The organism is Pseudonocardia sp., from assembly GCF_050250275.1.
Taxonomy (GTDB): Bacteria; Actinomycetota; Actinomycetes; order Mycobacteriales; family Pseudonocardiaceae; genus Pseudonocardia.
Genome location: NZ_JBFWOY010000003.1, coordinates 166415 through 222248, shown reverse-complemented (window position 1 = coordinate 222248; position 55834 = coordinate 166415). Strand labels below are relative to the sequence as shown.

Annotated in this window: 54 protein-coding genes and 1 pseudogene (2 of these 55 cut by a window edge); 37 read left to right on the top strand and 18 right to left on the bottom strand. The window is 73.5% G+C overall.

The window, feature by feature from the left end; translation table 11 throughout:
* Both AB7F12_RS04910 and AB7F12_RS04905 read left to right on the top strand, forming a co-directional pair.
* A protein-coding gene (locus AB7F12_RS04910) for a GntR family transcriptional regulator (protein ID WP_428497998.1) crosses the window boundary here: on the top strand, positions 1-288 show its end. 426 nt of this gene lie to the left of the window's left edge; only the last 288 of its 714 coding nucleotides appear in the window; its start codon lies off the left edge, out of view; the stop codon is at positions 286-288.
* Positions 289-390: 102 nt separating this feature from the next.
* Positions 391-1317: an AEC family transporter gene (locus AB7F12_RS04905; protein ID WP_428497999.1), complete on the top strand. Its 927-nt coding sequence runs from the start codon at positions 391-393 to the stop codon at positions 1315-1317.
* Positions 1318-1377: 60 nt separating this feature from the next.
* Here the strand turns inward: AB7F12_RS04905 and AB7F12_RS04900 are convergent, their stop codons facing one another.
* Entirely contained in the window at positions 1378-2532 is a 1155-nt protein-coding gene (locus tag AB7F12_RS04900; RefSeq protein ID WP_428498000.1) for an Mrp/NBP35 family ATP-binding protein, read from the bottom strand.
* 117 nt (positions 2533-2649) lie between these two features.
* Here AB7F12_RS04900 and AB7F12_RS04895 point away from each other — a divergent pair, with 117 nt between their 5' ends.
* The gene (locus AB7F12_RS04895; RefSeq protein WP_428498001.1) at positions 2650-3144 is read left to right on the top strand and encodes a MarR family winged helix-turn-helix transcriptional regulator; all 495 of its coding nucleotides are present in this window, start codon (positions 2650-2652) and stop codon (positions 3142-3144) included.
* Between the two features lie 34 nt (positions 3145-3178).
* Here AB7F12_RS04895 and AB7F12_RS04890 read toward each other — a convergent pair whose 3' ends face one another.
* Together AB7F12_RS04890 and AB7F12_RS04885 are read right to left on the bottom strand one after the other, a co-directional pair.
* Positions 3179-3697, bottom strand: a complete 519-nt coding sequence (locus AB7F12_RS04890) for a DUF1003 domain-containing protein (protein WP_428498002.1) — start codon at positions 3695-3697, stop codon at positions 3179-3181.
* A complete protein-coding gene (locus AB7F12_RS04885) occupies positions 3690-5054 on the bottom strand; it encodes a magnesium transporter MgtE N-terminal domain-containing protein (RefSeq protein ID WP_428498003.1) in 1365 nt (454 codons plus the stop codon). Before AB7F12_RS04885 ends, AB7F12_RS04890 begins: the two co-directional genes overlap by 8 nt.
* Positions 5055-5180: 126 nt before the next feature.
* Between AB7F12_RS04885 and AB7F12_RS04880 the strand changes: the two genes are divergently transcribed.
* The 3 genes from AB7F12_RS04880 to AB7F12_RS04870 all read left to right on the top strand — a co-directional run bounded on the left by AB7F12_RS04880 (position 5181) and on the right by AB7F12_RS04870 (position 8377).
* The gene (locus AB7F12_RS04880) at positions 5181-6059 is read left to right on the top strand and encodes a PhzF family phenazine biosynthesis protein (protein WP_428498004.1); all 879 of its coding nucleotides are present in this window, start codon (positions 5181-5183) and stop codon (positions 6057-6059) included.
* Between the two features lie 121 nt (positions 6060-6180).
* Positions 6181-7140, top strand: coding sequence for an HpcH/HpaI aldolase/citrate lyase family protein (locus AB7F12_RS04875; protein WP_428498005.1), 960 nt, complete (start codon positions 6181-6183; stop codon positions 7138-7140).
* Between the two features lie 43 nt (positions 7141-7183).
* Positions 7184-8377 (top strand): acyl-CoA dehydrogenase family protein, encoded by a 1194-nt coding sequence (locus AB7F12_RS04870; protein WP_428498006.1) that lies wholly within the window; start codon positions 7184-7186, stop codon positions 8375-8377.
* A gap of 100 nt (positions 8378-8477) precedes the next feature.
* Here the strand turns inward: AB7F12_RS04870 and AB7F12_RS04865 are convergent, their stop codons facing one another.
* Entirely contained in the window at positions 8478-8735 is a 258-nt protein-coding gene (locus AB7F12_RS04865; protein ID WP_428498007.1) for a hypothetical protein, read from the bottom strand.
* Positions 8736-9020: 285 nt separating this feature from the next.
* Between AB7F12_RS04865 and AB7F12_RS04860 the strand changes: the two genes are divergently transcribed.
* From AB7F12_RS04860 to AB7F12_RS04830, 7 genes are all read left to right on the top strand, one after another.
* Positions 9021-9560: a general stress protein gene (locus AB7F12_RS04860; protein ID WP_428498008.1), complete on the top strand. Its 540-nt coding sequence runs from the start codon at positions 9021-9023 to the stop codon at positions 9558-9560.
* Positions 9561-9798: 238 nt separating this feature from the next.
* On the top strand, positions 9799-11127 hold the full coding sequence (locus tag AB7F12_RS04855) for an ABC transporter substrate-binding protein (protein ID WP_428498009.1): 1329 nt from the start codon (positions 9799-9801) through the stop codon (positions 11125-11127).
* Positions 11124-12083, top strand: a complete 960-nt coding sequence (locus AB7F12_RS04850; RefSeq protein ID WP_428498010.1) for a carbohydrate ABC transporter permease — start codon at positions 11124-11126, stop codon at positions 12081-12083. Before AB7F12_RS04855 ends, AB7F12_RS04850 begins: the two co-directional genes overlap by 4 nt.
* Before the next feature lie 14 nt (positions 12084-12097).
* Positions 12098-12934, top strand: a complete 837-nt coding sequence (locus tag AB7F12_RS04845) for a carbohydrate ABC transporter permease (protein ID WP_428498054.1) — start codon at positions 12098-12100, stop codon at positions 12932-12934.
* Between the two features lie 7 nt (positions 12935-12941).
* Positions 12942-14141, top strand: a complete 1200-nt coding sequence (locus tag AB7F12_RS04840; RefSeq protein WP_428498011.1) for an ABC transporter ATP-binding protein — start codon at positions 12942-12944, stop codon at positions 14139-14141.
* Positions 14142-14648: 507 nt separating this feature from the next.
* The gene (locus tag AB7F12_RS04835) at positions 14649-15311 is read left to right on the top strand and encodes a GntR family transcriptional regulator (RefSeq protein WP_428498012.1); all 663 of its coding nucleotides are present in this window, start codon (positions 14649-14651) and stop codon (positions 15309-15311) included.
* The gene (locus AB7F12_RS04830) at positions 15311-16321 is read left to right on the top strand and encodes a 1-aminocyclopropane-1-carboxylate deaminase (RefSeq protein ID WP_428498013.1); all 1011 of its coding nucleotides are present in this window, start codon (positions 15311-15313) and stop codon (positions 16319-16321) included. Before AB7F12_RS04835 ends, AB7F12_RS04830 begins: the two co-directional genes overlap by 1 nt.
* Before the next feature lie 133 nt (positions 16322-16454).
* Here AB7F12_RS04830 and AB7F12_RS04825 read toward each other — a convergent pair whose 3' ends face one another.
* Entirely contained in the window at positions 16455-17294 is an 840-nt protein-coding gene (locus AB7F12_RS04825) for a ParB N-terminal domain-containing protein (RefSeq protein WP_428498014.1), read from the bottom strand.
* Positions 17295-17301: 7 nt separating this feature from the next.
* The gene (locus tag AB7F12_RS04820; protein ID WP_428498015.1) at positions 17302-17949 is read right to left on the bottom strand and encodes a metallophosphoesterase family protein; all 648 of its coding nucleotides are present in this window, start codon (positions 17947-17949) and stop codon (positions 17302-17304) included.
* A gap of 77 nt (positions 17950-18026) precedes the next feature.
* Between AB7F12_RS04820 and AB7F12_RS04815 the strand changes: the two genes are divergently transcribed.
* The gene (locus AB7F12_RS04815; protein ID WP_428498016.1) at positions 18027-18830 is read left to right on the top strand and encodes a class I SAM-dependent methyltransferase; all 804 of its coding nucleotides are present in this window, start codon (positions 18027-18029) and stop codon (positions 18828-18830) included.
* Here the strand turns inward: AB7F12_RS04815 and AB7F12_RS04810 are convergent.
* Together AB7F12_RS04810 and corA are read right to left on the bottom strand one after the other, a co-directional pair.
* Positions 18827-19801 carry a DUF5914 domain-containing protein gene (locus AB7F12_RS04810; RefSeq protein ID WP_428498017.1) on the bottom strand — a complete coding sequence of 325 codons (975 nt, stop codon included), beginning with the start codon at positions 19799-19801 and terminating at the stop codon, positions 18827-18829. The two genes, AB7F12_RS04815 and AB7F12_RS04810, sit on opposite strands and share 4 nt — an antisense overlap.
* Before the next feature lie 40 nt (positions 19802-19841).
* Positions 19842-20891 (bottom strand): magnesium/cobalt transporter CorA, encoded by a 1050-nt coding sequence (gene corA, locus AB7F12_RS04805; protein ID WP_428498055.1) that lies wholly within the window; start codon positions 20889-20891, stop codon positions 19842-19844.
* A 356-nt stretch (positions 20892-21247) separates the two neighbouring features.
* Here corA and AB7F12_RS04800 point away from each other — a divergent pair, with 356 nt between their 5' ends.
* Positions 21248-21751, top strand: a complete 504-nt coding sequence (locus AB7F12_RS04800; RefSeq protein WP_428498018.1) for a MaoC family dehydratase — start codon at positions 21248-21250, stop codon at positions 21749-21751.
* On the opposite strand, the gene AB7F12_RS04795 is transcribed toward AB7F12_RS04800, so the two are convergent.
* The gene (locus tag AB7F12_RS04795; RefSeq protein ID WP_428498019.1) at positions 21742-22143 is read right to left on the bottom strand and encodes an NUDIX hydrolase; all 402 of its coding nucleotides are present in this window, start codon (positions 22141-22143) and stop codon (positions 21742-21744) included. The two genes, AB7F12_RS04800 and AB7F12_RS04795, sit on opposite strands and share 10 nt — an antisense overlap.
* A gap of 102 nt (positions 22144-22245) precedes the next feature.
* Here AB7F12_RS04795 and AB7F12_RS04790 point away from each other — a divergent pair, with 102 nt between their 5' ends.
* Genes AB7F12_RS04790 through AB7F12_RS04770 form a run of 5 tightly spaced genes read left to right on the top strand, consistent with a single transcriptional unit; the run spans position 22246 to position 25075 of the window.
* Positions 22246-22404: a hypothetical protein gene (locus tag AB7F12_RS04790; RefSeq protein ID WP_428498020.1), complete on the top strand. Its 159-nt coding sequence runs from the start codon at positions 22246-22248 to the stop codon at positions 22402-22404.
* A gap of 4 nt (positions 22405-22408) precedes the next feature.
* The gene (locus AB7F12_RS04785; RefSeq protein ID WP_428498021.1) at positions 22409-22945 is read left to right on the top strand and encodes a PH domain-containing protein; all 537 of its coding nucleotides are present in this window, start codon (positions 22409-22411) and stop codon (positions 22943-22945) included.
* A 58-nt stretch (positions 22946-23003) separates the two neighbouring features.
* A complete protein-coding gene (locus tag AB7F12_RS04780; protein WP_428498022.1) occupies positions 23004-23867 on the top strand; it encodes a PHP domain-containing protein in 864 nt (287 codons plus the stop codon).
* 27 nt (positions 23868-23894) lie between these two features.
* On the top strand, positions 23895-24791 hold the full coding sequence (locus AB7F12_RS04775) for a RecB family exonuclease (protein WP_428498023.1): 897 nt from the start codon (positions 23895-23897) through the stop codon (positions 24789-24791).
* Positions 24788-25075 (top strand): hypothetical protein, encoded by a 288-nt coding sequence (locus tag AB7F12_RS04770; protein WP_428498024.1) that lies wholly within the window; start codon positions 24788-24790, stop codon positions 25073-25075. Before AB7F12_RS04775 ends, AB7F12_RS04770 begins: the two co-directional genes overlap by 4 nt.
* A 57-nt stretch (positions 25076-25132) precedes the next feature.
* Here the strand turns inward: AB7F12_RS04770 and AB7F12_RS04765 are convergent, their stop codons facing one another.
* On the bottom strand, positions 25133-26383 hold the full coding sequence (locus AB7F12_RS04765) for an Rv3212 family protein (protein WP_428498025.1): 1251 nt from the start codon (positions 26381-26383) through the stop codon (positions 25133-25135).
* An 18-nt stretch (positions 26384-26401) separates the two neighbouring features.
* Positions 26402-28120: a DEAD/DEAH box helicase gene (locus AB7F12_RS04760; RefSeq protein ID WP_428498056.1), complete on the bottom strand. Its 1719-nt coding sequence runs from the start codon at positions 28118-28120 to the stop codon at positions 26402-26404.
* 314 nt (positions 28121-28434) lie between these two features.
* Between AB7F12_RS04760 and AB7F12_RS04755 the strand changes: the two genes are divergently transcribed.
* Together AB7F12_RS04755 and AB7F12_RS04750 are read left to right on the top strand one after the other, a co-directional pair.
* Positions 28435-29115, top strand: a complete 681-nt coding sequence (locus AB7F12_RS04755) for a ferritin-like fold-containing protein (protein WP_428498026.1) — start codon at positions 28435-28437, stop codon at positions 29113-29115.
* Positions 29116-29263: 148 nt separating this feature from the next.
* On the top strand, positions 29264-29494 hold the full coding sequence (locus tag AB7F12_RS04750; protein ID WP_428498027.1) for a DUF3107 domain-containing protein: 231 nt from the start codon (positions 29264-29266) through the stop codon (positions 29492-29494).
* A gap of 92 nt (positions 29495-29586) precedes the next feature.
* On the opposite strand, the gene AB7F12_RS04745 is transcribed toward AB7F12_RS04750, so the two are convergent.
* Positions 29587-29931, bottom strand: coding sequence for a DUF4873 domain-containing protein (locus AB7F12_RS04745; RefSeq protein WP_428498028.1), 345 nt, complete (start codon positions 29929-29931; stop codon positions 29587-29589).
* On the bottom strand, positions 29928-30722 hold the full coding sequence (locus tag AB7F12_RS04740; protein WP_428498029.1) for a TetR family transcriptional regulator: 795 nt from the start codon (positions 30720-30722) through the stop codon (positions 29928-29930). The genes AB7F12_RS04745 and AB7F12_RS04740 overlap by 4 nt, the downstream gene beginning before the upstream one ends.
* Positions 30723-30772: 50 nt before the next feature.
* Between AB7F12_RS04740 and AB7F12_RS04735 the strand changes: the two genes are divergently transcribed.
* The 3 genes from AB7F12_RS04735 to AB7F12_RS04725 are packed head-to-tail and all read left to right on the top strand — an operon-like array spanning position 30773 to position 33407.
* On the top strand, positions 30773-31654 hold the full coding sequence (locus AB7F12_RS04735) for an SDR family NAD(P)-dependent oxidoreductase (protein ID WP_428498030.1): 882 nt from the start codon (positions 30773-30775) through the stop codon (positions 31652-31654).
* Complete coding sequence (locus AB7F12_RS04730) at positions 31651-32547, top strand: AurF N-oxygenase family protein (RefSeq protein WP_428498031.1); 897 nt, start codon at positions 31651-31653, stop codon at positions 32545-32547. The genes AB7F12_RS04735 and AB7F12_RS04730 overlap by 4 nt, the downstream gene beginning before the upstream one ends.
* On the top strand, positions 32544-33407 hold the full coding sequence (locus AB7F12_RS04725; RefSeq protein ID WP_428498032.1) for an alpha/beta fold hydrolase: 864 nt from the start codon (positions 32544-32546) through the stop codon (positions 33405-33407). Before AB7F12_RS04730 ends, AB7F12_RS04725 begins: the two co-directional genes overlap by 4 nt.
* A 180-nt stretch (positions 33408-33587) precedes the next feature.
* On the opposite strand, the gene AB7F12_RS04720 is transcribed toward AB7F12_RS04725, so the two are convergent.
* The 3 genes from AB7F12_RS04720 to AB7F12_RS04710 all read right to left on the bottom strand — a co-directional run bounded on the left by AB7F12_RS04720 (position 33588) and on the right by AB7F12_RS04710 (position 37592).
* On the bottom strand, positions 33588-34205 hold the full coding sequence (locus AB7F12_RS04720) for a TetR/AcrR family transcriptional regulator (protein ID WP_428498033.1): 618 nt from the start codon (positions 34203-34205) through the stop codon (positions 33588-33590).
* A 73-nt stretch (positions 34206-34278) separates the two neighbouring features.
* A complete protein-coding gene (locus AB7F12_RS04715; RefSeq protein ID WP_428498034.1) occupies positions 34279-36621 on the bottom strand; it encodes a heavy metal translocating P-type ATPase in 2343 nt (780 codons plus the stop codon).
* Positions 36621-37592: a hypothetical protein gene (locus tag AB7F12_RS04710; protein WP_428498035.1), complete on the bottom strand. Its 972-nt coding sequence runs from the start codon at positions 37590-37592 to the stop codon at positions 36621-36623. Before AB7F12_RS04710 ends, AB7F12_RS04715 begins: the two co-directional genes overlap by 1 nt.
* Before the next feature lie 174 nt (positions 37593-37766).
* Between AB7F12_RS04710 and AB7F12_RS04705 the strand changes: the two genes are divergently transcribed.
* From AB7F12_RS04705 to AB7F12_RS04655, 11 genes and pseudogenes are all read left to right on the top strand, one after another.
* A complete protein-coding gene (locus tag AB7F12_RS04705) occupies positions 37767-38816 on the top strand; it encodes an alpha/beta fold hydrolase (protein ID WP_428498036.1) in 1050 nt (349 codons plus the stop codon).
* A 64-nt stretch (positions 38817-38880) separates the two neighbouring features.
* Positions 38881-40053 carry an adenylyltransferase/sulfurtransferase MoeZ gene (gene moeZ / locus AB7F12_RS04700; RefSeq protein WP_428498037.1) on the top strand — a complete coding sequence of 391 codons (1173 nt, stop codon included), beginning with the start codon at positions 38881-38883 and terminating at the stop codon, positions 40051-40053.
* A 278-nt stretch (positions 40054-40331) separates the two neighbouring features.
* Positions 40332-41993, top strand: a complete 1662-nt coding sequence (locus AB7F12_RS04695) for a hypothetical protein (RefSeq protein ID WP_428498038.1) — start codon at positions 40332-40334, stop codon at positions 41991-41993.
* Positions 41994-42125: 132 nt separating this feature from the next.
* Positions 42126-42908 carry a TIGR02569 family protein gene (locus AB7F12_RS04690; protein WP_428498039.1) on the top strand — a complete coding sequence of 261 codons (783 nt, stop codon included), beginning with the start codon at positions 42126-42128 and terminating at the stop codon, positions 42906-42908.
* Positions 42909-43111: 203 nt separating this feature from the next.
* Positions 43112-44482, top strand: a complete 1371-nt coding sequence (locus tag AB7F12_RS04685; protein ID WP_428498040.1) for a nitrate/nitrite transporter — start codon at positions 43112-43114, stop codon at positions 44480-44482.
* A 71-nt stretch (positions 44483-44553) separates the two neighbouring features.
* Complete coding sequence (locus AB7F12_RS04680) at positions 44554-46641, top strand: molybdopterin oxidoreductase family protein (RefSeq protein ID WP_428498041.1); 2088 nt, start codon at positions 44554-44556, stop codon at positions 46639-46641.
* Positions 46638-48020: pseudogene (locus tag AB7F12_RS04675) on the top strand (FAD-dependent oxidoreductase); the annotation flags it as partial. The gene AB7F12_RS04680 and the pseudogene AB7F12_RS04675, both read left to right, overlap by 4 nt.
* Before the next feature lie 221 nt (positions 48021-48241).
* Positions 48242-50776 carry a nitrite reductase large subunit NirB gene (gene nirB, locus AB7F12_RS04670; protein WP_428498042.1) on the top strand — a complete coding sequence of 845 codons (2535 nt, stop codon included), beginning with the start codon at positions 48242-48244 and terminating at the stop codon, positions 50774-50776.
* Positions 50773-51117, top strand: coding sequence for a nitrite reductase small subunit NirD (gene nirD / locus AB7F12_RS04665; protein WP_428498043.1), 345 nt, complete (start codon positions 50773-50775; stop codon positions 51115-51117). Before nirB ends, nirD begins: the two co-directional genes overlap by 4 nt.
* Positions 51114-52304: a uroporphyrinogen-III synthase gene (locus AB7F12_RS04660; RefSeq protein WP_428498044.1), complete on the top strand. Its 1191-nt coding sequence runs from the start codon at positions 51114-51116 to the stop codon at positions 52302-52304. The genes nirD and AB7F12_RS04660 overlap by 4 nt, the downstream gene beginning before the upstream one ends.
* Complete coding sequence (locus tag AB7F12_RS04655) at positions 52301-52972, top strand: sirohydrochlorin chelatase (protein WP_428498045.1); 672 nt, start codon at positions 52301-52303, stop codon at positions 52970-52972. The genes AB7F12_RS04660 and AB7F12_RS04655 overlap by 4 nt, the downstream gene beginning before the upstream one ends.
* Positions 52973-53025: 53 nt before the next feature.
* Here the strand turns inward: AB7F12_RS04655 and AB7F12_RS04650 are convergent, their stop codons facing one another.
* A complete protein-coding gene (locus AB7F12_RS04650) occupies positions 53026-53307 on the bottom strand; it encodes an MGMT family protein (protein ID WP_428498046.1) in 282 nt (93 codons plus the stop codon).
* Positions 53308-53340: 33 nt separating this feature from the next.
* Positions 53341-54135: an alpha/beta fold hydrolase gene (locus tag AB7F12_RS04645; protein ID WP_428498047.1), complete on the bottom strand. Its 795-nt coding sequence runs from the start codon at positions 54133-54135 to the stop codon at positions 53341-53343.
* An 80-nt stretch (positions 54136-54215) separates the two neighbouring features.
* Here AB7F12_RS04645 and AB7F12_RS04640 point away from each other — a divergent pair, with 80 nt between their 5' ends.
* A protein-coding gene (locus AB7F12_RS04640) for an ATP-dependent helicase (protein ID WP_428516790.1) crosses the window boundary here: on the top strand, positions 54216-55834 show its beginning. Its footprint extends 1687 nt past the window's final position; only the first 1619 of its 3306 coding nucleotides appear in the window; the start codon lies at positions 54216-54218; the stop codon falls past the right edge of the window.

The window sequence follows — 55834 nt, the reverse complement described above, 5'->3', positions numbered from 1 at the left end:
CACCAGCAGCTCGTCGCGGCCTCCGGCAGCCCCCGGCTGCGGCGCATGGCCGACACGTTGCTCGTCGAGACCCGGATGTGCCTGACAGCGCTCCAGGACAACCCGCCCCCGCCCGCCGAGCTCGTGGCCGAGCACCGGGCGCTGTGCGAGGCCGTCCGTGACGGCGACGCCGACCGTCTCGTCGTGACGCTGGAGGCCCACATGGCCGGCGCGGTCACCCGCATCCTCGACGTCGCCCCCGTCGCCGTCGCCCCGATCGAGCCGCCCCCGCCGGCGGGTGTCGCCTAGCTGCCGCGACCCGGGCGGCGGTGGCGCTGCGCACCCACAGGGGGCGACGTCACAGCACGGTCGTTGCCATCGCACACTAGCGTCGGGCGGCGTGACGGTCCAGTGAGCGGAGTTCTCCAGGGCTTCCTCGTGCTCGCCGTCGTCGTGGCCGTCGGCTGGGGGATCGGGCGGACGGGCATCCTCGGGCCCACCGCGGTGGAGGTGCTGTCGCGCACGGCGTTCTTCGTCGCCACCCCCGCCCTGCTGTTCTCGACGCTCTCGACCGCCGACGTCCACGCCGTGTTCTCCGGGGCGCTCACGGTGACAGCGGTGTCGTCGGGTGCGGTGTGCGTGCTGTACCTGGTCTTCGCGATGGTGCGACGCCGCCCGGCGGGCGAGTCGGTGGTGGGCGCGATGTCGTCGGGCTACGTCAACGCCGGGAACCTGGGGCTGCCGATCGTCACCTACGTCCTCAAGGACCCGACGGCGATCGCCCCGGTCCTGCTGTTCCAGCTGGCGGTGCTGGGTCCGCTCGGCGCGACGGTGCTCGACGCCGTGACCCGCCGCGAGGAGGGGCGGCCCCCGTCGCTGTGGCGGACGGTGGTGGCCCCGGTGCGCAACCCGATCTTCGTCGCGACCGTGGCGGGGCTGGTGGTGGCGGCCACGGGATGGCAGGTCCCGGAGGTCGTGATCGCACCGGTGCACCTGATCGCGGGGATCGCGGTGCCTGCGATGCTGCTGGCGTTCGGGGTGTCGCTGCACGGCGCGGCCAGGCCGGGGCAGGGCGAGGTGGGCCCGCCGCTGGTGGTGGTGTCGGCGTTGAAGAACGTCGGGCAGCCGGCGATCGCGGTGGCCGTGGGGCTGTTGCTGGGAATGACCGGTCCGCGGCTGCTGGCCGTGGCGATCTGCGCGGCGTTGCCGACGGCGCAGAACATGTTCGCCTACGCCGTGCGCTACCGGCAGGGCGTGACGTTGGCGCGGGACGCGGGCCTGGTGACGACCGTGATCAGTGTCCCGGTGATGATCGGGGTCGTCGCACTACTGGCATGAGAACGAACGGCACAGTCGTGCAACTCGGTTGCGCGACCGTGCCGTTCGTGAAGCAGGAGCTCAGCGGCCCGCCGGCGAGATGCCCAGGCTCATCCCGGCGAGGCCGCGGGCGCGGGTGGCGAGCTTGTCGGCGACGCCGCGCAACGCCGTGGCCGCCGGCGAGGAGGGGTCGGCCAGCACGATGGGGGTGCCGGTGTCGCCGCACTCGCGCAGCCCCGGCTCCAGCGGGATCTGGCCGAGCAGCGGGACGGGCGCGCCGAGGGTGCGGCTGAGGGAGTCGGCCACGGTGGCGCCACCGCCGGAGCCGAACACCTCCATCCGGGTGCCGTCGGGCAGCTCCATCCACGACATGTTCTCGACGACGCCGGCGAGGCGCTGACGGGTCTGCATGGCGATGGACCCGGCGCGCTCGGCGACCTCTGCGGCCGCCTGCTGCGGGGTGGTGACGACGAGCAGCTCGGCGTTGGGGACGAGCTGCGCGGTGGAGATGGCGATGTCGCCGGTGCCGGGGGGCAGGTCGAGGAGCAGGACGTCGAGGTCGCCCCAGAAGACGTCGGCGAGGAACTGCTGCAGGGCCCGGTGGAGCATGGGGCCGCGCCAGACGACGGGGGTGTTGCCCTCGACGAACATGCCGATGGAGATGACCTTCACGCCGTGGGCCTGCGGCGGCATGATCATGTTCTCGACCTTGGTGGGCCGTGCCGCGGTGCCGAGCATGCGGGGCACCGAGTGGCCGTAGATGTCGGCGTCGACCACGCCCACGGAGAGGCCGCGGGCGGCCAGGGCGGCGGCGAGGTTCACGGTGACCGACGACTTGCCGACGCCGCCCTTGCCCGACGCCACGCAGTAGACGCGGGTGAGGGAGCCGGGCTGGGCGAAGGGGATGACGGGCTCGGCGGAGTCGCCGCGCAGGGAGCGGCGCAGCTCGGTGCGCTGCTCGTCGGACATCACGTCGAGCTCGACCTGGACCGCGCGGATGCCGGGGACCGCGGAGACGGCCTCGGTGACGCGGGTGGTGATGGTGTCGCGCATCGGGCAGCCGGCGACGGTGAGGTAGACGGCGACGTCGGCGACGCCGTCGTCGGACACCGCGACGCTCTTGACCATGCCGAGCTCGGTGATCGGTTTGCGGATCTCCGGGTCGTCGACTTTCGCGAGTGCGGCCCGAACCGCCTGTTCGACGGTCTGCGATCCGGTGTTCCCCATGACGGACATCAGGTTTCCGTTGCACCTTCCCTGAGGGCGGCCGGGGGTGTGGCACAGCCCGCGGCGAGAAACCACCATCGTACGTGCGTCCCCGCGACGACCGGCGCATCCGTAGCATCTGTCGACGTGACGGACATCGCCGACGCCGCCCCGGGCACCGCCCGCGGCGGCGATCCGGGGGGACGGCGGGCCGTGCCGACCGACGAGCAGCTCGCCTCATGGCGGGCGTTCCTCAAGGCGCACGCCACGATCACCCGGGTCCTGGAGACGGAACTGGTCGCGGAGCAGCGCTTGTCGCTGGCCGCCTACGACGTGCTGGTGCAGCTGGCCGAGGCACCGGGGAGGCGGCTGCGGATGACGGAGCTCGCCGATGCGGTGCTGTTGTCGCGGTCGGGGGTGACGCGGCTGGTCGACCGGTTGGAGCGGGCGGGCCTGGTGAGCCGGTCACCGGTGGCGGGCGACGGGCGCGGGGTGGCGGCGTCGTTGACGGAGGCGGGGGTGAGCCGGTTGCGGGTGGCGGCGCGGACGCACCTCGCGGGGGTGTCCCGGCACTTCGTCGACCGTTTGGACGCGGCGGAGATGGCGCAGCTGGAGTCGATCAGCGGGAAGCTGTCGGGCTGAGCGCCACGGCCGCGTCGTGGCGGGTGGGGCGCAGCTAGTCGAACGCGCGCGGGTAGGCCCGCCCGCGGCGCTCGTCGGGGCGGGCCGGGTCGGCACCGAGCCGGTCGGCGAACTTGTCGAGCTCGCCGCGCAGGTAGTCGCGGGTGGCGACCTCGCCGATCGCGATGCGCAGTGCCGCGAGCTCCCGGGCGAGGTACTCGGTGTCGGCCTTGGTGCGTTCGGCGCGGGTCCGGTCCTCTTCGAGGGAGACGCGGTCGCGGTCGTCCTGGCGGTTCTGGGCGAGCAGGATCAGGGGCGCGGCGTAGGCGGCCTGGGTGGAGAAGGCCAGGTTGAGCAGGATGAACGGGTACGGGTCCCACTGCAGCTGCCAGCTGATCATGTTCAGACCGATCCAGGCGATGACGATGATCGTCTGGATGGCGAGGAACTGGCCGGTCCCGAGAAACCTGGCGATCCGTTCGGAGAGCCGGGCGAAGCCCTCCGGGTCGACCTCGAGGCGGCGGCGCCCGGAGCGCGGCTGGTCGAGGCGGCGGGTGCTGTTCAGCTCAGGCATGGTCGGCCCCTGTCTCCCCGGCCCCTGTCTCCCCGGCTCCGACCTCCACAGCCCCGGTGTCGGTGGCCCCGGCCTGGTCGGGGGCGCCGGTGCGTGACCCGTTCCCGACGTAGCCGTTGCCGGGTTCGGCCATGTCGTCACGCCAGCCGACGGGCAGGATGTGGTCGAGCAGGTCGTCGACCGTGACGGCGCCGAGCAGGTGGTCCTCGCTGTCGACGACGGGCCCGGCGACGAGGTTGTAGGCCGCGAAGTACCGGGTGATCTCCGGGAGGGTGGCCTCGGGGGTGAGCCGGGCGAGCTCGCTGTCGACGATGCCGGCGACGAGCTCGAACGGCGCCTCGCGCAGCAGCCGCTGGGCGTGGACGACACCCAGGTAGCGGCCGGTCGGGGTGGCCGTGGGTGGCCTGCAGACGAACACGAGGCTCGCGAGCGCGGGTGGGATGTCGGGGTTGCGGATGTGGGCGAGCGCCTCGGCCACGGTGGCGTCGGGCCGCAGGATGACCGGCTCGGGCGTCATGAGCCCGCCGGCGGTGTTGCTCGAGTAGCTGAGCAGCCGGCGGACGGGTTCGGACTCCTCCGGCTCCATGAGGGAGAGCAGCCGGTCGGACTCGGCGGGGGAGAGCTCGCCGAGCAGGTCGGCGGCGTCGTCGGGGGACATGGCCTCGAGGACGTCGGCGGCGCGTTCGGCGTCGAGGTGGGCGAGCAGGGCACGCTGGTCGGTCTCGGACATCTCCTCGAAGATGTCGGCGACGCGTTCGTCGTCGAGGGCGTCGACCACCTCGTACTGGCGTTTGGGCGGCAGCTCGGTGAGGGCGGCGGCGACGTCGGCCGGGCGCATGGCCTCGAAGACCGCGAGGAGGCCCTCGGTGCCCTGGCGGTCGGTGAGGGTGAGGCCCTCGGCGGCGCTCCACGGCACGACCCACACCGAGCCCCGGCGCGACAGCCGGCTGCGCCGGGCGCGGACGGCGAGCCTGCCGACGACCCAGTCGCGGGAGCGGGTCGGCTCGATCGCGGCGTCGACGACGACGACCTCCTGGCCGGACTCGGTGAGCACGACGGTCGCGTCGAGCACCTGGCCGAGCACGAGCGCCTCGTTGGGACGCTGGTTGAAGCCGCGGAGGCTGATGGTCCCGGTGGCGAGGGTGATCGCGGCCGGGTCGACGCCGGTGACGCGCAGCATGGGGACGAAGATCCGCCGGTGGGTGGCGAGCTCGACGACGAGGCCGAGGACGCGGGGCGGGCTGGGGTCGACGCGCAGCGACACGACGACGTCGCGGACCTTACCGATGCGCTCGCCGTCGGGCCCGAACACGGCGAGCCCCGCCATCCGGGCCACGAACACCTGCGTCGCCGCCATGGGGGGAGCCTAGAGCGGACGCTGTGACGTGCAGCCGACGGAGTGTTCGGACCGGCGACCTGCGGCGCGGTCGCCGGGCCCCGGCCCGTCGACGCCGTCGGGGCGGGGACTCCATAGGGTCGCGACATGCCCGAGCTGCGTTTCGACGTCGTCGACGTGTTCACCGACCGGCCCTACGCCGGCAACCCGTTGGCCGTCGTGCACGGGGCCGCGGAGGCAGGCCTGACCGGTGCGCAGATGCAGGCGGTCGCGGCGGAGTTCGGGCTGTCGGAGACGACGTTCACGCTGCCCCCGACGCAGCCGGGCGCCGACTACCGGGTCCGCATCTTCACCCCGGCCGTGGAGCTGCCCTTCGCGGGCCACCCGAGTGTGGGGACGGCGTGGGTGCTGGCGCGCGACGGGGTGATCGGGACGGGCGACGTCGTGCAGGAGTGCGGTGCCGGGCTGCTGCCGGTCCGGGTCGACGCCGCCGGTGCGACGGTGTCGGGCGGGCAACCGGCGCCGGGCCCGTCGGCGGCGGCCGACGAGCTGGCCGAGGCGGTCGGGCTCACCGAGGCCGACCTCGACGACCGGGTGCGGGCGGGGTCGGCCACGGCGGGCGTGCCCTACGTCGTGCTCCCCGTCCGTGCCGACGCGGTGGCCCGCGCGGTGTGCGACCACGCCGAGGTGACGGCGCTGACCACGGGTATGACGGGGCTGGTCGTGGTGTCGGTGGGCGAGCTGCCGGTGCGCCACGTGCACCTGCGGATGTTCGCGCCCGGCTCGGGGGTGGCGGAGGACCCGGCGACGGGGTCGGCGGCCGTCGCGCTGGCGGTGTTCCTCGTCGACCGAGGTGTCCTGCCGGGCGACGGCGGTTCGGCGTTCACGATCGACCAGGGTGCGGAGATCGGGCGGCCGTCACGGCTGGACGTGACGGTCGAGGCGAAGGACGGCAGGGCCGTGTCGACGACGGTCGGCGGCGGCGTCGTGGCGGTCTCCTCGGGGGTGCTCGTCGCACTGCCCTGAGCTGCGAACAGGGCTTTCACCTGTGGTGGGTGAGAAACCAATCACCTCGGGAGGGTGTTATCGGCGGTTGCGTGCCAGCATCGAGCCAACCGTGCGCGTCGACCCAACGAGGAGTCCGTCAGTGAGCACCCGCAACCGTGCCCGCCGTTCCTGCCTTGCGGTGCCGGGCTCGAGCCAGAAGTTCATCGACAAGGCTCGGACCCTCCCCGCCGACCAGGTGTTCCTCGACCTGGAGGACGCGTGCGCGCCGCTGGCCAAGCCCGGCGCCCGCAAGACCATCGTCGCCGCCCTCAACGAGGGGGGCTGGGGCGAGCGCATCCGCGTCGTGCGCGTCAACGACTGGACCACCGAGTGGACCTACCGCGACGTGACCGAGGTCGTCGAGGGTGCGGGTGCCAACCTCGACGCGATCATGCTGCCCAAGGTGCAGACGGCCGAGCAGGTCGTCGCGCTCGACCTGCTGCTCACCCAGATCGAGAAGTCGATGGGCTACGAGGTCGGGAGGATCGGCATCGAGGCGCAGATCGAGAACGCGCTGGGCCTGCTCAACGTCAGTGCCATCGCCGCCGCGTCCCCGCGCGTCGAGACGATCATCTTCGGCCCGGCCGACTTCATGGCCTCGATCAACATGAAGTCGCTGGTCGTGGGGGAGCAGCCGCCCGGCTACGACGTGGGCGACGCCTACCACCACATCCTGATGAGCATCCTGATGGCCGCGCGCGCCCACGAGAAGCTCGCGATCGACGGCCCGTACCTGCAGATCAAGGACGTCGACGGGTTCCGCCGCGTCGCCGGCCGCAGCGCCGCGCTGGGCTTCGACGGCAAGTGGGTGCTGCATCCCGGCCAGATCGACGCGGCCAACGAGACCTTCAGCCCGCTGCAGAGCGACTACGACCACGCCGAGAACATCCTCGACGCCTACGACTGGTACACCTCCGAGGCCGGTGGCAAGCGGGGCGCGGCGATGATCGGCGACGAGATGATCGACGAGGCCAGCCGCAAGATGGCGCTGGTGATCTCGGGCAAGGGCCGCGCCGCCGGCATGGAGCGGACCGACCGGTGGACCCCGCCGCAGGCGTGAGCCCCCTCGTCCGCCCCCACCTTCGCAACCCCAGGAGCACCGCATGGCACGGCTCGCCCAGACGGCCGGTCTGACCGACATCCAGCAGGAGATCCTGTCGACGGTCAAGACGTTCGTCGACAAGGAGATCATCCCGCACGCCACCGCGCTCGAGCACGCGGACACCTACCCGCAGGACATCGTCGACGGGATGAAGGAGATGGGCCTGTTCGGGCTCACCATCCCCGAGGAGTTCGGTGGCCTGGGCGAGTCGCTGCTGACCTACGCGCTGGTCGTGGAGCAGATCGCGCGCGGCTGGATGAGCGTCTCCGGCGTCATCAACACCCACTTCATCGTCGCCTACATGCTAACCCAGCACGGCACCGACGAGCAGAAGCAGCGGCTGCTGCCGCAGATGGCCGCGGGCGAGGTGCGCGGGGCGTTCTCGATGTCGGAGCCGGACCTGGGTTCCGACGTCGCCGCGATCAAGACGAAGGCCGTGCGCGACGGCGACGACTACGTCATCGACGGCGCGAAGATGTGGCTGACGAACGGCGGCACGTCGAACCTGATCGCGCTGCTGGTGAAGACGGACGAGGGCAAGCCGAAGCCGCACCAGAACCTGACGGCGTTCCTGGTCGAGAAGCCGACCGGCTACGGCGAGGTCGCGCCGGGTCTCACGATCCCCGGCAAGATCGACAAGATGGGGTACAAGGGCGTCGACACCACGGAGGCGGTGTTCGACGGCTACCGCATCCCCGCGTCGGCGATCCTCGGCGGTGAGACCGGCAAGGGCTTCTCGCAGATGATGGACGGCGTCGAGGTCGGCCGCGTCAACGTCGCGGCCCGCGCCTGCGGCATCTCGATCCGGGCGTTCGAGCTGGCGGTCGAGTACGCCCAGCAGCGGTCGACGTTCGGCAAGCCGATCGCCGAGCACCAGGCCATCGCGTTCAAGCTGGCCGAGATGGGCACCAAGGTCGAGGCCGCGCACCACATGATGGTCAACGCGGCGCGGCTCAAGGACGCGGGGACCCGCAACGACGTCGAGGCCGGGATGGCCAAGCTGATCGCCTCGGAGTACTGCGCCGAGGTCACCCAGGAGTCGTTCCGCATCCACGGCGGCTACGGCTACTCCAAGGAGTACGAGATCGAGCGCCTGATGCGCGAGGCACCGTTCCTGCTCATCGGCGAGGGCACCTCGGAGATCCAGAAGACGATCATCTCGCGCGGGCTGTTGCGCGAGTACAGGTCGCGCTGACCTGCTGCGGCGGGCACACGTCCCGCGCGCAACCTCACTGCTCGCAACGGCCGAGATTAGCAATGAGGTTGCGCGCGGTGGGCGCGCGGGCCGCGGGCGGTCAGCCCTCGCCGGCGCCGAACCGGCGGACCCGGCCGCTGCCGCCGCAGCGCGAGCACAGCCGGAACGACTTCGTGTAGATCGCGCCGTAGCTGCGCGGCGATCCCTTGCACGTCGGGCAGTGCTTGTACGGGTGCAGGAGCACGGAGAGCCCGTACCCGCCTCCCGCGATGAACAGGAGGATGACGATCGTCAGCCATCCGCTGGATCCTGCTGCCGCCGCCTGACCCAGGATCGAACCACTTGTCGACGCCGTCATCGCCCCACCCCGTGTCCCCCGACGAGCGAACGTCGACGGTACGTGACCGAAAGAAGATCGTGCGCGGCCGAACGGTCTAATTGCGCAGGTTGCGGGGCGCGTCACGTGCAGCGACTGGTCGCGGAGTGTGATCGAATGGCCACGACGCGCGAGCCTGCGCACTGCGTCGCAGGACACCGCCGTGCAGGGCACTACGCCACCGGCACGCACGTTGGCATGATGGGACATCCGCACCAGGTGTCCTGATTCCACAGGACCGCAACAGCTCTCGCGAGGGAGGATTCGGTGACCGCACCGTTCGGCGGCGCGGGGCGCACGGCGCCCGGCCTGCCCAACCTGCCCACTCCTCCGACCGGCTGGCCCGTCGGCTCCTATGCCACCTACGCCGAGGCCCAGCGCGCCGTCGACCACCTGGCCGACAGCAACTTCCCGGTGCGCGACGTGACGATCGTCGGCGTCGACCTCATGCTCGTCGAACGCGTCATCGGCCGCCTGACCTGGGGGCGCGTGCTGGCCTCCGGCGGCGCGTCCGGCGCCTGGTTCGGTCTGTTCTTCGGGCTGCTGCTCGTCGTGTTCGGGACGACGACGCTGCCCCCGTTCGCCGCGGTCCTCGTCGGCCTGCTCGGCGGCATGGTGTTCGGTGTCGTGCTCGCCGCCGTCGGCTACGGCGCCTCGCGGGGCCGTCGCGACTTCACCTCCGCCAGTCAGATGGTCGCCGGCCGCTACGACGTGCTCTGCCAGCCGCGCAATGCCGAGAAGGCCCGCGAGATGCTCGCGAAGCTGGCCATGTCGGGCGACGGCCCCCGTTCGGCCCACGGCTCCTGACCGACCCCGGCCGGAGGTCCGTTCGCGTCCGTCCGGGTTTGGTCTCGGTCCGGTCTCGGTAACCCTCGCTCGAATTGCGGGTATCGCCCCGTCTCCTTATGTTCATGCCACCGGCGCGATCTCGTGACCGGTGTCACAGGCTGAACATGCCGATGTGTCGCCGTTGGTCACGCGGCGCCCCGTCGGCTCACGACGGGAGGCCGGTATGGGGCAGCCGCTCGCGACGAGGCGGCACGGAATGGGACGGTTCAGGTCGCTCGCCATCGGTGGGGCGGCCCTCCTGGCCGCGACGACGATCGCCGCCTGCGGAGGCGCAGCGGCAGGACCACCCGTCCTGAACTTCTACACCCCGGCGGACGGGGCGAAACAGTACGCGGCCGCAGCCGCGGCCTGCACACAACAGGCCGGTGGCAGGTACTCGATCGTGCAGCAGACGCTGCCGAAGAGCGCCGACGACCAGCGGCTGCAGCTCGCGCGCCGACTCGTGGCGGGGGACACGGCCGTCGACATCATGGGCATCGACGTCACCTGGACCGCCGAGTTCGCCGAGGCCGGCTGGCTGGAGAAGTTCCCGGCCGACCAGGCCGCGAAGGTCAAGGACGGCACCCTCGCCGGCCCGCTCGACACCGGCACCTACCAGGGCGAGCTCTGGGCCGCACCGCTCAACACGAACACCCAGATCCTCTGGTACCGCAAGGACCTCTCGCCCAACCCGCCCGCCACCTGGGACGACATGATCACCCAGGCCGAGGCGCTGGCGGCCAAGGGCCTGCCCGCCGCCATCGAGGTACAGGGCGCCCAGTACGAGGGCATCACCGTCTGGTTCAACACGCTGCTCACCAGCGCGGGCGGCCAGGTCGTCAACGAGAAGGGCGACGTCCTGATCGACCAGGGTGACGCCGCCGTCAAGGCCACCACGATCATGCAGCGCGTCGCCACCGCCAAGGGCGCCGACCCGTCGCTCTCGGTCGCCAAGGAGAACGACGGCCGCCTCGCGATGGAGGCCGGCGAGGCCGCGTTCCAGCTCAACTACCCGTTCGTCTACGCGTCGATCAACACCCCGCCCCCGGACGGCGGCGGTGGCGGCACGTTCATCGACGCCCAGGGCAAGCCGACCTCGCAGGACACCGGCAGGCGCGTCATCGACGAGTTCGCCTGGGCCCCCTACCCGTCGGTCATCCCGGGCAAGCCCGCGACCGTCACCATCGGTGGCCTGAACCTCGGCGTCAGCAGCACCTCGCTGCACAAGGACCTCGCGTTCGAGGCCGTGCAGTGCCTGCGCAACCGCGACAACCAGCTGACCAACGCGGTCGACGGCGGTGTCCCGCCCACACTGGAGGAGCTGTACTCCGACCCGTCGTTCCAGGAGAAGTACCCGGCGTGGCAGGCCATCAAGCAGTCGCTGGACAACGCCAGCGTCCGCCCGAAGACCCCGGCCTACCAGAGCATCTCGATCGTGCTGTCCGACGCTCTGAACCCGCCCGGTGACATCGACCCGCAGGTGACGGTCGCCGGACTCGCCGACCAGATCCGCAAGGCGGAGAACTCGGAGGGGTTGGTCCCGTGAGCCTCGACAGCGGAGCTCTCGCCGCGGCGACACAGAAACAGCCATCGTCGCACCGCGCGGGCAAGCCGTCCCTCTCCGAGGGCAAGAAGGCCGAACGCCGGCTCGGGCTGTGGCTGTGCGCCCCGGCCGCGATCATCATGGTCGCCGTCACGGCGTACCCGATCATCTACGCCATCTGGCTGTCCTTGCAGCGCTACGACCTGCGGTTCCCGGCCGACCGCGAGTTCGCCGGCCTGGCCAACTACGGTGCGGTGCTCAGCTCCGGCTACTGGTGGCAGGCGTTCCTGATCACGGTGATCATCACGGTGGTCTCCGTGGCGATCGAGTTCGTGCTCGGCCTCGCGCTCGCACTGGTCATGCACCGCACGATCGTCGGCCGCGGCCTCACCAGGACCGTCGTGCTCATCCCGTACGGCATCGTCACCGTCGTCGCGGCGTTCTCGTGGCAGTTCGCGTGGACACCCGACAAGGGCTACCTCGCCGCGATGCTGTCCGAAGGATCGGCGCCGCTCACGGGCCAGGCGTCGGCCATCGCGATCATCATCCTCGCCGAGGTCTGGAAGACGACGCCGTTCATGGCGCTGCTGCTCATGGCCGGTCTCGCGCTCGTGCCCGACGACCTGCTCAAGGCCGCACAGGTCGACGGTGCCGGCCCCTGGCAGCGCCTCACCCAGATCATCCTGCCGATGATGAAGCCCGCCATCCTCGTCGCGCTGCTGTTCCGCACGCTCGACGCGTTCCGGGTGTTCGACAACATCTACATCCTGACCCAGGGATCCAACGGCACCGGCTCGGTGTCGATGCTGGGCTACGACAACCTGTTCAAGGCGTTCAACCTGGGCATCGGCTCGGCGATCAGCGTCCTGATCTTCATCGCGGTGGCGCTGATAGCCCTGTTGTTCATCAAACTCTTCGGGGCCGCGGCCCCGGGGTCCGAGCCGGCGGGGAAGCGGTGATCTGAATGGCGACGATGACTGCGGCCGCCCCCGCCAACAAGAAGCTCGGCTGGAGCGTCATCAACCTCCTGGTGCTCCTCTACGCGCTGATCCCGGTGCTGTGGATCGTCAGCCTGTCGTTCAAGACGGCCGACACGATCACCGACGGCAACTTCATCCCGCGCAGCTGGACCTGGTCGAACTACGCACAGATCTTCCAGATCGACCTGTTCACCAGCGCCCTGCGCAACTCCATCGGCATCGCCATCATCTCGACGGTCATCGCCGTCGTGATCGGCACCATGGCGGCCTACGCGATCGCCCGGCTCGACTTCCCGGGCAAGAAGGCGCTCGTCGGCGTCTCCCTGCTGATCGCGATGTTCCCGCAGATCTCCCTCGTCAGCCCGCTCTTCGACATCGAGCGCGCCATCGGCCTGTTCGACACCTGGCCGGGGCTGATCCTGCCCTACATCACCTTCGCGCTGCCGCTGGCGATCTACACGCTCTCGGCGTTCTTCCGCGAGATCCCGTGGGAGCTGGAGAAGGCGGCCAAGATGGACGGTGCGACGCCGCTGCAGGCGTTCCGCTCCGTCATCGTGCCGCTGGCCGCGCCGGGCGTGTTCACCACCGCGATCCTGGTGTTCATCTTCTGCTGGAACGACTTCCTGTTCGCGGTCTCGCTGACCTCGACGTCGCGCTCGCAGACGGCCACCGTGGCGATCTCGCAGTTCACGGGCGCCTCGCAGTTCGCCGAGCCCACCGGCTCCATCGCGGCGGCCGCCGTGCTGCTGACCATCCCGATCATCATCTTCGTGCTGTTCTTCCAGCGCCGGATCGTCGCCGGCCTGACCTCCGGCGCAGTGAAGGGGTAGGACACCCATGGCAGAGATCGTTCTGGACCACGTCTACAAGCGGTACCCGGACGGCACCCTCGGTGCCGACGACGTCAACATCGAGATCGCCGACGGCGAGTTCATCATCCTCGTCGGCCCGTCGGGATGCGGGAAGTCGACGACGCTCAACATGATCGCGGGCCTCGAGGACATCTCCGAGGGTGAACTGCGCATCGGTGGCGAGCGGGTCAACGAGAAGGCGCCCAAGGACCGTGACATCGCCATGGTGTTCCAGTCCTACGCGCTCTACCCGCACATGACCGTGCGCGAGAACATGGGCTTCCCGCTCAAGCTCGCCAAGTGGTCGAAGGCCGACATCGACAAGAAGGTCACCGAGGCCGCCGAGATCCTCGACCTCACCCAGCACCTCGACCGCAAGCCCGCCAACATGTCCGGCGGCCAGCGCCAGCGGGTCGCCATGGGCCGGGCCATCGTCCGCAGCCCCAAGGCGTTCCTCATGGACGAACCCCTGTCCAACCTGGACGCCAAACTCCGCGTGCAGATGCGGACGATGGTGTCCAAGCTCCAGCAGCGCCTGGAGACCACCACGGTCTACGTCACCCACGACCAGACCGAGGCCATGACGCTCGGCGACCGTATCGTCGTCATGAAGAGCGGTGTGGTGCAACAGGTCGGCTCGCCGCAGCACCTCTACGACGAGCCCGCCAACCTCTTCGTCGCCGGGTTCATCGGCTCACCCGCCATGAACTTCCTGCCGGCCACGCTGGAGAACGGCGCGCTGCGCACCTCGCTCGGCGACCTCGCCATGGCCGACCGGATCCGGCGGGTACTCGAAGGCGCCGACGCGCCGCGTGAGGTCATCGTCGGTATCCGGCCGGAGCACTTCGAGGACGCCGGTGTGGTCGACGACCAGCTCCGCGCCACCGGCTCGGTGTTCACCGCCGAGGTCGACGTGCTGGAGTCGATGGGCTCGGACAAGTTCGCCTACTTCAAGATCGAGGGCGAGCAGGCCGTCTCCGACGACCTCGCCGAGCTCGCCGCCGACGCCGGCACCGCCGACGTCCCCGACGGCGGCGGACAGCTGGTCACCCGGCTGTCCGCGGCCTCGACGGCGCAGGAGGGGCAACGCTCCGAGGTGTGGGTCGACACCGACAAGATCCAGATCTTCGACCCGCACTCCGGCGCGAACCTGACCAGCAGGGACCCGGCCACGGCCAACGCCTGACGCACGGCCACCGGAAGCGGCGCCCTCCTGTGGGAGGGCGCCACTTCTGCGTGTCGGCGCCGTCCACGCCCCTTGACCAGGGCCGCGGTGGCGGCGCGGTCCGGGCGCGGCACGGGACGAGGACGTGGCTGCGAGCGGAGCTGGGGTCAGGGCGCAGTCGGGGTCGGGGCGCAGTCGGGGTGGGGCACTCCCGGTCCTGCAGGAACGGCACTTTCCCGCAGCCCAGTTGCAGGAACGTGCCGTTCCTGCAACCGAGGCGGCCTCGCCTCGCGCCCCCGGGTCCAGCCGGCCGTGCGACCTCCACCGTGTGCTGAGCGCTGCTGAGACGCGCTGGTGACACGTCGGGGCGCCGTGACGCCGGCGAACGTGTCGTCGGGGCTCGGGAGCTGCGCTCGCGAGACGTTCGCCGGCTGCGGGAGCGCGACCGGAGCCAGTGCGAGTCGACGGGGCGGATGTGGGCCGTTCGGCGGGTTGACGCACCACCATATGCAGTGTGCAATATTTCGCATGCCGGTTCCTGCTCGCGATGGCCTGCTCGCGACGTCGCTGCTGCGCGACCGCGCCTACACCGCGATCCGCGACGCCATCGTCGACGGCACGCTCGCGCCGGGGGAGAGGCTCGTCGACGCCGAGCTGTCGTCGTGGCTCGGCGTCAGCCGCACCCCGATCCGGGAGGCGCTCGGGCGGCTCGAACGTTCAGGGCTGGTGCAGACCCGGCCCGGGCACTCCACCGTCGTCAGCCCCGTCCGTGCCCGCGAGACGGCGGCCGCACAGTCGGTCGTCGCCGCGATGCACGAGCTCGCCACCCGCGAAGCGGTCCCGCTGCTGTCGGCCACCGACCTCGACGCGATGCGCGCCGCCAACGCGCGCTTCGCCGATGCATTGCGCGACAACGATATCGACGCCGCGGTGGCTGCCGACGACGACTTCCACGACGTCACCGTCGCCGCCTCGGGCAACCCGGCGGCGCGTGCCGTGCTCGACCAGTTCGGGCCGGTCCTGCGCCGCGTCGAACGGCTGCGGTTCGGGTCGCTGGCCGGGCGGGCGTCGGTCGCCCAGCACGACCGCATCGTCGAGCTCTGCGCGGCGGGCGACGCCGAGGGTGCCGCCCTGCACACGCGGGAGAACTGGCAGACCCTCGCCCTGCTCGTCGCAACCCTGGAGGACTGATGGCACTGTCGGACTTCCCCCGCCACCCCCTGCTGTTCGGGCCCAGTCCGGTGCACCCGCTGGAGCGCCTCACCGCGCACCTGGGCGGCGCCCGGATCTGGGCCAAGCGCGAGGACTGCAACTCCGGACTCGCCTACGGAGGCAACAAGACCCGCAAGCTGGAATACCTCGTCCCCGAGGCCCTGGCGCAGGGTGCGACGCACCTCGTCTCCATCGGCGGCGTGCAGTCGAACCACACCCGGCAGGTCGCCGCGGTCGCCGCGAAGCTCGGGCTGAAGGCCCGGCTGGTGCAGGAGAGCTGGGTCGACTGGCCCGACGCCGTGAACGACCGCGTCGGCAACATCCTGTTGTCGCGCATCATGGGCGCCGAGGTCGAGCTGGTCGAGGCGGGCTTCGGGATCGGCTTCAAGAACAGCTGGGAGCAGGCCCTCGACGACGTGCGCTCCCACGGTGGGGTGCCCTACGCGATCCCCGCCGGCGCGTCGGACCATCCGCTGGGCGGGCTCGGGTTCGCCGGCTGGGCCGACGAGGTCGCCGCGCAGGAGCAGGAGCTGGGCGTCTTCTTCGACACGATCGTGGTCTGCAGTGTCACGGGCTCGACGCAGGCCGGGATGATCGCCGGGTTCGCGGGGCAGGACCGGCCGCGCCGGGTCCTGGGCATCGACGCCTCGGCGACGCTCGCGGAGACCCACGCCCAGGTCGCGAAGATCGCCCGCAACACGGCCGCGACGATCGGCCTGGGGCGCGATCTGCGCGACGACGAGATCGTCGTGCTCGAGGGCTGGGCGGGCGACGAGTACGGCATCCCGGTGCAGTCGACGCTCGACGCGATCCGGCTCACCGGCTCGCTGGAGGGGGTCATCATCGACCCGGTGTACGAGGGCAAGTCGATGGCCGGGCTGATCGACCTCGTCCGCAGCGGGGAGATCGGCGGGGACTCCACCGTCCTCTACGCCCATCTCGGCGGCCAGCCCGCCCTCAACGCCTACAGCGCGCTCTTCCGCTCCTGACCCGTGGGAGTCCGGCCGCAACCGCACGGCTCCGGACGGGCCGCGGGACAGCAGTGGGGTTGCGCGCGGAGGGTCGGCCGCAACCTCACGGCGCGCAGCGGGCCGGTCGGCAGCAGTGGGGTTGCGCGCGGGGTCAGCGGCGGCGGTCGGCCTGCAGGCGGGCGACGACCTCGTCGTCCCAACGGTGCGTGCGCATCAGGCGGTAGCGGTGGCAGGCGAGCTGGAGGAAGGCCTCGGCGTCGGTGCGGTCGCCGATGAGGTCGGCCTGGCGCAGCATCCGCACCACCGGCATGAACTCCTCGGCCCACCAGCGCCGGGAGACGGTGGTGCGGTCGAGGAAACGGTTCTCGTGCTGCATCAGCCGGAACCCCCAGGCCTCGACGGTCTCCGACAGCTCGGCGTAGCTCCAGGGGTCGCGGACCTCGATGGAGTCCAGCGCGGTTCCGCTGAGCGGGACGCGTTCGAGGAAGACGCGGCGCAGGTCCTTGGTGATGAGGTCGCCGCGGTGGACGAGCCCGTCGGGGGCGATGCGCGTCGTGACCTCGGTGACGCGGGCCTCGATGGACCGCAGCCCGAGGGCGTGGGCGACGGAGACGCGGTGGTGGCCGTCGCGGACGAAGTGCAGGCCGCCGACGCGGTAGACGTCGATGGGCGGGATGGTCTCGCCGCGGCGTTGGGCGCGGGCGAGACGCTCCCAGCGTTCGCGGGTGCGCTGGTTGCGGGGCCGGAAGCGGCGGTCGAAGTCGCGGGTGCGGTCGACGGAGCCGACGATGGAGTCGAGGTCGATGACGCGCAGCCCGAGGCGGCGTTCGCCGGTGCGCCCGAGCGCGGAGACGACCTCGTCGAAGGGCAGGATCTCCGAGACGTCGTCGGGTTCGCGGCGCAGCCAGGTGGCGAGCCGGGAGAGCACTGCGCGGCGGCGGGCGCGCAGGAAGTCGTACTCGGCGTCGACCTGGCCGAACCCTGTCTCCATCCGGTGTTCAGAGCTCCAGGACCCTGCGGCCGACGACGTTGATGACGCGCGTCGTGCCGATCCGGCGGTCGGGCACGGCTTCGCCGTGCGGGTGGATGTGGCCGTGCAGCAGGACGCGCGGGCGCAGGGCGGAGACGACGGCGTGCAGGCAGTCGAAGCCGTGGTGGGGGCCGTCCTCGCGGTCGCCGCAGGCGCGCGGCGGGGCGTGGGTGAGCAGGACGTCGACGTCGCGGCCGTCGCGGCGGTGGAGCCTGCGGGCGGTGCGGACGAGGCGGCGGGCGCGGCGGGTCTGTTCGGCCTGGCTCCACTGGTTGGGGCCGGGCCGGTAGCGGACCGAGCCGCCGAGGCCGGCGACGCGGAGCCCGGCGACGTCGACGACACGGCCGTCGGCGTCGACGAACCCGGCCGGTCCGGGCCAGGGGCTGGGGTGCCCGGCTCGGGTCCACATGCCGCGGTGCTGGCGGTAGCCGGAGAGGTCGGCGTCGTGGTTGCCGGGGACGAGGACGCCGGGGCGGTCGGTGCGGTCGCAGAGTTCGGCGAGGTAGTCGAAGGGGAGGTCGCCCGCGGCGACGACGACGTCCACACCGAGCCGCCGGACCGCGTCGGTGCGCAGACCGGCGACCTCCTCGTCGCTGACCGCGAGTGCTCTGACCATCGCGCGCCAGACTAGAGCGCGGGCGCGGACGGCGCGTCCGGTCGGCGGACTGCCTGTCCGTGCGTCAGGATGCGGGCGTGGCCGGATCCGGGAAGTCGCGGGCGGTGGACCCGTCGTCGGTCGCGAAGGCCTTCGACGCGCACGCCCGCACCTACGACAAGCTCGTCGGCGCCAACCCTGGCTACCACGAGCATCTGCGGTTGTCGGCGAAGCGGATGGGGCTGACGAAGGGCGCCGGTATGCGGCTGCTCGACCTGGGGTGCGGGACGGGGGCGTCGACGGCGGCGCTGCTCGATGCGTTCCCGGGGTCGCAGGTGACGGCGGTGGACGCGTCGGCGGAGATGCTGGCGCAGGCGCGGCGCAAGAACTGGCCGCCGGGGGTGCGGTTCGTGCACTCGCGGATGGAGGACCTCGACCGGGCGGGTGTGCAGGGGCCGTTCGACGGCATCCTCGCCGCGTATCTGGTGCGCAACCTGAAGGATCGCGACGCGGGGCTGGCCCGGATGCTGGAGCTGCTGGCGCCGGGGGCGCCGTTGGCGGTGCACGAGTACTCGGTGCGGGACTCCGCGCGCAGCAGGATGAAGTGGAACCTGGTGTGCGCCATGGTGATCATCCCGATGGGCAAGCTGCGCACGGGGTCGGGGGACATCTACCGCTATCTGCGGCGCAGCGTCGTGGAGTTCGACGGGGTGTCGACGTTCACCGACCGGATGAGCCGGGCGGGGTTCGAGGACATCCGGGTGCAGACGATGGACGGCTGGCAGACCCACGTCGTGCACACGTTCCTGGGGAGGCGGCCGCCGCTCTCGGCGGACGATCCGCTGTTCGATCCGCAGGTCGCCGAGGTGGAGACGCCGCCGGAGGGTGTCTCGGTCGTCTAGGAGGACCGGACCGTGTAGCGGCGCTCGGCGTAGTCCATGTCGTCGCGCCACAGGCGCCGGGCGGTGCGTTCCATCAGGGGTCGGACGAGCCCGGCGACGCGGCGGACGTGCCGGAACCCGGCCCGGTCGGAGGTGGCGATCGTCGCCTCGATCATCGCGGTGCGGGGCAGCCCGTCGGGGCCGGGGCGCAGGGGCGTCGCGTGGGTCTCGACGACGCTGCCGGTGCCTTCGCCGTCGACGATCTCCATGGTGACGGTGCGCGGGTCGGGGCAGGTGAAGGCGGCGTGGACGGGTACGCCGAGCTGCCGCGACACCCGGAAGGTCACCTCGACGAGAAATCGGTCCTGCGCGGGCGGGCAGTCGCGCGGCGGCGCCGACACCACCCGTAGCGACGCGAACGAGTACGGGTGCAGCCACGCCCCGTGCCACGGGTCGAGCCGGTTGGCGACGATGTCCTGGGGCTCGCACCGCCCGACGACGGTCGCGACCGCCGACAACGACCCCTCGACCGGCGGCCGCGGTCCGAGGAACGGGGCGTCCGACGGGGCCGAGCCGGGCAGCCGCACCCAGGCGAGCACACCGTCGTCGTGGGCGGGGTAGGTGACCCAGTTCGGCCGGCCGCCGGGTGGCAGCGCCAGCCCGTGCCAGCGGCAGACGAGGGCGCCGTCGTGGACGGGGGCGTAGCACAGGGCGGCGCCGAGGTGGGGGCACGCGCCCGGTCCGGCGTGCAGGGTTCCGGCGTCGTCGCGCCAGGCGACGACCTCCCGTCCGTCGACGACCCGTCCGAACGCGCGCCCGGGCGTCACCTCGCGGCTGCCGGCGAGCACGAACCAGCCACCGGTCGGACGGTCGAGTGCGCGCTGCAGCGCGGCGTCGATGAGCGCGGGGGAGGCTTCGCGCCAGGCGGGCTCCTGACGTTCCCAGGCTGGGGTGTGCAGCCGCCGCAGCGGCGTGATCGGCCGGTCCTTCACCCCCGCGAGGCTAGCGGCGGTGCCGCCGGCCTGCGCGTCGTCAGAGCCACCCGTTCTTGCGGAAGTTGCGGTAGAGGGTTCCGCAGATGAGCCCGATCGCGATGATCACCATCGGGTAGCCGAAGTTCCAGTGCAGCTCGGGCATGACGTCGAAGTTCATGCCGTAGATGCCCGCGATCATCGTCGGCACCGAGATGAGGCCCGCGTAGGCGGTGATCTTCCGCATGTCGTTGTTCTGTCGCATGCTGATGCGGGCGAGCATGGCGTCGACCAGCGTCGTGAGGATTTCGTTGAAGCCCGCGACGCGCTCCGCGACCGTCGACAGGTGGTCGTCGACGTTGCGGAAGTAGGACCGCACCTCGTGGGGCACCAGCGACGAGTAGCCCTCGGTGAGCTTGCGCATGGGCGCCACCAGCGGGGTCACCGCGCGGCGCAGCTCGAGGACCTCACGCTTCATGACGTAGATCTGTTCGGCGTCCATCGTCGAGCGCGGGGTGAAGACCTCGGCCTCCATCTCGTCGATGTCGTCCTCGATGGCCTCGGTGACCGCGAGATAGGCGTCGACCACGTGGTCGGTGACGGCGTGGAGCACCGACGCCGGGCCGAGGGCGAGCTGCTCGGGGTCGGCCTCCAGCTTGTGCCGCACGTCGCGCAGCCCGGAGTGGCGGCCGTGGCGGACGGTGATGACGAAGTCGCGGCCCACGAACACCATGACCTCACCGGTCTCGACGAGCTCGTTGGCGGTGGTCGGCTCGGCGTGGCCGACGTAGCAGACCGTCTTGAGCACCATGAACAGCGTGTCGTCGTAGCGTTCGAGCTTGGGCCGCTGGTGGGCGTTGACCGCGTCCTCGACGGCGAGCTCGTGCAGTCCGAAGGTCTCGGCGATGCCGTTGATCTGCTCGTCGGACGGTTCGTGCAGGCCGATCCAGACGAACCCCTCGCCGCGGCGGCGGACCTCCTCGATGGCGGCGTCGTGCGCCCAGCGCCCCTCGACGCGCGCGCCGTCGATGTACACCGCGCAGTCGACGACGTAGGCCGACATGGGGACCCGCAGCTTCGGCGGCAGCGTCGCGGGCGGCCCGCCGCCCAGGCGGTTGCGGGTGCTCGCACGGATCACGGGGCGGATGGACGACAGCGGTGGCACGGGAACCTCCAGGCCTGGCAAGGCACAGGGCGGCGGCGCCGTCGACCTCGACGAGCGGGCCCTGCACGGGACACGACGTGACCGGCGTCCCTGCCGGGCGGCCCGACCGGTCAGCCGGTCTGGTGGCGCCTCCGCACGGGGACGCGGCATCTACTGCAACCGGGTGCCGTCGGCACCGCGCCCACCTCCTTCCCGCTGCTCCGCATGTGTGACGAAGGCGGCCGGCCGAGGGGCCGGACCAGCGCTGTTCCGCGAGTTAGATTACCCGTCCACCTTGTTACTCGGCACTGGAGGCGGGGACGTTGCAGTTCGGTCGGTACTTCGAGGAATTCGAGGTCGGGGCGGTCTACAAGCACTGGCCCGGCAAAACGGTCACCGAGTACGACGACCACCTTTTCTGCCTCATCACGATGAACCACCACCCGCTCCACATGGACGTGCACTACGCCGAGGAGACGACGGACTTCGGCAAGAACGTCGTCGTCGGCAACTACGTGTACTCGCTGCTGCTGGGGATGTCGGTGGCCGACGTCTCGGGCAAGGCGATCGCCAACCTCGAGGTGGAGTCGCTCAAGCACACGAAGCCGACGTTCCACGGCGACACGATCTACGGCGAGACCCGTGTCCTCGACAAGACCGAGTCGAAGTCGAAGGACGACCGGGGTGTCGTGTACGTCGAGACGATCGGCTACAAGCAGGACGGCACCGTCGTGTGCACGTTCCGGCGCAAGGTGATGGTCCCGAAGCGCAAGTACGGCGAGACCCGCGGCGGCGAGCAGCCCGGCCGCCCGACGCCTCAGGTCTGACGGGGCAGGACTCCCCAGGCGCCCAGGGTCTCGACGAGCTCGTCGACCAGGGGGAGCGCCGCGAACTCGGCGGCGGAGACCCAGCGGACGTCGGCCGCGTCGTCGCCGGCGCGCAGCGTCCCGCCGACGGCGCGGGCGGAGTAGTCCGCGATGGCGTAGTTCCCCCGGACGACGCGACCCACGAGCGGGCCGGGCTCGACCACTAGCCCGGTCTCCTCGGCCAGCTCCCTGACCAGGGCTTGTGCGTCGGTCTCGCCGGGTTCGACGCGGCCGCCGGGCACCGACCACAGCCCGGCGCCGGGCTCGTTGGCCCGTTTGACGAGGAGCAATCGGCCATCGGTGTCATGGACGATTGCACCCACACAGGGCACGTGTCGGCTACGGTCGGTCATCGATTGGAACGGTACGCTGCCCTTTGTGGCCGGTACCTCGCAGCCCGCGGCACCGGTACAAATGATCAGGTCAGCGCAACTCGTGCCGGAACGGTGGTACTGGTGAACGTCAAGAAGATCGTCGGCATCCTCGCCATCGCTCTTGTGATCTTCTTCATCGTCACGTCGCCGTCCGGGGCGGCGAACCTGCTGGGGAACATCGGCACCATCCTGAGCAACGCGGCGACGTCCATCATCTCGTTCTTCCAGCAGCTCTTCTGATCCCGTGCTCGCGCCACGGGAGATCGACGAGTACCTGCTCCCCACGGAGCGGCGGGTCATCCGTGTGCGCCAGCACTGGGCGGTGATGACGAAGCACATCCTGCAGACGGGCCTGTTCCTGGCTCTGATGATCGTCATCCAGGTGAACGTGCCCACGAACATCATCGTCGACAACCTGACGTTCTACCTGGCGCTCGTCGCCCTGCTCAGGTTCACCGTCAACACGATGCTGTGGTGGATCGAGCGGATCGTGATCACCGACAAGCGCGTGATGCTGGCGCAGGGGATCATCGTCCACAACGTCGGCATGATGCCGCTGGGCAAGGTCACCGACCTGACGTTCCGGCGCACGCTCGCGGGCCGCACCCTCGGCTACGGGACGATGGTCGTGGAGTCGGCCGGTCAGATCCAGGCGCTCAACAAGATCGACTACATGCCTCGCCCCGAGGAGATCTACGAGGCCCTCTCCGAGCTCGTGTTCGGGGAGAAGGGCAAGACCCGCGCCACGGGCATGCTCTCCAAGCCGCGCTGGCGTCGCTGACCTGCCGGCCCGGGCGGTCTGCGGAACACCTCGCGCCCACCCCGGGTTAACGTCGGGCGTGCCCCGCATCGACCTGCACGCCCACACGAACACCTCCGACGGAACCGACACGCCCGAGGAGCTGGTCGCCACGGCCGCGGCCGCCGGCGTCGACGTCCTGGCCATCACCGACCACGACACGACGGGCGGCTGGGACCGCGCCGCCGCCGCGCTGCCCGCGGGGATGCGGCTGGTCCGCGGCGCGGAGTTCTCCTGCGTGTCCGACGACGGTCGCGGCGGCCGGGTGTCGGTGCACCTGCTGGGCTATCTGTTCGACCCCGCCCATCCCGCGATCACCGCGGAGCAGGAGCGGCTGCGCGGCGAACGCGTCGAACGGCTGCGCGCCATGACGGCGAAGATGGCCGACGCGGGCTACCCCGTCGACACCGCGAAGGTGTTCTCGTTCCTGCCCGCGGGTGCGACCGCGGGCCGGCCGCACCTGGCGCGGGCGCTCGTCGCGGCGGGGGTCGTCGCGTCGGTCGACCAGGCGTTCGCCGAGCTGCTCTACACCGGCAGCCCGTTCTACGTGCCCAAGGCCGACACCCCGGTGACGCGGGCCGTCGAGATGATCCGCGACGCGGGCGGGGTCAGCGTGTTCGCGCACCCGCTGGCGCGCAAGCGCGGCCGGGTCGTCGAGCCGTCCGTGATCGCCGACCTGGCGGCCGCCGGGCTCGCCGGCGTCGAGGTCGACCATCGCGACCACGCCCCCGACGACCGCGACCTGCTGCGCGGGCTCGCCGCCGAGACCGGGCTGCTCATGACGGGGTCCAGCGACTACCACGGCACCAACAAGACGATCCCGATCGCCGCCGAGACCACCGACCCCGAGCAGTTCGAGGCACTGGTGGCGAAGGCGGACGGTGTCGAGGTGCTCACGGGCTGAGCAGGCTCCCGCGCTACCGTGACCGGCATGGGTGCGGACACGGGGCAGCTCGGGTTCGACCTCGGCGTCGACGTCAGGCCCATACCCCGCGCCACCCCCGCCCGGCTCGCGAGCTGGGAGGGGTGCCCGCGCCGGTTCCGGATGGCCTACCTCGACCGGCCGGCACCCGCCCGCGGCGGTGCATGGGCCCACCACACGCTCGGCGCCGTCGTCCACCTCGCCCTGCGGGCACTGTTCGACCTGCCCGCGAGCGCCCGCACCCCCGAGGCCGCCGAGGCGCTGCTCGACCGCAACTGGTCGGCCGAGGGCTACCGCGACCGGGCGCAGTCCGACCGCTACCGCGCGGCGGCCCGCGGCTGGCTCGCCGCCTACGCCGCCGACCACGAGCTCGACGACCCCACGGCGGCCCCCGCGGGCGTCGAACGCTGGGTGTCGGAGACCGTCGGCGCGGGGGAGCGCAGGCTCGTCGCCGAGGGCCGGGTCGACCGCATCGACACCCGCGGTCCCGAGGCGGTCGTCGTCGACTACAAGACCGGCCGCCACGTCCCCACCGACGACGACGCCCGCGACTCCCGCGCACTCGCCCTCTACGCCGCCGCCACCGCAGCGGCCCTGTACCGACCCTGCCGGCGCGTCGAGCTCCACCACGTGCCGACGGGCCACGTCGCGGTGTACGAGCACGACGCCGCCACCCTCGGGGCCCATCTCGACCGCGCCCACGAGCTGGCCACCGCGGCCGACACCGCCGCCGAGGCGCTCGCAGACGGGGGCGACCCGCAGGCGCTGTTCCCGCCGCGCCCCTCGCCCGGCTGCGCCACCTGCGACGTGCGCCGGCACTGCCCCGAGGGCCGGGCCGCCGCCCCCTCGCCGCCGCCGTGGGCGTACCTGCGTGACCTGCCGGCGGCCGACGAAGGCACCCCGTGACGCGCCCGGCCACGTCGGGACGGCTGCTGCGGGGCCTGTCGGGTACCGCGGCGGGCGGGCTCGTCGCCCTGTTCGTGGTGCTGCTGGTCGGCTGGATGCTCACCACCCGCACCGGGTCCGCCGGGCCGGGGACGGGAATGCTCGTCGGTCACGGCCTCGCCGCGGCGGCCGCCGTCGTCGCCCAGGTGGCGGCCGACCGCCGTCGCGACGGCGTCGCGACGCTGTGCTCGCTCGGCATCCTGGCGCTCGCGGTCGTCGTGCTGTGCGGCTACTGGCTGTTCTGACCGGCCCGCCGCGGTGTCCCGCCGCCCGGCGGTGGCGGCTGTCCCGTCCGGCCGGGGTCAGGCCGGTCGCAGCGCCACGAGATCGGGGCCGCGCTGCTCCAGCAGGACCGACCCCGCGACGGCCGGCTGCACCGGTCCGGTCCAGCCGCCGCGGTCGACCGCGATCGTGCGGGTCACCGTGCCCGTGAACGGGTCGACCACGGCCAGCCCGTCCGGAACCGGCACGAGGACCGCGTCGCCGTAGCGCACGCCCGGACCCCGGGTGTCCGGCAACGTCCACACCGGCTGCAGGTCGGCCCGGTCGAGCGCGACGGTCGCCGAACCCGTCCACCAGTAGATGCGCCGGTCGTCCGACGTCGTCGCCGCCACCCCACCGGGGGGCTCGGTGGTGAGATCCGCGTCGGGCACCGTGAGCGGCGTCGTCGACATGACACCGCCCTGCCCGTCGACGGTCTCCAGCCGGGCCGGGCCGGGTCGCGCGACGGCCACCCGGTCGCCCGCGGCCGCGACCACCTGGCCGTGCGCACCGGGCTGCAACGCCGAGAACAGCACCTCGGGTGCCGTCGCGTCGGAACCCCCGTCGGGGGCGATGACCGTCAACCGGTCCTGGTCCTCGCCGGGGCAGCGCTCCAGCACCGCGAGCCGGCCCTGCGTGATCGCGAACGAGTCGAGCGTGCAGTCGGGATAGGGCTGCCGGCCCGGCTGGTCGGGGGTGTCGACGGTGCCGAACTCCGTCGTCTTCACCAGGTCCGAGCGCACGACCTGCAGGTAGCGCGGTCCGGTGAGCGCGACGAGGGTGCCGGAGTCGAGCAGCCGCGTACCGGGCAGCGCGTTCGGGTTGCTGTACACACGGCGGGCGCCGGTCGAGGGCACCAGCACGGTCAGCTCACTGCACGCGTCGCCCGCCGCGTTGCGGTAGAGCGCCATGACCTGGCCGAACCCGATCGCGGCCGTGCAGACGGCGTCGTCACGGGTGTAGCTCCAGTGCGTCGCGCCGGTGGCCGCGTCGCGCCCCGCGACCTCGCCGTCGGCCGCCGTCACGACGGCCGGGCCGGCGACGAGCGGCACCGGTGTGCCCGGGCTCGCCGCCCGCCACGCCTCGGCGAACCCCGCGGGCGGGGACGCCTGCGACAGCGGTGGGGGCGGGAAGGACCCGGCCGCAGCGGTGACCGAACGGGTCGTCGCGGCCGCGCTCGTCCGCCAGACCAGCACACCGCCCGCGACGAGGGCGACCGCCAGGGCGACGGCCACCACCACGTCGGCGCGGCGCCACCGCTCCGGGCGGACGGAGCTCCGAGCGCGCAGCACCTCCCGAGACTACGACCGTCAGCTGGCGGCGGCGTCCGGGGCCGACTCGCCGTCGGCGCCACCGGAACCGCCTCGGCGGGCACCGCCCCGGCGACGGCGACGGCGCGGCTTCGCACCCTCGCCCGCCTCGCCGGCCTCCGCGGACACCGGGTCCGGGCCGGTCGTCGGTGCTGCCCTGACCGGGCCCTCGGCGGCGGGGGCCGCCTCACCCTCGACCGTCACGCCGCCGCGGGTGCGGCTGCGCGAACGTCGCTGGCGGCGCTCGGCGGGACCGTCGTTGCGGTCGCGGTCACGACCGCTGCGGCGACGCCCGGAACCCTGGTGGTCGCCCTCGTTGTCGACGTACTCCGCGTCGAGACCGGCCCGGGTCCGCTTGGCCAGCGGCAGCCGCCCGGTGGAGTCGGTGGGGATCTCGAGGTCGGTGTAGAGGTGGTCGGACGTCGAGTAGGTCTCGACCGGCTCGTCGATGCCCAGGCCGAGGTCGTCGCTGACCATCTTCCAGCGCGGCATCTCGTCCCAGTCGACGAGCGTGACCGCCACGCCCTCCTTGCCGGCGCGGCCGGTGCGGCCGATCCGGTGGACGTAGGTCTTCGAGTCCTCGGGGCACTGGTAGTTGACGACGTGCGTCACGTCGGTGACGTCGATGCCGCGGGCGGCGACGTCGGTGGCGACGAGGACGTCGACCTTGCCGGAGCGGAACGCGCGCAGCGCCTGCTCGCGGGCGCCCTGGCCGAGGTCGCCGTGGACGGCCGCGGCGGCGAACCCGCGCTCGGCGAGGTCGTCGGCGACGCGCTGCACGGTGCGCTTCGTGCGGGCGAAGATCATCGTCAGGCCGCGGTCCTTGGACTGCAGGACGCGGGTGAGCAGCTCGACCTTGTCCATCGCGTGCGCGCGGTAGACGAGCTGCTTCGTGCGCTCGTGGATGGAGCCCTGGTCGGACTCCTCGGCGCGGATGTGGGTCGGGCGGTTCAGGAAGGCCCGCGAGAGCGCGATGATCGGGCCCGGCATCGTGGCCGAGAACAGCATCGTCTGCCGCTCCTCGGGGAGCATCCGCAGGATGCGCTCGACGTCGGGCAGGAAGCCCAGGTCGAGCATCTCGTCGGCCTCGTCGAGGACCAGCATGCCGACGCGGCCCAGCACCAGGTGGCGCTGCTCGGCCAGGTCGAGCAGCCGGCCCGGGGTGCCGACGACCACGTCCACACCCTTGCGCAGGGCGTTGAGCTGGGGCTCGTAGGCGCGGCCGCCGTAGATCGCGGTGACGCGGACGCCCAGGTGCTTGCCGGCGTCGGAGATGTCCTTGGCGACCTGGACGCACAGCTCACGCGTGGGAACCACGACGAGGGCCTGCGGGACGTCCTTGGCGCGGTCGGCGGTCTCGCCCTCCGCGGTGGCGGCCGGGCGCTCCGACGGCGGGACGATGCGCTGCAGCATCGGGACGCCGAAGCCGAGGGTCTTGCCGGTACCGGTGCGGGCCTGACCGATCAGGTCCTCGCCCGCGAGTGCCAGCGGGAGCGTGAGCTCCTGGATGGCGAAGGTGCGCTCGATGCCGGCCTCGGCCAGCGCCTGCACGATCTCCGGGCGGACGCCGAGCTCGGCGAAGGTGGGTGAGTCGGACCGGACCGGGGCACCCGCCTGCAGCGGGTGTGCCTCTTCGGTCAGCTGCTCGACGTCGGCCTCGGCCGGGGCAGCGGTCTCGGGGTTGTCGGTTGAGTTGTCGTTCGGAACGGACAGTGGGATCGCCTCTCTCCGCGCACAGGAGCCGTTCTCGGTTCGTCGACCACCGGCGTCGGGGACGCTCGGGCGGGAGAACCGGACGAGGCGCTGCACGCACCATGTCATTTCGACGGGTCGGCTCCGTGAGGGTCGGCTCCGCCGTTCGGGCGCGCACCCGGGAAAAGGTCTGAAAACGTCGTGCAGGGCGCTGCGCTGAGCACATCATACCTGCCCGCACCCCGTCACCACGAGCGCGGACACGCCGACGGCGACGTGAGTCTCACCGCTGCCCGCTCGCCCGCACCGGTCACGGGCCGCGGACACTAGGGTTGGTGACCATGGTGGGTGAGACGGCGGACGCGCCGGGCGACGCCGGGGCGCGACCTCCCCAGGCCACGATCGACCTGCTCGGGGTCCTGGCCTACGGGGAGCTGTCGGCGTTCGACCGGCTCGCCGAGGACGCCCGTTCGGCGCCGACCCTCGGGGGCCGCGCCGCGCTGTCGGCCATGGCCGCGGCCGAGATGGGCCACTACAAGCTGCTCGAGGAGTACCTCGTCGGCCACGGCGTGCCCGTCGAGGACGCGATGGCGCCGTTCGTCGTCCCGTTCGACTCCTACAACGCGACGACCGCGCCCCGCACCTGGCTGGAGTCGCTGGTCAAGGCCTACGTCGGTGACGGGCTGGCCGCCGACTTCTACCGGGAGGTCGCCGGCTGGGTCGACCCGCGCACGAGCGAGCTCGTCCAGCGTGTGCTGGCCGACACCGGCCACAGTGCGTTCGCCGAACGCGAGGTCAAGGCCGCCTGTGCGCAGAACCGGCAGGTCCGCGACCGGCTGGCGCTCTGGGGGCGGCGGCTGCTCGGCGAGGCGGTCACCCAGGCCCAGCACATCGTCGCCGAGCGCGACGAGCTGGCCGACTTCATCGTCCGCGGCTCCGGCGACCTCGCGGGCATCGCGGCGCTCATCAAGCGCGTCCAGTCCAACCACGGCAAGCGGATGGCGAACCTCGGGCTGTCCTGACCCGGGAGATCACCCGTGTTCGCCGTGGGCGGACGTGCCGCCGCCTCCTGCCCGGCGGCGCTCGACTAGCCTGGGCCGCGCCGGACGTCCGGAGTTCCGATCCGTGGGTGCGGCAGCCATTCGACTACTCGTGACCAGGAGGTCTCCGGTGGAGGTCAAGATCGGCATCGCGGAGAGCCCGCGGGAGCTCGTGGTGTCCAGCGACCAGACCCCGGAGGAGGTCGAGTCGCTGGTCCGTGACGCCCTGAAGTCCGACGACGGGCTCGTCAGCCTCGTCGACGACAAGGGCAGCCGCTTCGTGGTGCCCGCCGCACGCATCTCCTACATCGAGATCGCGCCGGCCGACGTCCGCAAGGTCGGGTTCGGCGTCGGCGGCTGACACGTCGCAACGCTCGCCACGGGCCCGGCAGGTCACCCTGCCGGGCCCGTGGTGTGTCCGGACGCCCCGGAGCGGCGGGGCGGTCCGGGTGGTCAGGCGTCGTCGGGGTCGAGAGCGACGACGGGCAGCCCGAACGGTGGCGTGCCGATGCCGCTGACGCGGTAGCGGCCCCACGCGTCGACGTCACCGACGCGCGCCTGTGACCGTCCCTGCGGCGTGGTGAGGACGGCGTCGGCGGCGCGGTGGCCCAGCGCCTCGGCCAGGTCGTCGCCGGTGAGCCGGCCGAACCAGTGCATGCGGCCGTCGAGGGGTTCGTGGCGGGAGTCGAGCAGTGCCTGGACCGGCAGCTCACGGTCGCCCACCGTCAGGGTGGCGGGGCCGCGGTAGCCGTCGTCGTCGTGCCGGTGGTGGCCGTTTCTGTGGTCGTGAGTGCTCATCGTCGGGCCTCTCCGGCAGCGGGCGGGTCGGGGACGGCGCGCAGTGTCGTGGCGCCGGGGCGCGGGCCCCGGCCGGCGTCGTCACCCGTGTCCGTACCAAGGGAGTCGTTTTCCGGGGAAACTTTGTTTCCTCGGGGGTTCGTCGAGCGCGCCGGGCCCTCCAGGGTCGCCGACACGCCACCCCAGATCAGCCCGGTCAGGTAGTCGGTGACCGTCGCGCGGCTCATCGTGCGGCGCTCCAGCCACCAGTCGCCCGCGCTCTGCACCATGCCGACGAGCCCGTGCGCCCACACCTCGGCACCGCCGGAGTCGCGGCCCGCGGCGCGCAGCCGTTCGCCGATCAGCACCGCGAGCAGCCGGGCGATCTGGTCGCGGGCGTCGTCGACGATCCCGGCGCCGGCGTCGCGCTCGGCGCTGCCGCCCGTGGGGTTGTGCACGACGAACCGCCACAGCTGGGGCTCGTCCTCGATGCCGGCCAGGAAGGCGTCGACGACGGCGGTGACCTGGGCGCGGGGCTGCAGGTCGGCGGCCAGGGCCGGGACCATGCGTTCCATCAGCATCTCGACGGCGTGCTGCCCGACCGCACGCTGCAAGTCGGCGCGGTCGTCGAAGTAGCGGTAGAGCACGGGCTTGGTGATGCCCGCCCGCGCGGCGATCTCCGCGACCGAGACTCCGGCGCCGTGGGTGCGGACGGCCTCGACGGCCGCGGCGACCATCTCGGCGCGCCGCCGGGCCCGTCGCTGCTCCTTGGACGGGGGTTCCGGCTTGACAGGGGACTCGGGCTCAGGCACGTTACCAGTGGTAACAGTTACCAGTGGTAACAGCAAGCGAGAGGAGCGGCATGTCACGCACGATCCCCGCCGGCAGCCGGGTCCTGGTCACCGGCGCCGCAGGCGGCTTCGGCGCGCCCACCGCCGCCCGGCTGCGCGACGCGGGCGCCCACGTCATCGGCCTCGACCGCGAGCCCGGCGACGGCGTACTGGCCTGCGACATCACCGACGACGCCGCGGTCGACCGGGCCGTCGCCGCCGCCGTCGACCGCCTCGGCGGCCTCGACGCCGTCGTCCACTACGCGGGCATCGGCATCCCCAACGACGCCGGCGGCCCCCTGCGCCCCGACGCCATGCGCGTCATCGACGTCAACCTGCTCGGCGCCTGGCGCGTCACCGCCGCCGCCCTGCCCGCCCTCCAGGCCGCCCGTGGCCGGCGCGGCGGCGCGAAGGCACGCGTCGTGTTCGTCGCCAGCGAGCTGGCCTACCTCACGCTGCCTTTCGTCTCGGCCTACAGCGTCGCCAAGCGCGGTATGACCGCCTACGCCGACGCCCTGCGCCTCGAGTACGGCACCGAGCTGCACGTCACCACCGTCTACCCCGGATACGTGCGCACCCCCATCCACGACGCCGGCCGGGAGGTCGGGCTCGCCCTGGAGGGCCAGGTCCGCCGCGAGGAGGTCGACGACATCGTCGGCACCGTCCTGCGCGTCCTCGGCGCGACGCGCCCGCCCCGCGACACCGCCGGCACCCTCGCCGGTCAGGTCGAGCTCTGGGCCGGCCGGCACGTCCCGGGCCTCGTCGCGTCCGGCGTCGTCCGCAAGCTGCGCGCGCAGGCCGCCTCCGGCCACTACGACGCGTCACCACTGGCCGCGGGCCTCGTCCGCAGGCTCACCGGCCGCGACATCCTGTCCACCGCGCCCACCCGCTCGCAGGAAGGGAGCGTCCGATGACCACCGCCGCACGTGTGAACGACCGCGAGACCACCGCCGACCGGCTGCTGCGCTCGTCGCTCGACCACTCCTACGAACCCTCGATCGACATCGACTGGGACGCCCCGCTCGTCGACGGCGCCTGGGGCCTGCCCGAACACCGCGTCTCCCTCCACGGCACCGAGCTCTGGGACACGCTGACCGGCGAACAGCGCCGCACCCTGTCGATCCACGAGGTCGCCAGCGTCGCCCGCATCGGCCTCTGGTTCGAGATCATCCTGATGCAGATGCTGCTGCGCTACGCCTACGACCGCGACCCCCGCCGCAGCCACATCCAGTACGCGCTCACCGAGATCGCCGACGAATGCCGGCACTCGATCATGTTCGCGCGCATGACCGAGCGCTACGGCGTGCCCGACTACGCCCCCACCGGACTCACCCACGAGCTCGGCCGGCTGTTCAAGACGATCGGCTACGGGCCCGCCATGTTCGCCGGCACCCTGTTCGTCGAGGAGATCCTCGACCAGCTCCAGCGCGAGGCCATGAAGGACGAGACCGTCCAGCCGCTCACGCGCGCGGTCAACACGATCCACGTGACGGAGGAGGCGCGCCACGTCCGGTACGCCCGCGAGGAGCTCATCCGGATCATGCCGCGCACCGGCGCCGTGCAGAAACAGATCGCCCGCTACCTGTCCGCGCGGATCGCGTTCGTGGTGGCGCGCAACCTGATCCACCCCGACGTCTACGCCGCCGTCGGTATCGACCCGAAGGTCGGCAAGGCCGCCGCGCTGGCCAACCCGCACCACCGTGAGACGCTGCGCTGGTCCGCCCGCAAGCTCGTGCCGTTCCTGCGCGAGCAGGGGCTCATCGGCGGCCCGTCGGAGGTCCTGTGGCGCAAGGCGCACCTCGTATGAGCACGCTCTACCACGAAGAGTCCGGGCCCGCCGACGCCGAGGTCACCGTCGTCATGGCCCACGGCTGGACGCTCGACTCCCGGACCTGGTCGCCGGTGGCCGACCGGCTGGGCCGCGACGTCCGGGTGCTGCGCTACGACCACCGCGGCCACGGCCGGTCCGCCGCGGCCGACCCCTCGACGATGACCATCGACCAGCTCGCCGACGACATGGCCGCCGTCATCGCCGACCACGCACCCGACGGCCCCCTCGTGCTCGCCGGTCACTCCATGGGCGGCATGACGATCATGGCGCTGGCCGAGCGCCACCCCGAGCTCGTCGCCACCCGGGTCGCCGGGGTCGCACTCGTGGCGACGGCCAGCGGTGGCCTGGCCGAGAAGGCATTCGGGCTCGGGCCCGCCGCGCTGGCGCGGGTCGGCGCCGCGGAACAACGGCTCTACCGGTCGCGACGCTGGTCCGGGCGCGAGCACCTCAGCGGCGTCCCGGCCCTGCTCTCGCCCGGGCTCCGCTGGCTGCTGCTGGGGGAGCACCCCTCGCGGGAGGCCGTACGGCTCACGACGCGCACGATCGCCGACTGCCGGCCGTCGACGGTCTCCGGCTTCCGCCCGACCCTCGACGCCCACGAACGCGACGCCGCCCTCGCCGCGTTCGCGGAGATCCCGACGGTGGTGCTGGCGGGCTCACGGGACCGGCTGACTCCGCTGCGCCTGGCGCGCCGGATCCAGGAGGGGCTCCCGTCCGCGGAGCTGACGATCTTCCCCGGTGCCGGCCACATGCTGCCCGTGGAGCGGGCCGCGGGGACGGCCGAGCGCATCACGGCCCTGGTCGCCGCCGCGACCCGCCGCGCCCACGCCGCCTGACCGGCCGCCGCCGCTCGGACCCGCCCCACCCGGTGGGCCCCGGTGTGGCCGGGCCACATCCGGCCCGCAACCTCACGGTCCTCGACCGGCTGCGCGGCAGCAGTGAGGTTGCGCGCGGACTGCCGGATGCAACCTCACCGTCGGCGGGCGGCTGGGCGGCAGCGGTGAGGTTGCGCGCGGTCAGTCGTGGATCAGGGGGAAGCCGGCGAGGCCCTTCCAGGCCAGCGCCGACATGAGGTCGATGGCTTCCTCGCGGGGTACCGACTGCTGGGAGTCGAGCCAGTACTGCGCGGTCACCTGGCTCAGCCCCACGAGGCCGACGGCCAGGAGCCGGGCGCGGTCCTCGTCGAGGCCCGCGTCCTCGGTGACCACGGCGGCGACGGCGTCGATGCAGCGGGTCAGGGCCCCGTCGACGACCGCGGCGGCCTCCGGCTCGCGGCGCAGGTCGGACTCGAACACCAGCCGGTAGCCCCGGCCCTCGCCGGCGACGAAGTCGAAGTAGGCCTTGACGGCGGCGTGCACGCGTTCGCGGTTGTCGGGGGTGGCGGCGATGGCGCCGCGGACGGACTCGACCAGCTCGTCGGCGTAGGTGGTGAGCAGCGCCCGGTACAGCTCGAGCTTGCCGGGGAAGTGCTGGTAGAGCACGGGCTTGCTGACGCCCGCGCGCTCGGCGATGTCGTCCATCGCGGCGGCGTGGTAGCCCTGGGCGGCGAAGACGTCGCGGGCGGCGAGCAGCAGCTGCGCCCGCCGGGCACTGCGGGACAACCGCGCGCCGCGATGGACCGGTGTCTCCGTCATGCGGCGTCCGTCCTCCGTCGTCGTGAGCCCGGAGCTTACCCGCCGGTAGCCACGATCGAGCGACGTGGGTTGATCACCTGGGCCGGTCGGCGGTGCTGCGGAACGTGCGCAGCCGCAGGCTGTTGGTCACGACGAACACGGAGCTGAACGCCATGGCGGCGCCGGCGATCATGGGGTTGAGCAGGCCCGCGGCGGCGACGGGGACGGCGGCGACGTTGTAGGCGAACGCCCAGAAGAGGTTGCCGCGGATCGTCGAGAGGGTGCGCCGGGCGAGGCGGACGGCGTCGACGGCGGCGAGGAGGTCGCCGCGGACGAGGGTGAGGTCGCTCGCCTCGATGGCGACGTCGGTGCCGGTGCCCATGGCGAGGCCGAGATCGGCAGTGGCGAGGGCGGCGGCGTCGTTGACCCCGTCGCCGATCATGGCGACGACCTTGCCCTCGGCCTGGAGCCGGGTGACGACGGCGACCTTGTCCTCGGGCATGACGTCGGAGATGACGTCGCCCGCGTCGATGCCGACGCGTTCGGCGACGGTGCGGGCGGCGGCGCCGTTGTCGCCGGTGAGCAGCATGGGGCGCAGGCCGAGGGCGCGCAGCCGGCGGATGGCTTCGGCGCTGGTGGGTTTGATGCCGTCGGCGACCGCGAGGACGGCCCGTGCGCGTCCGTCCCAGGCGACGACGACGGCGGTGTGGCCGGCGCGTTCGGCCTTCTCGCGGGCCCGGGCGAGCTCGTCGGGGAGCTCGACGTCGTGGTTCGCGAGCAGGGCGGGCCGGCCGACGAGGACGGCGTGGGCGACGACGCGGTTGTCGACGAGCTCGGACACGACGCCGCGGACACCGAGCCCGTGCACGGCCTCGAACTCGGAGACGCCGGGGAGTCCCGCGCCGTCGGCGGCGCGGGCGGCGTCGGCGACGGCGCGCGCGATGGGGTGCTCGGAGCCGTCCTCGACGGCGCCGGCCATGCGCAGGGTCTCGTCGCGGTCCTCGCCGTCGGCGGTGTGGACGTCGACCAGCTCCATGCGGCCGGTGGTGACGGTGCCGGTCTTGTCGAGCACGACGGTGTCGACACGGCGGGTGGACTCCAGCACCTCGGGGCCCTTGATGAGGACGCCGAGCTGGGCGCCGTGGCCGGTGCCGACGAGCAGCGCGGTCGGCGTGGCGAGCCCGAGGGCGCAGGGGCACGCGATGATCAGGACGGCGACGGCGGCGGTGAACGCCGCGGCGACGCCTTCGCCGGTGCCGATCCAGAACCCGAGGGTGGCGACGGCCAGCGCGATCACGACGGGCACGAAGACCGCGGAGACGCGGTCGGCGAGGCGCTGGACGGCCGCCTTGCCGGTCTGGGCGTCCTCGACGAGCCTGGCCATCTGGGCGAGCCGGGTGTCGGCGCCGACGCGGGTGACGCGCACGACCAGCCGTCCCGAGGTGTTGAGGCAGCCACCGACGACGGCAGCGCCGGGTTGGACGTCGACGGGGACCGGTTCGCCGGTGAGCATCGACGCGTCGACGGCGGACGTGCCCTCCTCGACGGTGCCGTCGGTGGCGATCTTCTCGCCGGGGCGCACGACGAACCGGTCGCCGACGGCGAGCGCGGCGACGGGGACACGTTCCTCACGGCCCTCGCGCAGCACGGCGACGTCCTTGGCGCCCATGTCGAGCAGGGCGCGCAGGGCGGCGCCCGCGGCGCGCTTGGACCGGGCCTCGGCGTAGCGCCCGGCGAGGACGAAGGCGGTGACGCCGGCGGCGACCTCGAGGTAGATCTGGCCGGCGCCGCTGCCGCGGGAGACGGCGAGGGTGAAGGGGTGGACCATGCCGGGGATGCCGGCGGTGCCCCAGACGAGTGCGTACACCGACCAGGCGAGGGCGGCGAGGGTGCCGACGGACACGAGGGTGTCCATGGTGGCGGCGCCGTGGCGCAGGTTGACCCAGGCGGCGCGGTGGAAGGGCCAGGCACCCCAGACGACGACGGGGGCGGCGAGCACGAGCGCGAGCCACTGCCAGTAGGTGAACTGGAACGCGGGGACCATCGAGACGACGACGACCGGTACGGCGAGCACGGTGCTCACGAGCAGCCGGTGGCGCAGCGATGCGGTCGGGTCGCTGTCCTGGCCGGCCTGGACCGGGGCGTCGTCGGCGGCGGGTGGCGGGGGCAGCGTCGCGGTGTAGCCGGCGGCCTCGACCGTGGCGACGAGGGCCTCGGGCTCGACCCCCTCGGGGTATTCGACGTGCGCCTTCTCGGTCGCGTAGTTGACGGTGGCGACGACGCCGTCCATCTTGTTGAGCTTGCGCTCGACGCGGTTGGCGCACGACGCGCACGTCATACCGCCGATGGCCAGCTCGATGCGCAGCGCCTCGGGGGCGACGGTGACGCCTGGTGACGCGGCCGCGGTGCCCGGCGACTCGGGGGTCAGGGTGCTCATCAGCGGCTCCCTTCCGGCGTGGAGACGGAGAACTCGGCGGTGTGGGTGACGCCGCCGTGGACGAACTCGACGAACAGGCGGTACGACCCGGCGGACGGGACGTCGACGGTGAAGGCGGTGCCGGGTCCGGCGCGGTCGGCCGGGCCGGGTGTCGACGACGTGATGGGCTGGACCCGCAGGTAGGCGAGGTCGCCCTGGCGCAGGACGACGAGGTGGCCGAACGCGCCGAGGGCGGGCTCGAGGTCGAGGACGGGCGCGCCGCCGCGGCTGACCGTCGCGTAGATCTGCGACTGGGTGCCCGGGACGAGGTTGCCGTCGAGGCGGACCTGGTAGCCGTCGACGTCGAAGGTGCGCGAGTCGGCGAACCGGAAGGGCGTGAAGTCGCCCTGCACGAACAGGTCGGTGCCGAGGACGAGGGGCGGGCCGTCGGCCGGGGCGAAGTCGGCGTAGGCGCGCCAGACCCCGCCGCCGGGGAGCGTGAGCGGGGCGCGCCAGACGCCGTCGGCGCCGAGGGTGGGCTGGAGGTGCTGGAAGCCGGCGGCGTCGCGGCGGATCACGACGACCTGCAGCGGCCCGTGGTGGGCGTCGGCGTAGCTGGTGACGGGGCTGCCGTCGGGCCCGGCGATCGTGAGGGCGAGCTCGCCGGGACGGTTCAGTCCGAACGTCGTGTTCTGGACGGCGAGGGTGTACCCGGCCTGGGTGGCGGAGAGGCCGAGCGACTCGACGCCGGCGACGGGCTCCCCGCCGGTCGGGCCGCGGTCGGGGGCGGCGGGGCCCGCGGCGGGTGGGCCGTGTTCGTCGTCGTGGTTGGGGTCGTGGCCGGGGGCGCGCGTCGCGGGGGCGGCCGGGGCGTCGGGCCGGGTCGCGGCAGTGTCGGTGACCGGGCCGACCGCGACGCCCGTGGCCCACGCGCCGGTGAACAGCAGGATGAGGACCGCTGCGTAGGCGGCCAGTCGTCCTGCCGTGGTCATCGCGGTCCTCCTCCGCCGGCGGCGCGCCGGTCCTGCCGGGTTCAACGCGGCGACCCCGCCGACCATGACCCGTCTGTCGCCGTGCGGTCGGTCCCGCGAGCCCGACGATACCACCAGGGGGTATCTGGGGCGGGAGTCGTGGTGTGCGACGCCACGATGAGCGATGCTGGACCGATGCCCGGATCCGCTCCCGTCCCCGACCCCCCGCGGCCCGCGCCCCCGCTCGCCGACCCGGCCTCCCTCCCGCCGCTGGACCTCGCGCGGCGCCCGTGGCCCGGCCGGGAGGTCACCGCGGGTGGGGTGACGATGCACGTCCGGGAGACGCCAGGGGCGGCCGCGCGCGCGGTCTACGTCCACGGGCTCTCGGGATCGTCGACGAACTGGACCGACCTCGCCGGGCTGCTCGCGGGCCGCGCGTCCGGCACGTCGGTCGACCTGCCCGGGTTCGGGCTGTCCCCACCGCTGGACCCCCGCGTCTGGACGCCCGACGCCAACGCCGAGGCCCTCGCCCGGTTCCTGCGCGCCTCCGGCGACGAGCCGGTCCACCTGCTGGGCAACTCCCTCGGCGGGTCGATCTGCGTGCTGCTCGCGGCGCGCCACCCCGACCTCGTCCGCACCCTGACGCTGGTCTCGCCCGCCGTCCCCGACCGCCGGCCCGACCCGCGCCGGCTGTCCGACCCGCGGCTCGCCCTCGCGATGCTCCCCGGCGGGGCGGGACGGCGCGCCCGGGCCGCGCTCGCCGCGCTCGGACCCCGCGAGCGGGCCGAACAGGCCCTCTCGCTGTGCTTCGGCGACCCGACCCGAGCGCCCGAGCACCGCATCGTCGAGACCGCGGAGGAGATCCTCGCGCGCGGCTCCGTGCCCTGGGCGGGCGAGGCGGTCAACGGCGCGGCGTTCGCCATGTTCGCGAGCTGGCTGCGGTTCGGCCGGGCGTCGCTGTGGGCGGCGGTGCGCACCGTGCCGGTGCCGACCCTCGTCGTCTGGGGCGACCGCGACCGGCTCGTCTCACCCCGCCGCGCCGCCCGTACCGTGCGCTCCCTGCGCGACGGCCGGCTGTTGATGCTCCCGGGCGTGGGGCACATCGCCCAGATGGAGGTTCCCGACGTCGTCGCTCGTGCCGTCGCCGGCATGTGGGACGCCGTCGAGTCCGGGGAATGGGCCGGTGACGTCGCCCGGGATGGGAAGATGCGGGCAGCCGCGCGCGTTGAGCAGGTCGAGTCGTGACAGTGCCGTCACGCGGGTGTCGTCGCAGCGCGCGAACAGCACGCGAATCCGAGGAGTACAGAGCATGCCCCTACCGCCGCTCGTGGAGCCGGCCGCCGAGCTGACCAAGGAGGAGGTGGAGCGCTACAGCCGCCACCTCATCATCCCCGACGTCGGGATGGCCGGTCAGAAGCGGCTCAAGAACGCGAAGGTGCTGGTCATCGGCGCCGGTGGCCTCGGTTCGCCCGCCCTGCTCTACCTCGCCGCCGCCGGGGTGGGCACGCTCGGGATCGTCGAGTTCGACGAGGTCGACGCCTCGAACCTGCAGCGTCAGGTCATCCACGGCCAGTCCGACGTGGGCCGCCCGAAGGCCGAGTCCGCCCGTGACTCGATCCGCGAGGTCAACCCGCTGGTCGAGGTCCGGCTGCACCAGACGCGGCTCGAGGCCGACAACGTCCTCGACATCTTCCGCGACTACGACCTCATCCTCGACGGCACCGACAACTTCGCGACCCGCTACCTGGTCAACGACGCCGCGGTGCTGCTCGGCAAGCCGTACGTGTGGGGGTCGATCTTCCGCTTCGAGGGCCAGGCGTCGGTGTTCTGGGAGGACGCGCCCAACGGCAAGGGTCTGAACTACCGGGACCTCTACCCCGAGCCCCCGCCGCCCGGAATGGTCCCGTCGTGCGCCGAGGGTGGCGTGCTGGGCGTGCTGTGCGCGTCGATCGGCTCGATCATGGTCAACGAGGCGATCAAGCTGATCACGGGCATCGGTGAGCCCCTCCTGGGCCGTCTCGTCGCCTACGACGCGCTCGAGACCACCTGGCGGACGATCAAGCTCCGCAAGGACCCGGCCACGCCGAAGATCACCGAGCTCATCGACTACGACAGCTTCTGTGGCGTCGTCACCGACGAGGCCGCGGGTGCCGCCGCCGGTCACACCATCACGGTGACCGAGCTCAAGGAGATGATCGACGCGGGCAAGGACTTCTCGCTGATCGACGTCCGCGAGCAGAACGAGTGGGACATCGTGCGCATCCCTGGTGCGACGCTGATCCCCAAGGACCGCATCCTCAACGGCGATGCACTCGCCGAGATCCCGCAGGACAAGCCCGTAGTCCTGCACTGCAAGTCGGGTGTGCGGTCCGCGGAGGCGCTGGCCGCGCTGCACAAGGCCGGCTTCTCCGACGCCGTGCACGTGGGTGGCGGGGTCCTGGCCTGGATCAAGCAGATCGACCCGTCGCAGCCCGTCTACTGATCCTCCCGGCCGGACTCCCGGCCCCGGCGCCGCCGGTACCCCTACGGGGTGCCGGCGGCGCTGTCGTGTGCGGCTTCCCGGTGATCGGGACGTACGGAGCGTGACGCATGAACGTCACGAGTGCGCCGTACGGAGCATCGACAGCTGATCCGTTCGGCCGATATCGTTCGGTAACGAAGATCAAGACGGACCTGGGCGCTCCGGCGCCGGCCTGCGCGTAGGGGCGCCGCCGGGGACGGCCTGTCGCGTTCGGCGTCTGCGTGTGCGGGGGGCGGACGATGGACGGCGAGCGGCACTGCGCCCTGCCCGGGTGCGACGAGCTGGTCACCAGCCTGCCCGGCCGTCCCGAGCGTCGGTTCTGCAGCCCGGTGCACCGGGAGGCGGCGCGCCGGGCCCGCCGCGACGTGAACCGCCTCGGCCGTGCGGCAGTGGGGGCTGCCCCGGGTGGGGCGACGCCGGTCGGCGTCGCGGTGGTGGCCGCGGCGTCGGCCGGCGCGGAGCAGGCCGAGACCGCGGAGCCGGCCGGGACCGCGGAGCCGGCCGGGACCACGGAGCCGGCCGGGACCACGGGGACGGTGGGGAACGCGGAGAAGGCAGCGCCCGCGGCGACCGCCGCGGGCGCGCTCCCGGCCCTCGGGTGGCCGCCGCTGCTGCCCCTCGCCGCGGCCCCGCCCGCCCGCCCGCGCCCGCCCGCCGAGGTGCCGCCCGTCAGGACGGCCACACGGCGGGACCGCCGGCACCGCCGCGCGATCGCGGTGCTCGGCGCGGCGGGCGCCCTCGTCGCCGGCTACTGCATCACGGCGTCGGGGCCCGACGTGGCGGCGACCCACCCGTCGGTCCTCGCCGTCCCGCAGCACGCCGACGAGCGCGGCTGGGCTGCGCAGGCCGAGGTGATGCTGGCGTCGGTCGGCGACCAGCTCGACGACGTCGCCGACGCCGAGGCCGAGTGGCACGCCCTGCCCGAGCAGGTACGCGAACGCCGGGCCGCCACCTACGCGGCGCTGTTGCGTCGCAAGGCCTACCTGGAGACACAGAAGACGCTGCTGCAGACGCAGCTGGGCACCTACCGGTCGCTGACGCGCGCGGGCGACGAGCTGCGCCAGGCCCAGCAGCAGCTGGCCTACATCGAGCGCGAGCTGGCGATCGCGACCGACCCGGCGCGGCGCACGCCCGCGCAGTCGGCGCTGGTCGCGGCGCTGGAGGAGAACCGCCGGACGCTGGAGCGGCGCCGCGACGCCAAGCAGGACGAGATCCGCGGCCTCGCCGTCGACGTCTCCACCGCGGCTCGCGTCCCGCTGCTCGACGATCCCGACGCGACGCGCAGGGCGACCGCGGAGGTGCATCGGATCGTCGCCGACCCGACGGCCCCCGCCCCCCACGACGTCTCCGACGACCGGCGGCCCGAGGCCGTCCCCGGCCGGCCCGCGCAGCGCGACGGCGCGCCGTCGGTCCAGGTCGGGACGGGGGCGCCGCCCGAACCCGGCAGCGGCCCGGTCGAGCTGGAGCGTCTCGCGGCGGGGGGCGACGGGCCGGTGGTGCCCGTCGCGCACGTCGAGACCGTGTCCGACCAGGCGCCCGACGAGCCGCGGCCGCAGCGGCGCAGCGAGCCCGCCGACCCGGCGCCGCGGGCCGTCGCGCCGCCGGCGGAGACCGTCGCACCTGCTGCGGTGCAGGCGCCGCCGCCCGAACCGGCGCAGGCCCCCGCGCCGGCGACGCCGTCGGCCCGGCCCGCGGCCACGTCGTCGCCGCAGGGGCCCGCGGCCGGCGCGGTCGGCATGGTCGCGCCGGGTGTCGGCTGGATGTACCCCGGCATGTCCGACACGGTGCGGGCCGCGGAGCAGGAGCAGGCGGCCCGCCGCGAGGCCGCGCAGCAGACCCCGCCGCCGGCGGCCGACGCGGCCGCGACCGGGACCGACGACCCCGACCGGGTCGTCGGCTGAGTCCGTTCACCGTGGTCGCGCCCGCGTGGCGGCACGACGCCCACGACCGTCGCAGGTAGCGTGCGGGGCGTGACCGCAGCTCACACAGCCTCCGCTGACCCGGGGCCGCGCGTGCCCGGGGCGGGGGAGGCATTGCCCCAACACGTCCGCACCGCGTTCGGTGTCGCCGACGCGCCACCACGTCCTGTCGCCTGGGCCGGCCAGCGCGCCTGGCAGTGCGGCGAGGCCCTCATCCGGCCGGTGTCCGACAACGCCGTGGCGGCGTGGTCGGCGGGGGTGCTGGAGAACCTCACCGTCGAGGGGGTGCGCCTGGCCCGTCCGCTGCGGTCGTCGGACGGGCGCTGGGTCGTCGCCGGGTGGGCGGCGTGCCGGTTCCTGCCGGGCAGTGCCGAGCCCCGGCACGACGACGTGGTCGCCGCCGCGATGCGCCTGCACGCCGCGACGGCCGCCGTGCTGCGCCCGCGGCTGCTCGACGACCGCGACGACGTGCTGTCCCGCTCGGTGTCCGCGGCGTTCGGCGAGCGCAGGCTGACCCTCGACCCGGTCACGGGAGGCGACCTGTTCTCCGAGCTCGGCGCCTACCGGCGGCCGGTGAAGCTCGTCCCGCAGGTCGTGCACGGCGAGCTGTTCGGCGCCGTCCTGTTCGACTCCGACGGCAGCCCCGCCGTCCTCGACCTCGTACCGTTCTGGCGGCCTGCGGAGTGGGCGGCGGCTGTCGTCGTCATCGACGCCCTGGCCTGGGGAAACGCCGACGCGGGCATTCTCGAGCGCTGGTCGCACCTGGCCGAGTGGCCGCAGGCGCTGCTGCGCGCCCTGCTCTACCGGCTGGCCCTGCACGCCCAGCACCCGGAGGGCACCGTGCGCTCGCTCAGCGGCCTGGAACGGGCCGCGGGACTGATCAGCGCCCGCCTCTGAGCGATCTCGGGCCGCGCGCTCACGGCCCGGCGCGTGCAGCCCCGTACCTCACCGCCCCGTACCTCACAGCCCCCTACCTCACAGCCCTGAGCGAGCAACGTTGAGGAGCTCGTTGCGTCGATGACACGCGGGGCCACGACGGGGTAATCCGCGCTTCCTAGCGTCTGCTACCGACCCGATCGGCGAGCAGCAGGAGGCAGGGCGTGACCCTCACGGACGTCACGAACGAGGAGGCGAGCGGCCGGGGGCGGCTCGGCGGACGCTGGATCGACGACTGGGAGCCCGAGGATCCCGGCTTCTGGGAACGGACCGGCCGCTCGATCGCGAACCGCAACCTGTGGGCGTCGATCTTCGTCGAACACGTCGGGTTCTCGGTGTGGACGCTGTGGTCGGTGTTCGTGCTGTTCATGGGCCCGGAGTACGGGGTGGACGCGGCGGGGAAGTTCTTCCTGGGTGCGACGGCCACCCTGGTCGGCGCCGTGCTGCGGGTGCCGTACACGTTCGCGGTGGCCCGGTTCGGTGGCCGGAACTGGACGATCGTCTCCGGTCTGCTGCTGCTGATCCCGACGGTCGCGGCCGCGTTCGTCCTCCAGCCCGGGACGCCGTACGCGGTGTTCGTGCTGATGGCGGCGCTGGCCGGGTTCGGCGGCGGCAACTTCGCGTCGTCGATGACGAACATCAACACATTCTTCCCGGAAGGCCGCAAGGGCACCGCGCTCGGGCTCAACGCGGGCGGCGGCAACCTGGGCGTCGCCGTCATCCAGCTGGTCGCGCTGCTGGTCATCGCCACCGCCGGCGCGGGCAGCCCGAAGCTGCTGCTGGCCGTCTACATCCCGCTCATCGTGATCTGCGCGGTGTGCGCGGCGCTGTTCATGGACAACCTGTCGAGCGTCCGCAACGACACCGGCGCCTTCCGCCTGGCCGTCGCCGACCGCGACACCGCGATCATGTCGCTGCTCTACATCGGGACGTTCGGCTCGTTCATCGGCTACAGCTTCGCGTTCGGCCTGGTGCTGCAGACGCAGTTCGGGCGCACCCCGCTGCAGGCAGCGGCGCTGACGTTCATCGGCCCGCTGCTCGGTTCGTTCATCCGCCCCCTCGGCGGCTGGCTGGCCGACCGCTTCGGCGGCGCCCGCGTCACCGCCGTGAACTTCCTGGCGATGGCCGCGGCGGCCGTGGTGTGCATCGTGGCGTCGACGTTCGCGTCGCTGCCGCTGTTCGTCGCCGGGTTCATCGCGCTGTTCGTGTTCTCGGGTGTCGGCAACGGCTCGACCTACAAGATGATCCCCGCGATCTTCCGCCGCAAGGCGTTGGCGCGCATCGCGTCCGCCGACGCGGCGCTGCTGCACGCCCGGCGGGTCTCGGGCGCGGCGATCGGGCTCATCGCGGCCGTCGGGGCGCTCGGCGGGCTGCTCATCAACCTGGCGTTCCGCCAGTCGTTCGCGGCGACGGGATCGGGCGTGCCGGCGTTCTGGGTGTTCTTCGCGTTCTACCTGGTCTGCACGGTGGTGACGGTCGTGGTGTACCTGCGTGCGCCGTCGCGGGCGGCCGCAGGCGCCGCGGTGGCGGTGTGAGCTCGCCGGTGTCACGCGCTGGAAACATCGCCGAACCACGCCCGGCACGGGGCCGTCCGACGATGGCGCGCATGCCCGCCGACACCCACTGCCCGTACTGCGCCCTGCAGTGCGGCATGACGGTCGGTGTCGACGGCGAGGTCGCGCCCCGGGAGTTCCCGACCAACCGCGGCGGGCTGTGCCAGAAGGGCTGGACGGCAGGGTCGCTGCTGTCGCACCCGGACCGCCTGACCACTCCGCTGGTCGGTGGCCGCCCGGTGACGTGGGAGCACGCGCTGTCCTTCGTGGGGTCGCGGCTTCGTGACCTGCAGGCGGCGCACGGGCCGGACGCGGTGGCCGTCTTCGGCGGCGGTGGGCTCACCAACGAGAAGGCGTACCTGTTGGGGCGCTTCGCCCGTGTCGCGCTGCGGACGTCGCAGATCGACTACAACGGCCGCTTCTGCATGTCGTCGGCCGCTGCGGCGGGCAACCGTGCCTTCGGCCTCGACCGCGGGCTGCCGTTCCCGGTGACCGACCTCGACGACGCCGACGTCGTCGTCCTCGCCGGGGCCAACGTCGCCGAGACCATGCCGCCGCTGATGGGGCACCTGGGTTCGGCGCGGCTGGTCGTCGTCGACCCGCGGCGGACGCCGACGGCCGAGTGCGCCGTCGCATCCGGTGGGCTGCACCTGCAGCCGGTGCCGGGCACCGACCTCGTGCTGGCGCTCGGCATGCTGCACGCGGCGGTCGTCTCCGGCGCGGTGGACGTCGGCTACCTGTCCTCGCGCACCACGGGGTTCGACGACGCCTGGCGGCTCGCCGCGCAGTGGTGGCCGGAGCGTGCCGAACGGGTGTGCGGGGTGGCGGCCGCCGACATGCGGACCGTCGTGTCGTGGCTGGCCGGGTCGTCGCGCCGCTACGTCCTCACCGCCCGTGGCGCCGAGCAGCACGCGCACGGCGTCGACACGGTGACCGCGTGGATCAACCTCTCCCTCGCGCTCGGGCTGCCGGGCACGCCGGGGTCGGGTTTCGGGACGATCACCGGGCAGGGCAACGGGCAGGGGGGCCGTGAGCACGGGCAGAAGGCCGACCAGCTGCCCGGTTACCGCCGGATCGACGATCCTCGGGCCCGGGCCCACGTCGCCCGGGTGTGGGGCGTCGACCCCGCGGCGCTCCCCGGCCCGGGGCGGTCCGCGGTCGAGCTGATCGACGCCATCGGCGCCCCCGGCGGCCCGCGGGCGATGCTGGTGTTCGGCTCCAACCTGCGGGTGTCGGCGCCGGACTCGGCGCGCGTCGCGGCCCGCCTCGACGCGCTGGACCTGCTCGTCGTCGCCGACTTCCTGCCCGGCGAGACGGCCCGGCGCGCCGACGTCGTCCTCCCCGTCGCCCAGTGGGCCGAGGAGGAGGGCACGCTCACCAACCTGGAGGGCCGGGTGCTGCGCCGCCGGCGCGCCCTGGACCCGCCACCGGGCGTCCGCACCGACCTGGAAGTCATCACCGGCCTCGCCGCCGAGCTGGGCCACGGCGGCTTCCCCGCGACGCCGCGCGCGGTGTTCGACGAGCTGCGCGCGGCGTCGGCGGGGGCCCCGGCCGACTACTCCGGCATCACCTACGACCGCCTCGACGCGGGCGAGGTCCTGCACTGGCCCTGCCCGTCGGCCGACCACCCGGGCACGCCGCGGCTCTTCCTCGACCGCTTCGCCCATCCCGACGGTCGCGCCCGGTTCGTGCCCGTCGACCACGTGCCCGCCGCAGAGCTCCCCGACGACCCCTACCCGTTGCGCGCCACCACCGGGCGTGTCCTGGTGCACTACCAGTCGGGCGCGCAGACACGCCGGGTCGGTGAGCTGACCGCGATCGCGCCGGAGAGCTTCGTCGAGATCCACCCGGACACCGCCGCCCGCGCCGGCCTGGCCGACGGTGCCTGGGCCCTCGTGGAGTCCCGCCGCGGCGGCGTGCGTGCCCGGGTGCGCTGCGTCGCGACGCTGCGCCCCGACACGGTCTTCCTGCCGTTCCACTTCGGCGACGAGCAGGCCGCGAACCTGCTGACGAACCCGGTGCTCGACCCGGTCAGCGGGATGCCGGAGTTCAAGGTCGCCGCGGTCCGCCTCCTGCCTGCCGGCGCGCCGGACACCTCGCAGAGGCGCCACTCACGTCCCACCCCGGCGGTGCCGGCGTGAGGCGCATCGTGGTGGTGGGCAACGGGATGGTCGGCGCCCGGTTCGCGGCCGAGGTGCGCCGCCGGGGTGGCGCCCGCGTGACCGTCGTCGGGGCCGAGGCGCATCCCGCCTACAACCGCGTCCTGCTGTCGACGGTTCTCGCGGGCGGTATCGACCCTGCGGGGATCGCGTTGCCGCAGGCCGAGCACGTCGATGTCCGGTGCGGGATCGCGGCGACGTCGATCGATGCGGCGGCGCGCACCGTGACCTGTTCCGACGGTGCGCTCCTGGCCTACGACGACCTGGTCCTCGCCACCGGCAGCCGCGCGTGGCTGCCACCGGTGGAGGGCGTGCCGGGCCCGGGCGTCGTCGCGTTCCGTGACCTCGACGACTGCCTCGCGATCCTCGACATGGCCCGCCCCGGCGCGCGGCTCGCCGTCCTCGGTGGCGGGCTGCTCGGGCTGGAGGCCGCCCGCGGGCTCGCGGCCCGCGGCGTCGACGTCACCGTCGTCCACCCCGCCGGGCACCTGATGGAACGCCAGCTCGACGCGGCCGCGGGCGCGGTGCTGGCCGATGTCGTCGACAAGCTCGGCGTCCGCGTCAGGCCCGGTGTCGGCGCCGTCTCCTGGACGCCGGGAGTGGGCCTGACCTGCGGCGACGGCTCCCTGGTCGTTGCCGACGGGCTCGTCGTCGCTGCGGGGGTGCGGGCCGAGACCGCGCTCGCCGCCGCGGCCGGCGCGCGGGTCGACCGCGGGATCGTCGTCGACGACCGGCTGCGCACCTCGCTGGACGGCGTCCACGCGATCGGCGACTGCGCCCAGCACGGCGGCGCCCCGGCCGGGCTCGTCCAGCCGGGCTGGGAGCAGGCCGCCGTGCTCGCGGATCTCCTCGCCGGCGCCGACCCGGCCGCCCGCTACCGCGGTACCCGGGCCGTCACCCGGCTGAAGGCGTCCGGTGTGGACCTCACGGCCGTCGGTGACGTCCACACCGAGGACGACTCCGTCGAGCTGTTGCGGCTCACCGACCCCCGCCGCGGTCGGTACGCGAAGCTGGCCCTGCGCGACGACCGCGTCGTGGGCGGCATCATGATCGGCTTCCCGGACGCCGCGGCGTCGATGATCCAGCTGCACGACACCGGTACGCCCGCCCCGTCCGACCGGCTCGCCCTGCTGCTCGGCCGCGCCCTGCCGGGGGAGGCCACCCCGACCGCCGACCCGGGACACCTGCCCGCGGCCGCGGTGGTGTGCCGGTGCAACACCGTGACCAAGGGTTCGCTGGTCGCGGCGTGGCGTGCGGGAGCGACGGACCTCGCCGCGTTGCGGGGGGCGACCCGCGCCGCGACGGGCTGCGGCAGCTGCGCCGGGACGGTCGAGGGCATCTGCGCGTGGCTGGCCGCGACGGACGCACCGGCCACCACCGAGCCCCCGGAGGAGGTGCACGAACGGTCCGTTGCTGCAGCTCGATTGCGGGAAAGGGCCGTTCGTGCAGGTGGGGGTGCCGCGGGCGCTGCCGCGGCTGCCCGCCACGAGCTGCCCGAGCGGCACGGTCGCGCACCCCGGTCGCTCGACGGCGCCGTTCGTTCGGAAGCGATCACGCAGGACCACGACACGGAGGGGGCGGCATGACCCGGGAGCTGGTCGTCGTCGGGCACGGGATGGTCGGGCACCGGCTGGTCTCGGCGGTGCGCGACCGTGACACCGAGGGGACCTGGCACGTCACGGTGCTGGGGGAGGAGGACCGGCCGGCCTACGACAGGGTCGCACTGTCGTCCTACGTGGACGGTCGCACCGAGGACGACCTGTCGCTCGGCACCCATGACGACCCGCTCGTCGACGTCCGCCGCGGCGCCACCGTCGTCGGGATCGACCGCGACGCCCGGCTGGTGCGCACCGCCTCCGGCGAGACGGTCCGCTACGACGCGCTCGTCCTCGCGACGGGTTCGGTGCCGTTCGTGCCGCCCGTCCCGGGGCGCGAGCTGCCGGGCTGCTTCGTCTACCGGACCCTCGACGACCTGGACGCCATCACGACAGCGGCCACGGCGGCCATGTCCCGGTCCGGACCGGGGCGGCGCTCGGCCGTCGTCGTGGGCGGTGGGCTGCTCGGGCTGGAGGCGGCGCGGGCGATGCGGTCGCTGGGGCTGTCGCCCCACGTCGTCGAGATCGCGCCGCGGCTGATGCCGGTGCAGGTCGACGAGGGCGGTGGCGCGCTGCTGCGGACCCTCGTCGAGTGCCAGGGCATCGCGGTGCGCTGCGGTGTCTCGGTGGCGGGGATCGTCGCCGACCGGGGGCGCCTGGTCGCGCAGCTGTCCGACGGCATCGAGCTGGACGCCGACGTCGTCGTGTTCTCCGCGGGCATCCGGGCCGCCGACGGCCTCGCCCGGGCCGCGGGCCTGCCCGTCGGGCAGCGCGGTGGCGTGCTGGTCGACGACCGCTGCCGCACCGTCGACGAGCACGTGTGGGCGGTGGGCGAGTGCGCGGCGCTCGAGGGCTGGACCTACGGGCTCGTGGCGCCGGGGTACGCGATGGCCGAGGTCGTCGCCGACCGGTTGCTCGGCGGCGAGGCCCGCATGACGCCCGCCGCGCTCGACATGTCGACGCAGCTCAAGCTGCTGGGCGTGGACGTCGCCAGCTTCGGTGACGCCCACGCGACGACCGAGGGCGCGCTGCCGGTCGTGATCAGCGACCCGGTGGCGGGTACCTACGCCAAGCTCGTGGTGTCCGACGACGCGTCGACGCTGCTGGGTGGCGTGCTGGTCGGCGACGCGTCCCGCTACGCGGCGCTGCGCCCCCTCGTCGGATCGGCCCTGCCCGCCGACCCGGTGGCGCTCATCGCAGCGGGCGCGGTCGCGCTGGGCGCCGACGCGCTCCCGGACTCCGCGCAGGTGTGCTCGTGCAACGCGGTCACGAAGGGGGCGCTGCGTTCCGCCGTCGCCGCGGGGGCGCGCACCGTCGGCGAGCTGAAGGCCTGCACCCGCGCCGGGAGCAGCTGCGGCTCCTGCGTCCCGTTCCTGAAGACGATCCTCGCCCAGGAGGGCGTCCCCGTCTCGACGGCACTGTGCGAGCACTTCGCCGTCTCCCGCGCGGAGCTGTTCGAGATCGTCGCCGGCGCGGGCATCACGACGTTCAGCGACCTCGTCGCGCGGCACGGCACCGGGCGGGGCTGTGACGTCTGCAAGCCGGTGGTCGCGTCGATCCTGGCCTCGCTGAGCGGGGCCAGGGGCGGCGGGCACATCCTCGCCGGTGAGCAGGCGGGGCTGCAGGACACCAACGACCGCTTCCTCGCGAACATGCAGCGCGACGGCACGTACAGCGTGGTGCCGCGGGTGCCCGGCGGGGAGATCACGCCGGGGGGGCTGATCGTGATCGGTGAGGTCGCGCGTGACTTCGGGCTGTACACCAAGATCACCGGCGGGCAGCGGATCGACATGTTCGGGGCCCGTGTCGAGCAGCTCCCCGCGATCTGGAGACGCCTGGTCGATGCCGGTTTCGAGTCCGGCCACGCCTACGGCAAGGCGCTGCGGACGGTGAAGTCGTGCGTCGGCAGTACGTGGTGCCGGTACGGGCAGCAGGACTCCGTCGGGCTGGCCGTCGCGCTGGAGCTGCGCTACCGCGGACTGCGGAGCCCGCACAAGATCAAGTCGGGGGTCTCGGGGTGTGCGCGCGAGTGCGCGGAGGCCCGGTCGAAGGACTTCGGCATCATCGCGACCGAGACCGGCTGGAACCTCCACGTCGGCGGCAACGGCGGCTCCACCCCCCGCCACGCCGACCTCCTGGTGTCCGATGTGGACACCGAGACGCTGGTCCGGATCGTCGACAGGTTCCTGATGTTCTACATCCGGACCGCGGACCGGTTGCAGCGCACCGCCCCCTGGATCGAGGCCATGGAGGGCGGGCTCGACCACCTGCGCGCGGTGATCGTCGACGACTCGCTCGGCATCTGCGCGGACCTGGAGGCGGCGATGGCGGCGCACGTCGCGTCCTACGCCGACGAGTGGGCGGGGGCGCTCGCCGACGAGGACACGCTGGCGCGCTTCGTGTCCTTCGTCAACGCGCCGGACACGCCCGACCCGACGATCACGTTCGTGACCGAACGTGGCCAGCGCGTCCCCGCGCCCCGCACACCCGTGTTGATCGGAATCCCGGAGGTGGGCTCGTGACCGCAGCCGTCGTGGCGACGTGGACGCCGGTGTGCCGCGTCGACCAGCTCGAACCCGAGCGCGGGATCGCCGCGCTGCTCGACGGGCGGCAGGTCGCGCTGTTCCGCACCCACGAGGGGGCGGTGCACGCGATCGGCAACGTCGACCCGTTCTCGGGGGCGGCCGTGCTCTCGCGCGGCATCGTCGGCGACCGCGGCGGCGTCCCCACTGTCGCCTCGCCCGTCTACAAACAGGTGTTCTCGCTGGTGGACGGACGATGTCTCGACGACCCGGCGGTCCGCGTGGAGGTCTACGAGGTCGCGGTGGACGGTGCGACGGTCTCGCTGCGGGTCGGGCGATGATCGTGGCCGTCGCCGGACGGGGACCTGACGACGCGGCGGTGCCCGCGTTGGCGGGCTTCACCGTCGGCGTCACCGCGGCCCGGCGCGCCGACGAGCTCGCGACGATGCTGGAGCGCCGCGGCGCCGTCGTGCAACACGGTGCGGCGCTGCGGATCGTCCCCCTCGCCGACGACACCCGGCTCCGGGAGAGCACGCACGCCCTGATCGCCCGCCCACCCGACGTCACCGTGGCCACGACCGGCATCGGGTTCCGCGGCTGGATCGAGGCGGCCGAGGGCTGGGGGCTGGGCACCGACCTGATCACGGTGCTCGGCAAGGGGACGGTGCTGGCCCGCGGGCCCAAGGCGCGCGGCGCGATCCGGGCGTCGGGGCTGACCGACGCGTGGTCGCCGGAGTCGGAGTCGTCCGCCGAGGTGCTCGACCACCTCCTGGAGTCCGGTGTGGACGGGCTGCGGATCGCGGTCCAGCTGCACGGGGAACCGCTGCCCGACGTGGTCGAGGCGCTCGCGATGGCGGGCGCCGAGGTCGTCGAGGTGCCCGTGTACCGGTGGCTGCCGCCGCGCGACCGCACCCCGCTCGACCGGCTCACCGACGCCGTGCTCGCCGGCGGGATCGACATCCTGACGTTCACCAGCGCGCCCGCCGCGGCGAGCCTGCTGGCCCGCTCCCGCGAGCGCGGTCTGCACGACGCCCTGCTCACCGCGCTGCGCGGGCCGGTCCTGGCGATGTGCGTCGGACCGGTCACCGCGGCGCCGCTGCAGGACGTCGACGTCCCCACCACACAACCCCAGCGCTCCCGGCTCGGCGCCATGGTCCGCGAGCTGGAGGCCGTCGCCCCCACGCGGGCGCGGCGGCTGCCCGTCGCCGGGCACGCCCTGGAGCTGCGCGGACACGCCGTCCTCGTCGACGGCGTCCTGCGGCCCGTCCCGCCCGCCGGGATGGCGCTGCTGCGCGTGCTCGCCCGCCGCCCCGGCCGGGTCGTCCCGCGGGCGGAGCTGCTGCGCACCCTCCCCGGCGGCGGCGACGACGAGCACGCCGTCGAGACCGCCATCGCCCGGGTGCGCTCCGCGCTGGGGGAGCCGAAACTGCTGCAGACCGTCGTCCGGCGGGGGTACCGGCTCGCCCTCGACCCGGTCGCCGGACCCGTCCCGCTCGGCGGGCACTGCGGCGACGGAGGCCTGCGATGACCCCCCTCCTGCTCGTCACGCACGGGACCCGCTCGGGCGACGCCGCGTCCGACCTGGCGCGTGCGGTGGCGGCCCGGTCCGGCCTCGACGTGCGGCTCGCCCACGCCGACGTCCGCGCCCCGACGATCGCGTCCGTCGCCGCCGGGCTGCCGCACGCGGTCGTCGTGCCCGCGTTCCTGGCCGCCGGGTACCACGTCCGCCGCGACCTCCCCGCCCAGCTCGCCGCCGCGGGCGCGTCCTCGTTCCCGGTGACGCCCGCGATCGGCCCCGACCCCGCGCTGGCGGAGGCGGCGCTCGACCGGCTCCGCGAGGCCGGCCGGCGCCACGGCGACGCGGTCGTCCTCGCCGCCGCCGGATCGGCCGACGCCGTCGCGCTCGGGCAGGTGCGGCAGGCGGCCCGGATGCTGCAGGCCGCGACGGGCCGTCGGGTGCGGGTGGGCTTCGCCGCCTCCCCCGCGCCGCGCGTCGACGCCCTCGTCGCCGGCCTGCGGGCGGCGGGCGAGAAGCGGATCGCGGTCGCGTCCTGGCTGCTGGCGCCGGGGGTGTTCGCCGACCGCGTCGCCGCCTGCGGGGCCGACGTCGTCGGCGCGCCCCTGGGCACGCACCCGGCCGTCGTCGACACGGTCCTGGCGCGCTACGAGGCCGCCCTGGCCCGCTCGGCCGCATGATCCTGCTCACGAGCGCGGGACGCGTGGCCCGGTTCCTGCAAGCCGGGGGCGGCTCAGCGGCGGCGGCGCTCGCGGGGGAGGCGGCCGTCCACCAGCAGGACACCTTCCGCGCGCAGCCGCGCCGCCTGTTCGACGGCGATGTGCGGGGCCGGGGTGCCGTCGGCGCGCAGGACGCGGTGCCAGGGGACGTCGTGCCCGTCGTCGGACAGGACCTTCCCGACGATCCGCGGCGAGCTCAGGCCCAGTTGGCGGGCGATCTCGCCGTAGGTCGAGGTCTCACCGGGTGGGATGGCGCGGACGGCGTCGCGCACGGCCTCGACCGTCTCCTCGTCCATCCGCTCCTCCGGGTGCGCGTCTTGTCCGGTTGATCAGTCGAGGCCGAGCACGAACTCGCGGATGTGCGCGGCCACCTGGTCGGTGCGTTCGAGGAACAGCATGTGGCCCGCCTCGACGGGCCTCACGGTCAGGTCGGCGCCGAGGGCGGCGGCGCAGCGGTCGAGCCAGGCCTGCTCGACGAAGTCGCCGCGCGTCGCGGGCACGACCAGCGTCGGTGTCCCGGCGGGCGGGACCACCGCGGGGCGGGCCATCTCGTTCCAGGCGACGAGCGCCGCCGAACGCAGGTAGCGCCACTCCCAGCGGTCCTCGAAGTAGGCCAGGTGGGCCGCGACCTCGGCGTCCACGAGCGCCGCGTCGACGCCTTTCCACCGGTCGGCGCGGTCGGCGCGGGCGGTCTCCAGGTCGGGGTAGGTCTCGTCGGGGCGGGTGTCCTCGGCGGTCTCCAGCATGTCGTCGGGGTCGAGGCCGATCGCCGGGTCGAGCAGCACGAGCCGCTCGACCCGGTCGGGCGCGGTACGCGCGAGGTGCACGGCGATCGCGCCGCCGAACGAGTGCCCGACGACGGCGACGTCCTCGACCTCCAGCCGGTCCAGCACGGCGATCGCGTCGGCCACGTGCTGCTCGATGTTCCACGGCGGCGCCCAGGGGGAGCGGCCGTGTCCGCGCAGGTCGACGCCGATCCAGCGGAGCTCGGGGACCGCCTCGGCGAGCGCGGCCCAGCGCGCGCCGTGGCCGGTCACCCCGTGGAGTGCGAGCACCGGCACGCCGACGGGGTTGCCGAAGGTGTGCACGTGCAGGCGCCGGGCGTTCTCGGACACTCCCGTCATGCTGCCATCACGGTCTGTGGCGAACGGCAGGTGGGGGCGGCCCCGCGGAGATCGTCGGTGCGGCGTGGTCGAATCCTCGGGTGCCCCGCCCCTCGTCGCCCCGCACGGCCGCCGCGCCCCGCCGTGACCGGGCGCCGCTGCTCGTGCGCGGTGCCGGCACGCCCCCGGGGGCGCCCGCGTGGGACGAGGCGGCGCGACGGGTCCTGGCCCACCGCGAGGGCCCGCTGCGGGTCGTCGGCGGGCCGGGCACGGGGAAGACCACGGTGCTGCTCGCCGCGCTGGCCGAGCGCATCCGGGAGGGCGTCGCGCCGGAGAACATGCTGGTGCTGGTCGGGAGCCGGCGCGCGGCCGTCGACATGCGGGAGAGGTTGACACCGCTGCTGCATCCCGACGGCGGCAACCCCGAGTCGACGACGCGTGAGCTGCTGGTGCGCACGGTGCACTCGTACGCCTTCGGGGTGTTGCGGCTGCACGCCGCCCGCCACGGGGATCCGCCACCGCGGCTGCTGGCGGGCGCGGAGCAGGACGTCGTGGTCCGGGAGCTGCTGGCCGGGGAGGTCGAGGGCGACGCACCCGGCTCGGGGTGGCCGCAGCGGCTGCGGCCGGCGCTGGGTCTGCCGGGGTTCGCGGCGGAGCTCCGCGAGCTGCTGCTGCGGGCGGCGGAGCGCGGCCTCGGGCCCGACGAGCTGCGCAGGATCGGTGAGCGGTTCGACGTGGACGAGTGGCGGGCGGCGGGCCGGTTCTTCCGGGTGTACGAGCAGGTCGTGCTGTTGCGCGGGGCCGCGGGCCGGGGCGCCCCGCAGGCCACGGCCCCGGCGCTCGACTCGGCGGAGCTGGTCGCGGCTGCGCTCGACACGTTGGCCGCGGACCCGGACCTGCGCGCGGCCGAGCAGCAGCGGGTGCGGCACCTGTTCGTCGACGACGCGCAGGACCTCGATCCACAGCAGATGGAGCTGGTCGGGGCGCTGGGGTCGACGGCGTCGACGACGCTGCTGGCCGGCGACGCCGACCAGGCGGTCCTGATGTTCCGGGGCGCCGATCCGCAGGGGCTGCGGGCCGTCGAGGCGGACACGGTGGTGCTCGATGTCGACCATCGCAGCGCGCCCGTGGTCCGCGCGGCGGGGGAGCGGCTGGCGGCCCGGCTGCCGGGCGCCGGGGAGGGCCGGTCGCGGCGGGGTCCCGAGGGTGAGGACCCGGAGGCGGGTGAGGTCCTGGTCCGGGTGTTCGGGTCGGTCGCCGCGGAGGCGTCGTGGATCGCCGACCGGCTGCGCCGGGCCCATCTGGTCGACGGGGTGCCGTGGTCGGAGATGGCGGTGCTGTCGCGGTCGACGCGGCGGTCGCTGCCCGCGCTGCGCCGTGCGCTGGTGGCCTCGGGGGTGCCCATCGCGGCGCCGCCCGACGAGCTGCCGCTGGGCCGCCAGCCGGCGGTCGTGCCGTTACTGATGGTGCTGCGCGCGGCGACCCGGCCGGACTCGCTCGACGCCGACGCGGCGGCGGCCCTGCTCACCTCGCCGCTCGGCTCGGGCGACCCGATGCGCATGCGCCGGTTGCGGCGCGGGCTGCTCCGGCTGCACGCGGCGACCGCTGTGGCCGCGGAGGAGATCACCAGCAGTGATCCGCTGCTGGTCGCGGCTCTACGGGCCGCGGTGGAGGGCGACGTCGACCCGCTGGCCACGTTGCCGCCGTCGGAGACCGCGCC

Bases quoted from the DNA above. Each gene is read 5' to 3' on its own strand.
- AB7F12_RS04900 (WP_428498000.1), bottom strand. From the start codon at position 2,532: ATGTCCGTCATGGGGAACACCGGATCGCAGACCGTCGAACAGGCGGTT.
- AB7F12_RS04890 (WP_428498002.1), bottom strand. From the start codon at position 3,697: ATGCCTGAGCTGAACAGCACCCGCCGCCTCGACCAGCCGCGCTCCGGG.
- AB7F12_RS04885 (WP_428498003.1), bottom strand. From the start codon at position 5,054: ATGGCGGCGACGCAGGTGTTCGTGGCCCGGATGGCGGGGCTCGCCGTG.
- AB7F12_RS04880 (WP_428498004.1), top strand. From the start codon at position 5,181: ATGCCCGAGCTGCGTTTCGACGTCGTCGACGTGTTCACCGACCGGCCC.
- AB7F12_RS04870 (WP_428498006.1), top strand. From the start codon at position 7,184: ATGGCACGGCTCGCCCAGACGGCCGGTCTGACCGACATCCAGCAGGAG.
- AB7F12_RS04865 (WP_428498007.1), bottom strand. From the start codon at position 8,735: ATGACGGCGTCGACAAGTGGTTCGATCCTGGGTCAGGCGGCGGCAGCA.
- AB7F12_RS04855 (WP_428498009.1), top strand. From the start codon at position 9,799: ATGGGACGGTTCAGGTCGCTCGCCATCGGTGGGGCGGCCCTCCTGGCC.
- AB7F12_RS04845 (WP_428498054.1), top strand. From the start codon at position 12,098: ATGACTGCGGCCGCCCCCGCCAACAAGAAGCTCGGCTGGAGCGTCATC.
- AB7F12_RS04840 (WP_428498011.1), top strand. From the start codon at position 12,942: ATGGCAGAGATCGTTCTGGACCACGTCTACAAGCGGTACCCGGACGGC.
- AB7F12_RS04835 (WP_428498012.1), top strand. From the start codon at position 14,649: ATGCCGGTTCCTGCTCGCGATGGCCTGCTCGCGACGTCGCTGCTGCGC.
- AB7F12_RS04830 (WP_428498013.1), top strand. From the start codon at position 15,311: ATGGCACTGTCGGACTTCCCCCGCCACCCCCTGCTGTTCGGGCCCAGT.
- AB7F12_RS04825 (WP_428498014.1), bottom strand. From the start codon at position 17,294: ATGGAGACAGGGTTCGGCCAGGTCGACGCCGAGTACGACTTCCTGCGC.
- AB7F12_RS04820 (WP_428498015.1), bottom strand. From the start codon at position 17,949: ATGGTCAGAGCACTCGCGGTCAGCGACGAGGAGGTCGCCGGTCTGCGC.
- AB7F12_RS04795 (WP_428498019.1), bottom strand. From the start codon at position 22,143: ATGACCGACCGTAGCCGACACGTGCCCTGTGTGGGTGCAATCGTCCAT.
- AB7F12_RS04775 (WP_428498023.1), top strand. From the start codon at position 23,895: ATGGGTGCGGACACGGGGCAGCTCGGGTTCGACCTCGGCGTCGACGTC.
- AB7F12_RS04755 (WP_428498026.1), top strand. From the start codon at position 28,435: ATGGTGGGTGAGACGGCGGACGCGCCGGGCGACGCCGGGGCGCGACCT.
- AB7F12_RS04745 (WP_428498028.1), bottom strand. From the start codon at position 29,931: ATGAGCACTCACGACCACAGAAACGGCCACCACCGGCACGACGACGAC.
- AB7F12_RS04735 (WP_428498030.1), top strand. From the start codon at position 30,773: ATGTCACGCACGATCCCCGCCGGCAGCCGGGTCCTGGTCACCGGCGCC.
- AB7F12_RS04730 (WP_428498031.1), top strand. From the start codon at position 31,651: ATGACCACCGCCGCACGTGTGAACGACCGCGAGACCACCGCCGACCGG.
- AB7F12_RS04725 (WP_428498032.1), top strand. From the start codon at position 32,544: ATGAGCACGCTCTACCACGAAGAGTCCGGGCCCGCCGACGCCGAGGTC.
- AB7F12_RS04720 (WP_428498033.1), bottom strand. From the start codon at position 34,205: ATGACGGAGACACCGGTCCATCGCGGCGCGCGGTTGTCCCGCAGTGCC.
- AB7F12_RS04715 (WP_428498034.1), bottom strand. From the start codon at position 36,621: ATGAGCACCCTGACCCCCGAGTCGCCGGGCACCGCGGCCGCGTCACCA.
- AB7F12_RS04710 (WP_428498035.1), bottom strand. From the start codon at position 37,592: ATGACCACGGCAGGACGACTGGCCGCCTACGCAGCGGTCCTCATCCTG.
- AB7F12_RS04705 (WP_428498036.1), top strand. From the start codon at position 37,767: ATGCCCGGATCCGCTCCCGTCCCCGACCCCCCGCGGCCCGCGCCCCCG.
- moeZ (WP_428498037.1), top strand. From the start codon at position 38,881: ATGCCCCTACCGCCGCTCGTGGAGCCGGCCGCCGAGCTGACCAAGGAG.
- AB7F12_RS04695 (WP_428498038.1), top strand. From the start codon at position 40,332: ATGGACGGCGAGCGGCACTGCGCCCTGCCCGGGTGCGACGAGCTGGTC.
- AB7F12_RS04680 (WP_428498041.1), top strand. From the start codon at position 44,554: ATGCCCGCCGACACCCACTGCCCGTACTGCGCCCTGCAGTGCGGCATG.
- nirB (WP_428498042.1), top strand. From the start codon at position 48,242: ATGACCCGGGAGCTGGTCGTCGTCGGGCACGGGATGGTCGGGCACCGG.
- AB7F12_RS04660 (WP_428498044.1), top strand. From the start codon at position 51,114: ATGATCGTGGCCGTCGCCGGACGGGGACCTGACGACGCGGCGGTGCCC.
- AB7F12_RS04655 (WP_428498045.1), top strand. From the start codon at position 52,301: ATGACCCCCCTCCTGCTCGTCACGCACGGGACCCGCTCGGGCGACGCC.
- AB7F12_RS04650 (WP_428498046.1), bottom strand. From the start codon at position 53,307: ATGGACGAGGAGACGGTCGAGGCCGTGCGCGACGCCGTCCGCGCCATC.
- AB7F12_RS04645 (WP_428498047.1), bottom strand. From the start codon at position 54,135: ATGACGGGAGTGTCCGAGAACGCCCGGCGCCTGCACGTGCACACCTTC.